Annotated in this window: 50 protein-coding genes (1 of these 50 running past the window's edge); 20 read left to right on the forward strand and 30 right to left on the reverse strand. The window is 37.5% G+C overall.

What is annotated here, in order from left to right; translation table 11 throughout:
- Positions 1-220: 220 nt before the first annotated feature.
- The gene (gene rpsT / locus Q0039_RS07270) at positions 221-472 is read left to right on the forward strand and encodes a 30S ribosomal protein S20 (RefSeq protein ID WP_297511187.1); all 252 of its coding nucleotides are present in this window, start codon (positions 221-223) and stop codon (positions 470-472) included.
- Positions 473-527: 55 nt separating this feature from the next.
- On the opposite strand, the gene Q0039_RS07275 is transcribed toward rpsT, so the two are convergent.
- Complete coding sequence (locus tag Q0039_RS07275) at positions 528-929, reverse strand: response regulator (RefSeq protein ID WP_297511189.1); 402 nt, start codon at positions 927-929, stop codon at positions 528-530.
- A gap of 4 nt (positions 930-933) precedes the next feature.
- On the reverse strand, positions 934-2,634 hold the full coding sequence (locus Q0039_RS07280) for a PAS domain-containing protein (RefSeq protein WP_297511191.1): 1,701 nt from the start codon (positions 2,632-2,634) through the stop codon (positions 934-936).
- A 138-nt stretch (positions 2,635-2,772) separates the two neighbouring features.
- On the opposite strand from Q0039_RS07280, the gene typA reads away from it, so the two are divergent.
- A complete protein-coding gene (gene typA / locus Q0039_RS07285) occupies positions 2,773-4,578 on the forward strand; it encodes a translational GTPase TypA (RefSeq protein ID WP_297511193.1) in 1,806 nt (601 codons plus the stop codon).
- 55 nt (positions 4,579-4,633) lie between these two features.
- Here the strand turns inward: typA and Q0039_RS07290 are convergent, their stop codons facing one another.
- The 7 genes from Q0039_RS07290 to Q0039_RS07320 form a co-directional block, all read right to left on the reverse strand.
- Positions 4,634-9,739 (reverse strand): T9SS type B sorting domain-containing protein, encoded by a 5,106-nt coding sequence (locus Q0039_RS07290; RefSeq protein WP_297511195.1) that lies wholly within the window; start codon positions 9,737-9,739, stop codon positions 4,634-4,636.
- A gap of 77 nt (positions 9,740-9,816) precedes the next feature.
- Positions 9,817-10,656, reverse strand: a complete 840-nt coding sequence (locus tag Q0039_RS07295; RefSeq protein WP_297511197.1) for an ABC transporter permease subunit — start codon at positions 10,654-10,656, stop codon at positions 9,817-9,819.
- Positions 10,657-10,662: 6 nt separating this feature from the next.
- Positions 10,663-11,559 carry an ATP-binding cassette domain-containing protein gene (locus tag Q0039_RS07300; protein WP_297511199.1) on the reverse strand — a complete coding sequence of 299 codons (897 nt, stop codon included), beginning with the start codon at positions 11,557-11,559 and terminating at the stop codon, positions 10,663-10,665.
- Positions 11,560-11,843: 284 nt separating this feature from the next.
- Entirely contained in the window at positions 11,844-12,593 is a 750-nt protein-coding gene (gene tpiA, locus Q0039_RS07305; protein WP_297511201.1) for a triose-phosphate isomerase, read from the reverse strand.
- Positions 12,593-13,099 (reverse strand): TlpA disulfide reductase family protein, encoded by a 507-nt coding sequence (locus tag Q0039_RS07310; protein WP_297511203.1) that lies wholly within the window; start codon positions 13,097-13,099, stop codon positions 12,593-12,595. The genes tpiA and Q0039_RS07310 overlap by 1 nt, the downstream gene beginning before the upstream one ends.
- A gap of 1 nt (position 13,100) precedes the next feature.
- Positions 13,101-14,201 carry a MauE/DoxX family redox-associated membrane protein gene (locus Q0039_RS07315; RefSeq protein WP_297511205.1) on the reverse strand — a complete coding sequence of 367 codons (1,101 nt, stop codon included), beginning with the start codon at positions 14,199-14,201 and terminating at the stop codon, positions 13,101-13,103.
- Positions 14,202-14,258: 57 nt separating this feature from the next.
- Positions 14,259-14,801, reverse strand: coding sequence for a DUF1599 domain-containing protein (locus Q0039_RS07320; protein WP_297511207.1), 543 nt, complete (start codon positions 14,799-14,801; stop codon positions 14,259-14,261).
- Between the two features lie 105 nt (positions 14,802-14,906).
- Between Q0039_RS07320 and folP the strand changes: the two genes are divergently transcribed.
- Positions 14,907-15,728, forward strand: coding sequence for a dihydropteroate synthase (gene folP, locus Q0039_RS07325; protein ID WP_297511209.1), 822 nt, complete (start codon positions 14,907-14,909; stop codon positions 15,726-15,728).
- Positions 15,729-15,919: 191 nt separating this feature from the next.
- On the opposite strand, the gene rlmH is transcribed toward folP, so the two are convergent.
- On the reverse strand, positions 15,920-16,393 hold the full coding sequence (rlmH, locus tag Q0039_RS07330) for a 23S rRNA (pseudouridine(1915)-N(3))-methyltransferase RlmH (protein WP_297511211.1): 474 nt from the start codon (positions 16,391-16,393) through the stop codon (positions 15,920-15,922).
- A gap of 99 nt (positions 16,394-16,492) precedes the next feature.
- On the opposite strand from rlmH, the gene Q0039_RS07335 reads away from it, so the two are divergent.
- Together Q0039_RS07335 and Q0039_RS07340 are read left to right on the forward strand one after the other, a co-directional pair.
- Positions 16,493-17,515, forward strand: a complete 1,023-nt coding sequence (locus Q0039_RS07335) for a quinone-dependent dihydroorotate dehydrogenase (RefSeq protein WP_297511213.1) — start codon at positions 16,493-16,495, stop codon at positions 17,513-17,515.
- A gap of 42 nt (positions 17,516-17,557) precedes the next feature.
- On the forward strand, positions 17,558-18,421 hold the full coding sequence (locus tag Q0039_RS07340; RefSeq protein WP_297511215.1) for a hydroxymethylglutaryl-CoA lyase: 864 nt from the start codon (positions 17,558-17,560) through the stop codon (positions 18,419-18,421).
- 46 nt (positions 18,422-18,467) lie between these two features.
- Here Q0039_RS07340 and Q0039_RS07345 read toward each other — a convergent pair whose 3' ends face one another.
- On the reverse strand, positions 18,468-18,737 hold the full coding sequence (locus Q0039_RS07345; protein WP_297511217.1) for a four helix bundle protein: 270 nt from the start codon (positions 18,735-18,737) through the stop codon (positions 18,468-18,470).
- Between the two features lie 80 nt (positions 18,738-18,817).
- On the opposite strand from Q0039_RS07345, the gene guaB reads away from it, so the two are divergent.
- The gene (gene guaB / locus Q0039_RS07350) at positions 18,818-20,290 is read left to right on the forward strand and encodes an IMP dehydrogenase (protein WP_297511219.1); all 1,473 of its coding nucleotides are present in this window, start codon (positions 18,818-18,820) and stop codon (positions 20,288-20,290) included.
- Positions 20,291-20,512: 222 nt separating this feature from the next.
- On the opposite strand, the gene purB is transcribed toward guaB, so the two are convergent.
- Both purB and Q0039_RS07360 read right to left on the reverse strand, forming a co-directional pair.
- Positions 20,513-21,856 (reverse strand): adenylosuccinate lyase, encoded by a 1,344-nt coding sequence (gene purB, locus Q0039_RS07355; protein ID WP_297511221.1) that lies wholly within the window; start codon positions 21,854-21,856, stop codon positions 20,513-20,515.
- A gap of 52 nt (positions 21,857-21,908) precedes the next feature.
- The gene (locus Q0039_RS07360) at positions 21,909-22,601 is read right to left on the reverse strand and encodes an NAD-dependent deacylase (protein WP_297511223.1); all 693 of its coding nucleotides are present in this window, start codon (positions 22,599-22,601) and stop codon (positions 21,909-21,911) included.
- Positions 22,602-22,893: 292 nt separating this feature from the next.
- Here Q0039_RS07360 and Q0039_RS07365 point away from each other — a divergent pair, with 292 nt between their 5' ends.
- Positions 22,894-23,556 carry an RNA methyltransferase gene (locus tag Q0039_RS07365; RefSeq protein ID WP_297511225.1) on the forward strand — a complete coding sequence of 221 codons (663 nt, stop codon included), beginning with the start codon at positions 22,894-22,896 and terminating at the stop codon, positions 23,554-23,556.
- A gap of 81 nt (positions 23,557-23,637) precedes the next feature.
- Here Q0039_RS07365 and Q0039_RS07370 read toward each other — a convergent pair whose 3' ends face one another.
- The 3 genes from Q0039_RS07370 to Q0039_RS07380 form a co-directional block, all read right to left on the reverse strand.
- Entirely contained in the window at positions 23,638-24,405 is a 768-nt protein-coding gene (locus Q0039_RS07370) for a carboxypeptidase-like regulatory domain-containing protein (RefSeq protein ID WP_297511227.1), read from the reverse strand.
- Between the two features lie 245 nt (positions 24,406-24,650).
- The gene (locus Q0039_RS07375; RefSeq protein ID WP_297511229.1) at positions 24,651-26,519 is read right to left on the reverse strand and encodes a DEAD/DEAH box helicase; all 1,869 of its coding nucleotides are present in this window, start codon (positions 26,517-26,519) and stop codon (positions 24,651-24,653) included.
- Between the two features lie 209 nt (positions 26,520-26,728).
- Positions 26,729-27,304, reverse strand: coding sequence for a non-canonical purine NTP diphosphatase (locus tag Q0039_RS07380; protein ID WP_297511231.1), 576 nt, complete (start codon positions 27,302-27,304; stop codon positions 26,729-26,731).
- Between the two features lie 251 nt (positions 27,305-27,555).
- On the opposite strand from Q0039_RS07380, the gene Q0039_RS07385 reads away from it, so the two are divergent.
- Positions 27,556-28,815 (forward strand): aminotransferase class I/II-fold pyridoxal phosphate-dependent enzyme, encoded by a 1,260-nt coding sequence (locus Q0039_RS07385; RefSeq protein WP_297511233.1) that lies wholly within the window; start codon positions 27,556-27,558, stop codon positions 28,813-28,815.
- Positions 28,816-28,885: 70 nt separating this feature from the next.
- Here Q0039_RS07385 and Q0039_RS07390 read toward each other — a convergent pair whose 3' ends face one another.
- Together Q0039_RS07390 and Q0039_RS07395 are read right to left on the reverse strand one after the other, a co-directional pair.
- Positions 28,886-30,004 (reverse strand): GTP cyclohydrolase, encoded by a 1,119-nt coding sequence (locus Q0039_RS07390; RefSeq protein ID WP_297511234.1) that lies wholly within the window; start codon positions 30,002-30,004, stop codon positions 28,886-28,888.
- A gap of 3 nt (positions 30,005-30,007) precedes the next feature.
- Positions 30,008-30,991, reverse strand: a complete 984-nt coding sequence (locus Q0039_RS07395; protein WP_297511236.1) for a transporter — start codon at positions 30,989-30,991, stop codon at positions 30,008-30,010.
- Between the two features lie 112 nt (positions 30,992-31,103).
- Between Q0039_RS07395 and Q0039_RS07400 the strand changes: the two genes are divergently transcribed.
- The 4 genes from Q0039_RS07400 to Q0039_RS07415 are packed head-to-tail and all read left to right on the forward strand — an operon-like array spanning position 31,104 to position 36,587.
- Positions 31,104-31,349: a DUF4834 domain-containing protein gene (locus Q0039_RS07400; RefSeq protein WP_297511238.1), complete on the forward strand. Its 246-nt coding sequence runs from the start codon at positions 31,104-31,106 to the stop codon at positions 31,347-31,349.
- A 17-nt stretch (positions 31,350-31,366) separates the two neighbouring features.
- Positions 31,367-33,823: a YfhO family protein gene (locus Q0039_RS07405; RefSeq protein WP_297511240.1), complete on the forward strand. Its 2,457-nt coding sequence runs from the start codon at positions 31,367-31,369 to the stop codon at positions 33,821-33,823.
- Positions 33,820-35,118 carry a glycosyltransferase family 4 protein gene (locus tag Q0039_RS07410; protein WP_297511242.1) on the forward strand — a complete coding sequence of 433 codons (1,299 nt, stop codon included), beginning with the start codon at positions 33,820-33,822 and terminating at the stop codon, positions 35,116-35,118. Before Q0039_RS07405 ends, Q0039_RS07410 begins: the two co-directional genes overlap by 4 nt.
- Positions 35,118-36,587, forward strand: a complete 1,470-nt coding sequence (locus Q0039_RS07415; RefSeq protein WP_297511244.1) for a polysaccharide biosynthesis C-terminal domain-containing protein — start codon at positions 35,118-35,120, stop codon at positions 36,585-36,587. The genes Q0039_RS07410 and Q0039_RS07415 overlap by 1 nt, the downstream gene beginning before the upstream one ends.
- Before the next feature lie 58 nt (positions 36,588-36,645).
- On the opposite strand, the gene Q0039_RS07420 is transcribed toward Q0039_RS07415, so the two are convergent.
- Positions 36,646-37,278, reverse strand: coding sequence for a hypothetical protein (locus Q0039_RS07420; protein WP_297511246.1), 633 nt, complete (start codon positions 37,276-37,278; stop codon positions 36,646-36,648).
- 240 nt (positions 37,279-37,518) lie between these two features.
- On the opposite strand from Q0039_RS07420, the gene Q0039_RS07425 reads away from it, so the two are divergent.
- Complete coding sequence (locus tag Q0039_RS07425; RefSeq protein WP_297511248.1) at positions 37,519-38,703, forward strand: M28 family peptidase; 1,185 nt, start codon at positions 37,519-37,521, stop codon at positions 38,701-38,703.
- Positions 38,704-38,724: 21 nt separating this feature from the next.
- On the opposite strand, the gene uvrA is transcribed toward Q0039_RS07425, so the two are convergent.
- Positions 38,725-41,514, reverse strand: coding sequence for an excinuclease ABC subunit UvrA (gene uvrA, locus Q0039_RS07430; protein ID WP_297511250.1), 2,790 nt, complete (start codon positions 41,512-41,514; stop codon positions 38,725-38,727).
- Positions 41,515-41,776: 262 nt separating this feature from the next.
- Between uvrA and Q0039_RS07435 the strand changes: the two genes are divergently transcribed.
- Positions 41,777-42,361, forward strand: a complete 585-nt coding sequence (locus Q0039_RS07435; protein ID WP_297511252.1) for a sigma-70 family RNA polymerase sigma factor — start codon at positions 41,777-41,779, stop codon at positions 42,359-42,361.
- Between the two features lie 55 nt (positions 42,362-42,416).
- Positions 42,417-42,557 carry a hypothetical protein gene (locus tag Q0039_RS07440; protein ID WP_297511254.1) on the forward strand — a complete coding sequence of 47 codons (141 nt, stop codon included), beginning with the start codon at positions 42,417-42,419 and terminating at the stop codon, positions 42,555-42,557.
- Between the two features lie 22 nt (positions 42,558-42,579).
- Here the strand turns inward: Q0039_RS07440 and nth are convergent, their stop codons facing one another.
- Complete coding sequence (nth, locus tag Q0039_RS07445) at positions 42,580-43,236, reverse strand: endonuclease III (RefSeq protein WP_297511255.1); 657 nt, start codon at positions 43,234-43,236, stop codon at positions 42,580-42,582.
- Between the two features lie 54 nt (positions 43,237-43,290).
- Here nth and bcp point away from each other — a divergent pair, with 54 nt between their 5' ends.
- Positions 43,291-43,743: a thioredoxin-dependent thiol peroxidase gene (bcp, locus tag Q0039_RS07450; protein ID WP_297511257.1), complete on the forward strand. Its 453-nt coding sequence runs from the start codon at positions 43,291-43,293 to the stop codon at positions 43,741-43,743.
- Between the two features lie 26 nt (positions 43,744-43,769).
- Here the strand turns inward: bcp and Q0039_RS07455 are convergent, their stop codons facing one another.
- Positions 43,770-45,239 carry a TonB-dependent receptor gene (locus Q0039_RS07455; protein ID WP_297511259.1) on the reverse strand — a complete coding sequence of 490 codons (1,470 nt, stop codon included), beginning with the start codon at positions 45,237-45,239 and terminating at the stop codon, positions 43,770-43,772.
- Between the two features lie 127 nt (positions 45,240-45,366).
- Between Q0039_RS07455 and Q0039_RS07460 the strand changes: the two genes are divergently transcribed.
- From Q0039_RS07460 to Q0039_RS07470, 3 genes are read left to right on the forward strand one after another with little or no spacing between them, the layout of a single operon-like run.
- On the forward strand, positions 45,367-46,131 hold the full coding sequence (locus Q0039_RS07460) for an MBL fold metallo-hydrolase (RefSeq protein WP_297511261.1): 765 nt from the start codon (positions 45,367-45,369) through the stop codon (positions 46,129-46,131).
- A 1-nt stretch (position 46,132) separates the two neighbouring features.
- Entirely contained in the window at positions 46,133-46,624 is a 492-nt protein-coding gene (locus Q0039_RS07465; RefSeq protein ID WP_297511263.1) for a hypothetical protein, read from the forward strand.
- 12 nt (positions 46,625-46,636) lie between these two features.
- Entirely contained in the window at positions 46,637-47,119 is a 483-nt protein-coding gene (locus Q0039_RS07470) for a hypothetical protein (RefSeq protein ID WP_297511265.1), read from the forward strand.
- On the opposite strand, the gene Q0039_RS07475 is transcribed toward Q0039_RS07470, so the two are convergent.
- The 8 genes from Q0039_RS07475 to Q0039_RS07510 form a co-directional block, all read right to left on the reverse strand.
- A complete protein-coding gene (locus Q0039_RS07475; RefSeq protein ID WP_297511267.1) occupies positions 47,116-47,766 on the reverse strand; it encodes an alpha/beta fold hydrolase in 651 nt (216 codons plus the stop codon). The genes Q0039_RS07470 and Q0039_RS07475 overlap by 4 nt on opposite strands.
- A gap of 32 nt (positions 47,767-47,798) precedes the next feature.
- Positions 47,799-50,288, reverse strand: coding sequence for a TonB-dependent receptor (locus Q0039_RS07480; RefSeq protein WP_297511268.1), 2,490 nt, complete (start codon positions 50,286-50,288; stop codon positions 47,799-47,801).
- The gene (locus Q0039_RS07485; protein WP_297511269.1) at positions 50,270-50,623 is read right to left on the reverse strand and encodes a hypothetical protein; all 354 of its coding nucleotides are present in this window, start codon (positions 50,621-50,623) and stop codon (positions 50,270-50,272) included. The genes Q0039_RS07480 and Q0039_RS07485 overlap by 19 nt, the downstream gene beginning before the upstream one ends.
- 4 nt (positions 50,624-50,627) lie before the next feature.
- A complete protein-coding gene (locus tag Q0039_RS07490) occupies positions 50,628-51,881 on the reverse strand; it encodes a dihydroorotase (protein WP_297511270.1) in 1,254 nt (417 codons plus the stop codon).
- A 14-nt stretch (positions 51,882-51,895) separates the two neighbouring features.
- On the reverse strand, positions 51,896-53,830 hold the full coding sequence (locus tag Q0039_RS07495; protein ID WP_297511271.1) for a VWA domain-containing protein: 1,935 nt from the start codon (positions 53,828-53,830) through the stop codon (positions 51,896-51,898).
- Between the two features lie 76 nt (positions 53,831-53,906).
- A complete protein-coding gene (locus tag Q0039_RS07500; RefSeq protein ID WP_297511273.1) occupies positions 53,907-55,253 on the reverse strand; it encodes a DEAD/DEAH box helicase in 1,347 nt (448 codons plus the stop codon).
- Between the two features lie 137 nt (positions 55,254-55,390).
- Positions 55,391-56,449 (reverse strand): nucleoid-associated protein, encoded by a 1,059-nt coding sequence (locus Q0039_RS07505; protein ID WP_297511275.1) that lies wholly within the window; start codon positions 56,447-56,449, stop codon positions 55,391-55,393.
- 76 nt (positions 56,450-56,525) lie between these two features.
- The gene (locus Q0039_RS07510; protein ID WP_297511276.1) at positions 56,526-57,065 is read right to left on the reverse strand and encodes a hypothetical protein; all 540 of its coding nucleotides are present in this window, start codon (positions 57,063-57,065) and stop codon (positions 56,526-56,528) included.
- 156 nt (positions 57,066-57,221) lie between these two features.
- On the opposite strand from Q0039_RS07510, the gene yaaA reads away from it, so the two are divergent.
- Positions 57,222-57,671 carry the 5' portion of a peroxide stress protein YaaA gene (gene yaaA / locus Q0039_RS07515; protein ID WP_297511277.1) on the forward strand. 312 nt of this gene lie beyond the right edge of the window, so the window shows 450 of its 762 coding nt (coding positions 1-450); it begins with the start codon at positions 57,222-57,224; the stop codon falls past the right edge of the window.

Consider the following 57,671-nt stretch of genomic DNA (forward strand, 5'->3'; position numbering starts at 1 on the left):
CGTCTATCGGTTAGGACTCAAGATTTTCATTCTTGCAAGAGGGGTTCGATTCCCCTACGGGCTACAAATTAGTTGTAAATAAGTTTTATAAAATACGTATTTAGTGTCTCAAATATTTATTTTATTAGTTAAAACCAAAGTGATTAAATTTTAATTGTGGGAGGTTTTTCTTTTTTAACTAATAGTTTATAATAATTATTACAATTAAATTTAAAAGAAAATGGCAAATCACAAGTCAGCTTTAAAAAGAATTAGAAGTAACGAGAAAAAAAGAGTGCTTAACCGTTACCAGCACAAAACTACGCGTAACGCGATCAAGGCATTGCGTATGTCAACTGTTAAGGCAGATGCTGCAGCTAAATTGGCAAGTGTAATCGCGATGATTGATAAGTTAGCAAAGAAAAATATCATTCATGATAACAAAGCTTCTAACTTGAAATCAAAATTAACTAAACACGTGAATAAATTATAATACGCTGTTTTGTAACAAAAACATAGCCTCGAAATTATCGAGGCTTTTTTTATGTTCATTTTAATCCTTCCAAAAGTTCGCGGCTAATTGGTTTCGATAGAAAATCTAAAACCATTGGGTATGACTTCGACTTTTCAATATCTTTTGGATCAATGGTAGAAGAAAGTACAATAACTTTTAAATCAGGAAAATATTCGCCGTATTTATTTTCCATAATTTCATCTAAAAACTCCCAGCCCCCCATAATTGGCATATTTAAATCGAGAAAAATAAATTCGGGAAGAATGAAATTTTGATCATTATCTAGCGCTACTTTACAATTGGATAGATAGTTTAAAGCGTCTTCACCGTTTTGAACGCTATCAATAATTTCCGAAAATTCAATCTTTTGGAGCACCTTTTTACTTAGCATTAAGGTTATCGGATCATCATCTACGCAAAGTATTTTTTTATACATACAATTATTCGTTTTTAAAGGTAATTGTAAAAGTTGTTCCTATTCCCACTTCACTATCGACAGTTATCGTTCCTCCCATAGATTCTACTTGTGATTTCACCAAATATAAGCCCAAACCTTTACTGTCGGGATTGTCATGAAAACGTTGGTACAAACCAAAGATTTTATCTTTATGACGTTTTAAATCAATTCCTAAACCATTATCTTTAAAGTATAAATAGATAGTATTGCCTTTGTTTTTTGCAGTAAAGCTTATGTTTAATTGGCGTGATGGTTCATGATAACGTAATGCGTTGGTTGTCAAATTTAACAAAATACTTTCAAAATACGATTTGTTTACTTGTAATGTTGGTACTTTGTCAATATCCAATTTGATAATGGGGTTCAAATTATTGATTAAAAATCCTAGTTGGTTGAATACGTTTTCAAAGACCTCACGAACCACAATCGGTTCACGCTCAATTGAGGGCTTGTCTTTAATAATAATTACATTTACTAGATCATTAATGGTCTCGTTTAATTGCTGTGTTGATCGTTCAAATCCGTTGATGATTTCTTTTAGTTCTTCATCTTTAATTTCGATATCTTCGAGTAATGCGAGCAGCCCACGTAAATTAGATAGGGGTGCTCTAAGGTTGTGCGAAGTAATATAAGAGAACTGTTTTAAATCAGCGTTATTAAGTGTTAGTTCTTTTATTAATTGTTCCCGTTCTTTTTCTTTTCCTTTTTCTTCGGTAATATCTCTTTGAATAGAAATCCAATGCGTATTTTGGTTGTCTTTGTTGGTTATCGGGATAAACGTTAAATTAACCCAATATTCTTCATTATTTTTACGCTTATTTAAGGTTTCCATTTTAAATGCTTCTTTTTTCTTTAAAGCATCTGAAATCAATTTGATATCGCGTTTACTTTTCAAACGGTTGATGAGAATATTAGCTGGTTTACCAATAACTTCTTCTTGAGAATATCCCGTCATGGTTTCAAAAGCCGGATTAACATAGACAATCCGATCTTCAGGGTAATCGGCATTAGCCAATTCAGCAATGATTACGGTTTCTCTATTTTGGGTGATTACTGTTCCTAAAAGTTGTAGCCGTTGTTCTTCCGTTTTTGACTTGGTTACATCTTGCACAGCGCCAATCATTCGAATTACATTATCCTTTTCATCTTTTACCAGAAAACCCCGGTCAAAAACAAAACGGTAGGTGCCATCAGCTGCCATAAAGCGATATTCATCTTGCCATTTTTCTGACTTTTGCGCGATGTAAGAATATAATTTTACAGACATTTTCAAACTGTCTTCCGGATGAATTTTGTCAAACCACCACTGTAAATTATCACCCACCTCTTCTTTATTGTAACCAAAAACATCTTGTATCCCTTTGTTCCAAATGAAACTATTGGTCGTGATGTCCCAGTCCCAAATGGTATCGCTAGTTGCTTTGGATACAATTTCAAATCGTTCATTGGAAACTGCTAATTCTGAAAATTCGTCTTTAAATTGAGCGATATAACTTTCCGATTGGTTAATTTTTTCTGCAACAAAATAGGTGATTAGGCCCGCAATAAAAATGCCAAATAGAAGACAAATAGTCAGCTGTGTTTTGAAAGTGTTGAATGTTGTAACTACGATAATACCCCCAAAAACAAGGGATAATACAATAAGAAAAAAAGGAATCAGATTTTTGTAGTTCACATTTTTCATTACTTCAAAAATAACAAAAAAAATACAATACGGTGGGTTTGCGACCAATTTAATCCGAATTAGTTCCAAGTAAAAGTATGGATACTGTGGTTTTTTTTCGAAAAATAAAACATACCTTTGCACCTTCAAAAAATTTACATGGAATCGATTAGAAATATTGCAATTATCGCCCACGTTGACCACGGTAAAACCACCTTAGTCGACAAAATTATGTACCACTGCCAATTGTTTCGTGAAAACGAAAACACCGGTGATTTAATTTTAGATAACAATGACTTGGAGCGTGAACGTGGAATTACCATTACCTCCAAAAATGTCTCGGTTGTTTACAAAGGAACCAAAATCAATATTATTGATACACCTGGGCACGCCGATTTTGGTGGTGAAGTAGAACGGGTATTAAACATGGCAGACGGGGTTTGTTTGTTGGTTGATGCTTTTGAAGGTCCAATGCCACAAACGCGTTTTGTTTTGCAAAAAGCAATCGATTTAGGATTAAAGCCATGTGTGGTAATTAATAAAGTCGATAAAGAAAATTGTACTCCAGAGGAAGTTCATGAAAAAGTTTTTGATTTAATGTTTGAATTGGGTGCCGAGGAGTGGCAGTTGGATTTCCCAACCGTTTACGGATCGGCAAAAAATAATTGGATGTCTGAAGATTGGAAAAACATAACAACTTCTATCGAACCCTTGTTGGATATGGTGGTTAACAATGTACCAGCGCCAAAAGTGTCTGAAGGTACTCCCCAAATGTTAGTTACCTCGTTAGATTTTTCTTCGTTTACGGGTCGTATTGCAATAGGTCGTTTGGAACGTGGAGTTTTGCGTGAAAACATGCCTGTTTCTTTGGTTAAAAGAGACGGTTCTATTCTAAAATCAAAGATTAAAGAACTACATACATTTGAAGGATTAGGGCGTAAAAAAGTGTCTGAAGTACAGGCAGGTGATATTTGTGCTTTGGTCGGTATTGAAGGATTTGAAATTGGTGATACAATTGCCGATTTTGAGCAACCTGAAGCATTGAAAAGTATCGCTATTGATGAGCCTACAATGAGTATGCTTTTTACAATAAACGATTCGCCATTTTTTGGGAAAGAGGGAAAATTTGTTACCTCACGACACATCAAAGATCGTTTAACAAAGGAATTAGAAAAGAACTTAGCTTTACGTGTGAATGAAACCGATGCAGCCGATAAATTTATGGTATACGGTCGTGGCGTTTTACACTTGTCGGTTTTAATTGAAACCATGCGTCGTGAGGGCTATGAATTGCAAATTGGTCAACCGCAAGTAATTATTAAAGAAATCGACGGTCAAAAGTGTGAACCAATCGAGGAATTAACCATTGATTTACCCGAAAATGTATCCGGAAAAGCAGTTGAATTTGTGACTGTTCGCAAAGGTGAAATGTTGAGTATGGAACCACGAGGAGAGCGGATGATAATTAAGTTCAACATTCCATCGCGGGGTATTATTGGCTTGCGTAATCAATTGCTAACAGCTACTGCGGGTGAGGCGATTATGGCCCACCGATTTATTGGTTACGAACCCCTGAAAGGTGAAATCTCCGGTCGTATTAACGGTTCATTGATTTCTATGGAAAACGGAAAAGCAATTCCGTATTCAATTAACAAATTACAAGACCGCGGTAAGTTTTTTGTTGACCCAAATGAAGACATTTATGAAGGTCAAGTGGTTGGTGAAAATTCTCGTGCTGATGATTTAGTGATTAATATTACAAAAACCAAACAGTTGACCAACTTCCGTTCGGCTGGAGCCGATGATAAAACGCGAATTGTACCAGCGATTAAATTTACATTGGAAGAAGCATTAGAATACATCCAAAAGGATGAATATGTGGAGGTAACCCCTAAATCAATTCGTTTACGTAAGATTTTGTTAAATGAAAACGACCGAAAACGATTTAAAAATTCAATGGCTTAATTGCTGAATTTGAAATATAAAAAAACCATCAGTTCTCGCTGATGGTTTTTTCTTTTTAACGTTTTAAACTAAAATGCCCTTTGGCAATTCTACCATCATCGATTTTAATAGAATACCAATAGTCATCGGCAAGTGCTTGTTGACCATTATATGTTCCATCCCAACCTTCGCCAAGAGGTGAAATTTGTTTGATAAGCTTTCCAAAGCGGTCAAAGATCAAAATTTCGGTATTTGCATGAAAATCAGCGCGCACTCCTTTAATATTCCACGTGTCATTAAATCCATCGCTATTGGGGGTAAAAAAGGTAGGAATTCCTAATACCGATACGGTATATTCTGCAATGCCACATCCGTTCAAATCTTTTACATATACGGTGTGAATGCCCATAGGTACCCCCGTAAACAGGTTCGAACTTTGATACGGACCATAGGGATAATCAAGACTGTATACATAATCGCCATTTCCAGTTACATTGACTGTTAGTGTATTGATGTCGCTTAAATCGACAACTGTTACCGAATCGATCGTAGCAATTACGGAAGTGTTTACATTTATTACTCGGGTTACACTACAGCCCTGAGCATTGGATACCACTACACTGTAATCGCCTTCTTGATTTACGGTAAGTGTATATTGATTGGCTCCGGGGACTGCAATTCCGTCAAGAAACCACTGATATGTATACGTTGTGATTAAATTGGGTTGGGTTACACCCGCATTAAGTGTAACAGTAAAATTGGACAAATTGGTACAAACCAAGGTGTCATCCCAGCCCTGCACATTGGTGTTGACATAAGGAAGAGGATGCACTACAAATGTTAGAATAGCGGTTACCGGACAGCTAGTATTTATTGGGTTGGTAACCGTTACGATAACATCCTGCGTTCCCGTGGTAAAAGGATTGGGGAGGTTGTTATTGTATACTGTACCGTTTGCCAATGTGTAGCTAATTTGCATTCCGGTTTGTCCTTGAAGTATGGTGTTTGTTATGGATGTGGTATCAAAATCATACAAGCCATTTTGCTGTATCGGGTCAGTTTCATCATCACAAACTTGAAGTGTACTAGCATTAATAGGGAAAATTTCTGGTAGGTCGTCAACAATAAAAGTTATTGTTCCTTGGCGAAAACAGGGTCCATCAACCGCTAATGTATTGTTGTTTTCGAGACGCACTGTAATTGTTTCGGTCCCATTTACCGTAAAGTTTGCCGGAAAAGGGGAAGGTATCGAAACTCCCGAGCTTGTAGTATAAGTAATGTTTACATTGGTTTGTCCTTGGAGTAAAGAATTTTGTAAGGTAGCGGTATTGAATGTGTAACTTCCGTCTTGATCATCATCGCAATGGCGAATTGTGTTGTTACTGCCAACGGTATGAAGGGTTGGTAAGGGTTGAACATTTAAAGTAATATAAGGTCCAAGTCCAAAACACGCATTATCAACGGTGCTGTCTACCCGTACCCAAATCACTTGTGTGTTGGGATACCCTAGGTTTACATAATTTGATGGGTTGGTAATCGCTAAAGAATTACCGTTTACATCAGTTTCTGCCAACGCATCGGTTTCATTTTTATAATAAGAAATGGTATATGTCGCTGTTGTTGGAAGTAAGGCTTGAATTTGTGAAGTGACCGAACTAAAATCAAAAGTAGCAATTCCGTCATTATCGGTATTTTGCGAATTTACATAGTAATCACATTGGGTAAATGTCCACTGGGTACCTGCAGGTATTTGTGTAGCCGATACAATTAAATTCAAGCGCGCAATCCGAAAACATTGATTGGCATTTTCTACGCGCACCCAAATCGAAGTATTTGATGTAGTATATGCGTTTGGATTTGCAATTTGTAACGTAAGGTCATTGGTTTGGGCACCGATTTGTGACGTGAAATAAGTAAAGGTTTCAAAAGCAGCATTTGCCGAAATCAGATCGTTTTTTTGCGTTAAGTTAAAACTAGAAATACCATCCGTGTCATCGTCACACTGAACCATTATTAGCGGCGTAGTGACAACAGGCAATGCATAAGTAGTCAATGTGGCAGGTGCTGAATTTAATCCGCAAGTGTTGCCATTTCGATTTAAAACTACACGGTATAAATACCCAATCATGCCAGGGGTGACGTTGCTTACAGTCAAAGTTGCTGTTGTAGTACCATTGTATACTGCCGTATTCGTAAGTGTGTTCCAGGTTAACCCATTGTCCGTTGAAAGTTGCCATTGAAAGCCATTTATTGGAACTCCAGGGACAACGGTAAATACGGCATTTTGTAACTCACAAACGGTAACATCTTGCGGTTGGGTTGTGATACTAATGGGGGCAGCAATACTATAATTGACATTAGGTGTGGTGTATCCTCCGGCCCCTGTAACGCTACCATTCGCTGCAATTGTCGTGGTTCCCGCGCCAATAAAGCCATTAGAATCGGCATCAGTAAATCCGGCCTCAATAACATCAAAACAACTATCGCCGTCTGCATCAAGAGCCACATAGTTGAAAATTCCATTAGCGTCAGTATCGACTAAACTATACGTTAAAATTCCGTTATCGGTGCTTGTTTCTAAACCGTTATGCAATCCATTAGTTCCTACTACAGCGGCATCAATGATTCCGTTTTGATTGGTGTCGGCAGCACCACTTCCCGATTCTACTAAATCAAAAATTCCATCATTATCAGCATCCAAATCTAAATAATTGGCAATTCCATCGCCATCAAAATCATTTGGTATATAGTTTATTCCAAAAATATCATCTAATCCGTCATTGTTGGTGTCTGTTCCCGATAATGCCACATAATTGGGTCCTTGCGATTCTACCAAATCTATAATCCCATCATTATCTGAGTCAATATCTAAAGCATCGGCTATACCATCATTATCTGAATCTTTCGGAACACAAACCGCATAAAAACGAAATGTGGCTCTATTCCCAGCATCATCTACTAAATTTTTATGTTGAATAGTAATTGCTGTAGTCAAATAGGATTGAAAGGAAAAAGTGCCTGTGCCTAAAGCTAATGGGATAGCGCTGTTTAAACGAAAACGAATTTCAAAAGAAGAAAATCGAGTAACCCCACTTTCATAAAATCCGTCATAATTGGTGTCGATTAACAATTGATCGTTTGGATTCTCAACAGTTATAGTTTGATTTATCGGACAACGAATACTAAACTCTCCTTTGTCATTCATTAAATCGGTCGGGTTGCCTGCTGCGGCATATTCCATACCTAATGAAATGGGTTGAGCAAAAGTGAGTTGGTAATTAACCCAATTGGTCTTACCCGCAGGAACATCTGTTACAAACGTTCCGTTGGCAGAAGTTGTAAGCGGATTGGTACTGGCCGTAGTGGAAGTGGTCATTGAACCCACAAACGTATTTGTGTAGTTCCCAACATTCACAGACCCTGAAATCGGATTGGATAAATTAAGATACTGACTGCCGTATGATTCCGTGCAATTGGCAATACCGTCATTGTCCATATCCAAATCACTATTGTCGGGTACATAATCATTATCCAAATCGGATGGACAAGTACTTACCGGAAATTCATCCGAAAACAAATCAATGCCACAACTGGATAAACCGGCTTTCACTTTATAATATCCGGGTTGGGTAGGGGTGTAACTATTACTTAGGGCTCCAGGAATTGGAACATTGTTCAAAAACCATTGGTAGGTGTCAAATCCACTTTGGGCATTGACATTCAACTGAACATTGGGAATACAATTGGTTAAATTGACATTGACTTCTTGAAAAACAACTTCAGGTTTGAAAACAAATCCCGAATAATAGCCTCCAAAAGTAGCCGCTCCGTCACTTCCATAGGCCGCCAAATATAATTCTGATGTAGAATATACCGAAACATTTCCGATTAGGCCGCTAATTATATAACATTCATAATTTGGATTTCCAATTACGGCGGTGGGACCGCTTACACCAAATTGGGCCGCTAGTCCAGCTAAGGTATAGGGTGTGCCGTTAATAATAAAATTAAGCGTTGATCCTGTTTTTGTAGTGATCGTAGCACGTCCATTAAAACTTCGGTTCCCAATTCGCTCGATATACGGGATGTTATCCAACGATTTTGGGGTTTGGCAACTTAAAGGGGGAACAAAGAATAATTCCTGATTCGCTTGGTTGTTCATAGAATTATCACCTACCGATTGATAAGCGAATATATTTTTATCCGAGCGAACGTATAAATTTCCATTTGCATTATAATCAGCGCCTGTAAGCGAAATGTATTGTCCGGCATTTATCGTATAATCGGGAACTGTATTGCCGTTTAGAAACAGTTGGGTGTTGTTTTCATGGGCAATTAAAAGGACGCGTTCTACATTGTTCATCCCCGTACTTTTGATAAAAATATATTCAGTACCGGTACGTTCAACCGATACAATTTGATCAAAACCGGTATCGATATTGCTCATTTCGCCATTGGTTCCCCCAATCGAACCACAATTGACAGCTATAGGTTTATCCGACGATACCAATGCTCCAATTAATGCGTCACGATTAGCGTTTAGCGGACCTTGAACCGCGATGATAAAGGTTTCACCACTGTTTAACAATACAGGAGGTGGGGTATTACCGACGGTTGGATTATTTACCAATTCGGCCCCAGTTTTAATATCACTAAAAGATACTGTTGTATTGTTTTCTGTTGCCATAATAGCAATAAAGGTGTAATGACGCGGTGAATACGCATTAATGAGGGTATTGGTCATTCCGCCTATACGAAATTGTGTGCCTAACGCAGCCATTCCTTTAGAAACCACACAACCTGCCTGATTGCCCGTTTGATCAATTATTCGCCCGGATACAGAAATTAAGTCTTCTGCCTCAATAATGTAACCAGCATTTTGAAGAATCACATTGGCATCCATTTGGTCAACGACAAACTGACTCGGGTTTCCACTTGAGGTTGTATCAAAAATATAAGGATTATCGCGGGAAACGGTACCTATCACATTGGTACTTCCCAATTGCTTTATAGTAAATTGAACCGGTGTAATACTTGGCGTAGAGATATACAAGTACTTTTCATTAATCGGCATGTCCTGCGAACTGGACAAAGGTGGTAAATAATGGGTCTTACTGAATTGAGCCAAGCTAAGCACTGGCATTACGAAAAATAGCAGTAAGGAGGTAATTGTATTTTTCATTTGTCAAAAATAGGAATTACACATCGTTTAGAGGATGTGAATTTTACTATTTTTAGACTATTTTAACAATCGTTGGTTTAAAGGTCGCGCTTGCGAATTATAGCATACGATCCCCAAACAAATAGGGCAGACCAGCAAAGCACAGTAAATACCATGCTATAATCCACACTGTAAATCTTAGGTTCGATTACACCAACCTGATTTCCAATAGATTGTATTAAGTCGAGTCGGGTAAAAGGTTCAATAATTAAATTCGACATCGACTCCAAAGGTAAGTATTTGAAAAAATAGTTGTAGGTTCCTTCAAAATCATTAAAAATAAACTTCCCACTTATACCATACCCAATTTTTTCAATCAAGTACCAAACAAACAAGAAGCCCACCGCAAAAGCCGATCGTTTGATCAATACTCCCAAAAACAAACAGAAACTGAAAAATCCAACCAATTTTACAAATAAAGCCAGCAAATAATCCATTTGTGAAAAAATAATTCCTGCCTCATCATAGGTCGAATACAAGAGTCCGAGGATTAAGGAAATCATAAAAATGAAAACCGTAGATACCAATGCAAATACGAGTACAGTTAAGAATTTCGAAAGCACAAATTCTTGCTTACTCATTCCGTCAATTAAATTTTGTTTTAATGTGCCATAGGAGTATTCATTGGCCATCATTGATACAATCACTAAGGCTAAAAAGATTTTGGGAAGCGCCCCAATAAAACTGTTCAAATGCCAAATATAAGGGAAGTTAAAAATGCCTTGTTGCGACGCATCAAAATGAAACGGACCAAAATCAAACTCAATTGAGGCGATTAACGCAATTAAGCTCAAAACAATGAAATAGGTTAAGGTTAAAACACGACTCGCGCGATTCATCCATATTTTTTGTAATTCTATAGCTAATAATCGTTTCATGCCTTCTTAATTCGATGTGGTGATTTTTAAAAATTCTTGTTCCAGGCTGGATTTACATTCGCTTAAATGGTTCAAATAAATGAAACGTTCTGCTAAATAACGGTTTAAAGCTGCGGCATCGATTGGTGCATTACTTTGAATATGCAAACGTCCGTTTTCTTCGTGGATTGAATGAATTTCTGGATAGCTAGTCAATTCAAGTTGTAGTGCTTTTAAATCGGATGCACCCAACTCCCAATACGTTGTTTTTTGTGCCATTCCTGCTACAGTACCCGAATACAACATTTTTCCATATTGCAACACCAAAACATGGGAGCATACTTTCTCCACTTCGTCCAGCAAATGTGACGCTAATAAAATGGTAGTTCCCTGTGCTGCAATGAATTTGATAATATCACGAATTTGGTGAATTCCTTGTGGATCTAAACCATTCGTGGGTTCGTCCAAAATTAATATTTCAGGATCATTCAATAGCGCCGATGCAATAGCTAAACGTTGTTTCATTCCCAATGAATAGGTGCGAAATTTATGGTCTTTTCGATCCAATAGTCCAACCAACTCCAGTTTTTCTTGCACTTTTTGATAGCCAATGCCTTTAATTTTACAAACCAATTCTAGGTTTTGTTGGGCCGTCATGTAGGGGTAAAAATTGGGTCTTTCAATAATAGCGCCTACTTTTTTTAAGGCTTCATGTGTAGGTAAATTACCACCAAACCAACTGTAGGTGCCGGAAGTGCGGTTTACAACATTAAGTACAATCCCCAAAGTAGTTGATTTACCAGAACCATTAGGACCCAAAATGCCGTATACATTACCTTTTTGGATTTCCAGCGATAAATTGTTTACGGCATGCACACGTCCGTAACGTTTGTGTAAATTGTGAATGGTTAAGATGGTTTCCACGCTATAGTGTTTTTAATTATAGACGAACGAAAGTGCGCTTTGTTACGTTAGTAAATTTATTTTTTGGGCACTCCCCCGAAAAACAATTGATTTTCTAAGTTTGTTTCAGGTCGGGGACCCGGCTTTCAGCCGTCGCTGCCCTCATACTACCGCATCGGGCGAGCTCCACAAGGCCTCAATCCGTAGTGCAAAAAAAACTCCCGGTACAACATCGGGAGTTTTTTTCTCAAATGCTTAGAAGTCCAGCATCGTAGCAGCTTCATATCTTTTTGGGGGTTAAGGGACTAAATCGCAGATGCAATCGCTACAAAATCAGCGACTTTCAAAGCAGCTCCACCAATTAACCCTCCATCGACATCGGGTTTTGAAAAGATTTCTTTGGCATTTTCTGGTTTTACACTACCACCATATACAATAGAAACTTCATCGGCAATTTTTGGATAGCGCGTACGAATTGTATTGCGGATAAAGGCATGCATTTCTTGTGCTTGTTCCGGACTAGCCGTTTCACCCGTTCCTATAGCCCACACCGGTTCATAGGCCAACACGATTTGCTCCCAGTCTTTATCGGTAATTTGAAACAATCCCTCGCGTAATTGGTTTTCAACCACATTAAAATGCTGTCCATTTTGTCGGTCTTTTAATTCTTCACCAAAACAGAAAATAACCCGCATCTCATGTTTTAAAGCCGTATCCACTTTATTTGCCAAAGCGGCATCGGTTTCGTTGAAATAGGCTCTTCGCTCCGAATGACCTAATATAACCGTCGATACTCCAATACTTTTTAACATAGCTGCCGAAATCTCACCGGTGTAAGCACCGCTTTCCGCTTGGTGCATATTTTGTGCGGCTACTGTAATCGGAGTAAATTCGACATGATCCGCTGCCGAAGCTAAATTTACAAAAGTGGGGGCTACTATGATTTCGGCATTCAAATCATCGGGAAGTTGATCGATCAATTCATTTAAAAAATCTTCCGTTTCTTCGGCATTTTTATGCATTTTCCAGTTGCCTGCAACAATTTTATGTCTCATTATTTTAAAGAATTTAAAGTAGCCTGTATTTTTTCAAAGTCGGTTTCAATCGCACGATAAATGCTAATTTTTCCCGCTTTGTCAATAATCATGTAACGGGGTATCCAGTCCAAATCGATTGATTTTCCAAAATTTCCTTTCATTCCTCTCTCATCATTAATCCAATAGTGCTCCCCACTTAATTCGTGTTTTTCAATACCAGATTTCCATTTGTCAAATGCCTTGTCCAAAGAAATAAATACATAAGACACCTCTGGATTTGCTGCTTGCATCGCTTTTACTTTAGGCATCGCTTTTACACAATCACTACACCAAGAAGCCCAAAATTCAATAACAGTAACTTTTCCCTTTTGGTTTTTTAAAACCTCAGAAAATTTCATTTCTTTTCCGTTCAAGTCGGTTACTTTTTCATTCAAACTCGCATTTGTAAATTCGGTAGGCACTTCACCTTGTGCACAAGAAAATAAGGAACAACAAATGAACGAAAGTGCAATTATTTTTTTCATATTACTTCAAATTAGGCGTTGTTTTTTTTAGTTCTTCAAAACTCTTTTTTAATACCGATTTCAATTCGGCGGGATTGAATTTTTCGTTGTTTATTCCCCACCAATACTTGATTTCGTTTCCATTCCAATAGTATTTAACACCGGGTGTGTCTTTTCCTTTTCCAAGGGTATTCCAAAACGGAATAATTTCAATAATTTGATAGGGATAGGTTGCCCCCGTTTCTTTAAAAAATGCTGGAATCAAGTCGGCTTCTTCATTCATGAAAATAATCGATAAGGGCGGCATTGTTGGATTGGCTTTGCGCATTGCTGTAAGTTCTTTGGCCGCATCACGACAGTGATCACAACCGGGAACAAAGTAGCATAATATCTTTTTACCGGTGTCAATGGTTGGGAATAAATTGGCATACCCTGAAATCGCTTTTTTGGGTTCTTTGGGTACATCTACTACTTTGGGTGCAACTACCGTGTCTACTTTAGTTTTGGCAACGGGAGCCGCAATTGAGTCGGGAGTATCGATAGCTACTGCAGTGGTGTCTTGAGGCATTGGTTTGGGCTGACTAACCGTAAATTCTGCTGCCGGCGGTTGAATAGGTGCCAACATGAAAACAACTAAAATAGAAGCAAATAAAACCGTTGTAAGTACCCAGAAATTCGGGGCGTCTGAACCTTTAAGGAGTAATTTTTGTAAGTAGACCAAAAGTCCAACCGCAATCACATTTTTAATAATGGCCTCTACGGGAGTCATTGGTATTAATTCCCCAAAACAACCACAATTCCCGCTGTTACCACTTACAAAAGTTTCATAGCTTAAATGTCCAATAAATACAACCAAAAGTGCAATAGTGGCTGGAATAATAAAACGTTTCAGCCAATGGTTTTGCAGCAATAAAAGTCCTAAGGCCATTTCAATCCCGATTAAGGTTCGGGAGAAGAAAGCAGCAACTTCCGGAGAAAATCCCATGGGATATAATTGCTTCACTTCAAATGTCGAAATCGCAAAATAGGGTGAAGGGTATAATTTGGCAATAGCCGAAATAATAAATAAAAAGGAAACAAGGATTCGAAGTCCCCAGGCAATGGTTGATTTATTTTTTTTCATGCGTTGCATTTTTTTACAAAGATAACAACCCTATAATGGCTTGCTGTTAACGATTTGTTATTGGCCAAATCCCATCAAAATTAAGGCAAATACCGAATAATTAATCATATCTTGGTAATTCGCATCAATTCCTTCCGAAACCAAGGTTTTTCCTTTGTTGTCCTCGATTTGTTTCACGCGCAATAATTTCTGCAAAATCAAATCGGTCAAACTACTCACGCGCATTTCCCTCCAGGCTTCCCCATAATCATGGTTTTTGGCTTCCATCAAGGCTTTAGTGACGGCTACTTTATCATCGTATAGTTTTGAAGCAGCTGGGGTATCCAGGTCGGGCTGTTCTGCCACACCCATTTCCAATTGAATTAAGGCCATGATGCAATAGTTGATAATTCCGATGAATTCGCCCGTTTCGTCTTCGTCTACTTTTCGTATTTCGTTTTCTTGAAGGCTTCGAATACGTTGCGCTTTAATAAAGATTTGATCGGTAAGGGATGGTAATCGTAAAATTCGCCATGCACTTCCATAATCGGTCATTTTTTTAACAAATAAATCCCGGCAAATATGGATCACCTTATCGTATTCTTGAACAGTATTTCGCATTAAATTGTATCTTTGTTTGAAATTTTTTCAAATGTAACGAATTCGGTTAAAACATCCCAAGTGAAACGATGTTTTTCCCTGAAAACGTTTTCTGAATTCCCTCGTATGACTATCCAATGCCGTGGCCAATTGATTGATCTCTCTACCCCAAAAATCATGGGGATTGTGAACCTTACACCCGATTCATTTTATGATGGTGGGCGATTGCAAAATCAAAGTGAAGTACTCGAACAAGTAGCAAAAATGCTGCATGAGGGCGCCACATTTATCGATGTAGGAGGATATTCAAGTCGCCCCAATGCAACACCCGTTTCTGAAGCCGAAGAATGCCATAGGGTTGTTCCAGTTGTCGAATTATTAGTCAAAAATTTTCCAGAGATTCTCATTTCTGTTGATACGTTTCGAAGTGCTGTAGCCGAAGCTGCCGTTCAAGCTGGAGCTTGTATGATTAACGATATTTCAGCCGGACGCTTGGATGATCAAATGATGCATACTGTAGCGCGTTTACAAGTGCCCTACATTATGATGCACATGCGCGGAACCCCGCAAACGATGACCCAATTAACCGATTACCAAGATATTGTAAAAGAAATGCAGTTTTATTTTTCAGAACGTATTGCTGCTGCGCGTACCTTGGGTATCAATGACGTAATTATCGATCCCGGTTTTGGATTTGCGAAAACCATCGAACAGAACTATGCGATACTCCAAAAATTGGAATTATTTTCCTATCAAAAAGTTCCCTTATTGGTGGGTGTTTCCCGAAAATCAATGATTTACAAAGTTCTTGATTCTTCACCTCAAGAGGCACTCAACGGGACAACTGTACTCCATACCATTGCTGTACAAAAAGGTGCAAAAATCCTCCGCGTGCACGATGTCAAAGCCGCTCATGAATGTGTTCAACTGCTTCAACATCTTGCTTAATACATTTTTTAAGTAAACATATTATTTTATCTCGTTGATTCCACAAAACAATTTGTTGCTCAAAGTCAATATTGCTGTTGAGAAATACCTTAAAATATCTTTTAACTCGTTATTTTTTGAGCTGAGTGGTCAAAATACTTAGAATGATAGATATAGAACGTTTACAATCACATTTTGATTACAAAAAAGTATTACTGATGGTGATACGGTTCACCCTTCAAAATCGTGAATCCCCGATACAATTGTTCGATAAAAAATAACCGCACCATTTGATGCGAGAAGGTCATTGCCGATAACGATAGCTTGCCTTGTGCTTTTTGATAGACCGTTTCGCTAAACCCATAAGGTCCGCCAATTACAAAGACCAACGTTTTGAGTCCGGCATTCATCTTTTTTTGAAGAAATTCAGAAAATTCAACACTACTATACGATTTGCCCTTTTCGTCTAAAAGAACTAATGCGTCGTTTTGACCAACTTTTGATAGAATTAATTCGCCTTCTTTTTCTTTTTGTTGCGATTCCGAAAAGTTTTTAGCGTTTTTAATATCTGGCAAAATCTCCAACTCAAATTTGATATAAAACGAGAGCCGCTTTTGATAATCGTCTATCAATTGCTGCAATTGTTTGTTGTCTGTTTTACCTACGGCCAAAAGTTTAATGTGCATTCGTACCCTTTTTTTACCCCACAAAAATAGGGAAATTTCTCCCGTACCGCTTAAAAGTTCAAATCGAATTGTATCTTTGCACTTCACAACTACACGACTATGTACCGCATTCTTATTCGTCCGATTCTGTTTCGTTTCGACCCGGAAAAAATCCATTATTTTACCTTTTCATTCATCAATATCCTCGCTAAAATCCCAGGATTTTCATGGCTCTGTCGTTCTCTTTATGAGGTAAATGATTCGCGTCTTGAGCGCGAAGTGTTTGGTTTGAAATTTAAAAATCCGGTTGGACTTGCCGCAGGATTTGATAAAGATGCCAAGTTGTTTAATGAGCTTTCCGACTTTGGATTTGGTTTTATCGAAATAGGGACACTCACACCGGTAGGACAGGAAGGCAACCCCAAAAAACGCTTGTTCCGTCTTCGCGAAGATGAAGCGATTATCAACCGTATGGGATTTAATAATGGCGGGGTGCAAGAAGCGGTCGAACGATTGAAGAAAAATAAAGGCGTACTTATCGGAGGCAATATTGGTAAAAATAAAGTAACACCCAATGAGGAAGCGGTTACGGATTATAAAATCTGTTTTGAGGCGCTATTTCCCTATGTAGATTATTTTGTTGTAAATGTGAGTTCGCCCAACACGCCCAATCTACGTGAACTTCAAGACAAGGAACCGTTGACTGAACTACTCACTACGTTACAAACCGAAAATCTAAATCGTCCGTTACCCAAGCCAATTCTCTTAAAAATTGCTCCCGATTTGACCGATGAACAGTTACTGGATATCATCGATATTGTGCAAAATACAAGTATAGCCGGAGTCATTGCAACCAATACCACACTTTCACGTGAAGGTTTGCATTCACCGAATAAATCGGAAATAGGCGGTTTATCTGGCAAACCCTTAACCCACCGATCCACCGAAGTGATTCGTTTTTTACATGAAAAAAGCAAGGGTTCGTTTCCGATTATTGGTGTTGGAGGAATCCATACTGCCCAAGATGCTTTGGATAAACTGGATGCCGGAGCGAGTTTGATACAATTGTACACCGGTTTTATTTACGAAGGCCCACAATTGGTTAAGGACATCAACCAAAAATTGCTTAAGCGAATGGGTTAAATTCCCTTGCGAAATCGTTTTCTTTAGTATATTTGGATCCTGATGGAACATGTAAAAATTATTGAATGTCCCCGCGATGCGATGCAAGGCATCAAAACGTTTATTCCAACGGAAGTAAAGGTCAATTATCTACAGGCGTTACTCCGAGTTGGTTTTGATACATTGGATTTTGGTAGTTTTGTTTCACCCAAAGCCATTCCACAAATGCAGGATACCGCTGCGGTCTTAGCTCAACTGGATTTGAGTCAGACCCGTAGTAAACTCTTAGCTATTATCGCCAATACACAAGGTGCGATGCTTGCATCGGCTCATAAAGAAATTCAGTATCTCGGTTTTCCATTTTCTATATCCGAAAACTTTCAAATGCGAAATACCCATAAAACCATTGCCGAGAGTTTAGTGACCTTGCAGGAGATTTTGGATATTGCGCAGGGCGCTAATAAAGAAGTTGTAGCCTATTTATCTATGGGCTTCGGGAATCCTTATGGCGATCCATGGAATGTAGAGATTGTAGGTGAGTGGACGGAACGATTAGCCCAAATGGGTGTGACTATTTTGTCCTTATCGGATACGATTGGGAGTTCGACCCCCGAAGTCATCGAGTATTTGTTTGGAAATCTTATTCCAAAATACCCCAACGTAGAATTTGGAGCCCACTTGCATACAACACCCGATAAGTGGTTTGAAAAAGTAGATGCAGCTTATCGCGCGGGTTGTCGTCGTTTTGATGGTGCTATTCAAGGATTTGGCGGTTGCCCTATGGCCAAAGATGATTTGACAGGAAATATGCCAACTGAAAAAATGCTATCGTATTTTACTAATGTTAAGGCCGATACTGCATTGAGTCCGATGAGTTTTGAAAGTGCTTACAATGTAGCTTTGCGCGTTTTTGCGGAGTTTCATTAATTTTAGTTTTCAGTCTTCAGTCTCAGATTTCAGAATTTCAAATTTATTAAATTGATTTACTTCCAAACTTTTCAGGATGATGTATCATGAATTGGATTAATTTACCAATTTCTATTGTTTCATTTTTAAAAATTAAATATTCATTTTCAGCGATGAATTCACATTCGAAAGCAAAGCTAATCCAAACAAAGGTTTCTGAATTTTCGGCATCACAATCCGTTAATTTACTGATAAAATGAAGTGGATACTTTCGCTTTCGATAAGCTTCTGCAAGATTTGCACAAGCACTTCTTGTCATCTGCGACTGCGACTGCAAACTATTTCATAAAATCACTTTTTCCTCGAATAAAAGCCCTATATTTGCATGCAATTTAACTACTACAACTAAATTGCAGTATGAAGGCACACAACTCTAAAATCGTTGGTGAAGGATTAACCTACGACGACGTTTTACTTATCCCTGGATACTCAGAAATTCTCCCACGTGAGGTTAGTATTCAATCCAAATTCACTCGTAACATTACTTTAAACGTACCTATTGTTTCTGCAGCGATGGACACTGTTACCGAAAGTGCTATGGCGATTGCGATGGCACAAGAGGGAGGTATCGGTGTTTTGCATAAAAACATGACCATTGAGCAGCAAGCGGCTAAAGTTCGAAAAGTAAAACGAGCCGAAAGTGGAATGATTATCGATCCGGTGACTTTACCCTTGAATGCTACTGTTGGGGATGCAAAAATGGCCATGAAAGAATTTGGGATCGGAGGAATTCCTGTTGTAGATGAAAATGGAATACTGAAAGGTATTGTGACTAATCGTGATTTACGATTTGAAAAGGTAAACAGCCGTTCTATTTTAGAGGTAATGACTTCCGAAAATTTGGTAACTGCAGCACAAGGAACAACCCTGATCGAAGCCGAGAGTATTTTGCAAGAAAATAAAATTGAAAAACTTCCAGTTGTTGATGCGAGTAACAAGTTGATTGGCTTAATCACTTTTCGCGATATTACAAAACTCATTCAAAAACCTATCGCTAACAAAGACGCTTTGGGTCGTTTACGTGTTGCTGCAGCCATCGGAGTAACCGGTGATGCAATAGAGCGCGCTACGGCCTTGGTCAATGCTGGGGTGGATGCTATTGTTATTGATACCGCACACGGCCATTCGCGTGGCGTGATTTCGGTTTTGCAAGAAGTAAAAGCAAAATTTCCAAAATTAGATGTCGTAGTCGGGAACATTGCCACTCCTGAAGCCGCTTTATTCTTGGTAGAACATGGTGCAGATGCGGTAAAAGTAGGAATTGGACCCGGTTCGATTTGTACAACACGGGTAGTAGCGGGTGTTGGATTTCCTCAGTTTTCTGCCGTATTGGAAGTGGCTGCGGCTTTGCGTGGCACCGGTGTTCCGGTAATTGCCGATGGAGGTGTGCGCTACACAGGTGATATCCCCAAAGCTATCGCTGCAGGTGCCGATTGCGTCATGTTAGGTTCCTTACTCGCGGGTACAAAAGAGTCACCCGGTGAAACCATCATTTTCGAAGGACGTAAGTTTAAATCGTATCGCGGTATGGGCTCTGTTGAAGCCATGCAAGAAGGTTCGAAAGACCGTTATTTCCAAGATGTTGAAGACGATGTAAAAAAATTAGTACCCGAAGGTATCGTGGGTCGCGTACCCTACAAAGGTGAGCTGAACGAAAGTATGCAGCAATTTATTGGTGGCCTTAGAGCAGGTATGGGGTACTGTGGCGCCAAAGATGTTCCAACGCTTCAAGAAACGGGACGCTTTGTACGGATCACTGCAAGTGGAATAGGTGAGAGTCACCCACATAATGTAACCATTACAAAAGAAGCTCCTAATTATTCGAGGTAAATAGAGGATAGAATATAGAGGATAGAGAATGGAGGATAGAGAATAGAGAATTCAAAATATAATTAAACCGTGAGTGAAGACTTGCGGTTTTTTGCTTTTTAGATATAAAGGTGACACTATATGCGGGAAGGACTCATTATAAATTTAAGATTTTGAGCGCAAGGAATTACTTCCTTTGCCAATTAATGGTTCAGTTCTCTCGTTTATCATTTAAGACATCATTCAAACACCCAAATAATTGTGGGGTGTTATAGCCATCAACTCTTTTTTTACAGCCTCACTTACGTCTAGTGTTTGAATAAAAGCATGGATCGATTCTTGATTGATGACACTATTAGTTCGGGTTAGGTCTTTCAAGGCTTCATACGGATTCGGGTACCCTTCCCGACGCAAGATGGTTTGGATCGCTTCAGCTACTACCGCCCAGTTGTTGTTTAAATCTTCAGTTAATTTAGCTTCATTCAATAACAATTTATTTAAACCTTTTAAAGTGGATTCAAAGGCAATAACCGTATGCCCGATTGGCACGCCTATATTGCGCAAAACCGTACTGTCGGTCAAATCGCGTTGTAATCGAGAAATAGGGAGTTTGGCAGCTAAATATTCAAAAAGCGCATTAGCAATACCTAAGTTACCTTCTGAGTTTTCAAAGTCAATTGGGTTTACTTTATGGGGCATGGCCGATGAACCGATTTCACCTGCTTTGATTTTTTGTTTGAAATAATCCATTGCTACATAAGACCAAATATCCCGATCTAAGTCAATTAGAATCGTATTAATTCGCTTTAAAGCATCAAAAAATGCGGCGAAGTGATCGTAATGTTCAATTTGTGTCGTAGGAAAAGAATGGTGTAATCCCAAAATATCTTCTACAAAGTTGGAACCAAATTTTTTCCAATCAATGTTCGGATAAGCCACATGGTGGGCATTGTAATTACCAGTCGCACCCCCAAATTTTGCAGCGAAAGGAACATTAAACAACAACCGCATTTGTTCTTCCAACCGTTCTACATACACTAAAATTTCTTTGCCTAAACGGGTTGGTGAAGCGGGTTGGCCATGGGTTCGAGCCAACATCGGGATATCGTGCCATTCCATAGCTAATTGCTTTAACTTCGCAATTAGCGCAATAAGAGCGGGCACATATACTTTTTCAAAAGCATGTTTGGTCGATAAAGGAATTGCAGTATTGTTAATGTCTTGAGAAGTAAGTCCGAAATGAATAAACTCCTTAAATGCCTCTAAACCAAGTTGATCAAATTGATGTTTGATAAAATATTCTACCGCCTTTACATCATGATTGGTCGTTTTCTCAGTTTCCTTAATCCATAAAGCATCTTCAGTAGTAAAGTTCTCATAGATACCCCGCAGAATAGGAAAAACCGTTGGCTTGACATCGTTTAATTGTGGAATTCCTGCTTCACATAATGCAATGAAGTATTCGATTTCAACTAATACGCGGTATTTGATTAATGCTTCTTCCGAAAAATAAGCAGCAAGCGGTTGGGTAACTTTACGGTAACGTCCGTCGATGGGCGAAATTGCGTTCAGTGCGGTAAGTGACATAGGTAGTGTTGTTAAGGCACAAAATTACGGATTTGTAATTGGAATCACCAAGCTAACCCAACACTTTTTTTAACTTTTCCCAAAGTAGGGGTACCCCAATCGAAGCCGGTTCGGGAATTATTTCGAGTGGATTATTTAGGTCAAATAAAACAGCGGGTTTTGGGTCAATATAAAATAATGGTACGTTTGGACGCGCATAGTGTATGAGACCGGCTGCGGGATACACTTGCATTGACGTTCCAATAATTACAACTGCATCCGCTTTTTGAACCCATTCAACGGCTAGTTCCAATGCGGGTACTTCTTCTCCAAACCAGACAATATGCGGGCGCAGTTGATTTCCATCGGGATCATAATCGCCTATTTGCAGGTCGCCTGGCCATTCTACAATATAATTTGGGTCTTTTATAGAACGCACCTTTAAGAGCTCACCATGCAGATGCAACACATTCGAACTCCCAGCAGCTTCATGTAAATTGTCTACATTTTGGGTAACGATATGAATATTAAAATCCTTTTCCATCTGGGCTAAAGTGGTGTGTCCTACGTTTGACTTTACGGTATGCAATTGCCGTCTACGTTGGTTATAAAATTCCAAAACTAAATCAGGATTCCGCCGAAAGCCTTCGGGCGTAGCTACTTGCATCACATCGTGCCCTTCCCATAATCCATTAGCATCCCGAAAGGTGGAAATACCACTTTCAGCAGAGATACCGGCACCCGTAAGTATGACAAGCGACTTCATTGACTATTTTAAATTTTGAATTCTAAATTTTAAATGATGGTGAAAATACGAAAAAAGAAGAAAGAATAAAGAAGAAAGAATAAAGAAGAAAGAATAAAGAAGAAAGAAGAAAGAAGAAAGAAGAAAGAAGAAAGAAGAAAGAAGAAAGAAGAAAGAAGAAAGACCAACTAGTAACTAGTTACTAATCACTAATCACTAATTACTAATTACTAATTACTAGTCACAAATCACTAATTTCTAACCACTAACCACCAAAACGATAAAATTGTACTTTTGCAAAAAAAAAATAAGAATGGTAGATTTGGAGTTGTTTGCCTATTTGGAGGGATTTTTAACAGATGAACGGAAAGAGAAATTCAAGAAAATTTTGGCATTGCGTACCCATCATATTACCATTGCCATGGAAGATGTATACCAATTGCACAATACGAGTGCGGTAATGCGTAGTTGTGAGGTGTTTGGGGTGCAAGGCTTACATGTTATCGAACAAAAGTTTGGGAAACGTATTGATCGTGAAATTGCTATGGGTGCACAGAAATGGGTCGATGTACACCGCTACAATTCTATTCCAAACTGTATGGAAACACTTCGCAATCAAGGGTATCAAATTATTGCAACCACGCCCCATAACGATTCGTGTTTTTTGCATGAGTTTGATATCTCAAAACGTTCCGCTATTTTTTTTGGTACCGAAAAAGAAGGGCTTTCTCCCGAAATAATGGAGCAAGCCGATGGGTTTTTAAAGATTCCGATGGTTGGGTTTACAGAGAGTTTGAATATTTCGGTGTCGGCCGCCATTGTCATACAGGATTTGACCACACGCTTACGTCAATCGGTTCTCAACTGGCACTTAACAGAAAAAGAAATTTTGGAATACCGTTTTCAATGGACTAAAAATTCGATTAAAGATGTCGATCGAATTATGGAACGCTTTTATCAAGACCGCTTGTTGTAAGTACACTATTAATGTACAAACAAGCTAATCTCAACGGTAGAGTTCGATTGAAGATTTGTTTTGAACAAACTTGGTTTTTAGTTATTTTGCTTTTGCAAGCACCTTGTATTGTTCGTAACACTGACTAATCGCTTCCATAATCTGTAGGTCATTGGCCGTTTCAATAAAAGCTTCTGAGTAGCTGCAACGACTTAAAATTTCGGCAATATCTTTTTTGTCAACGCCTAATAAAATGGCAATCGTCTCCCGATCGTATTTGGTTTCTAAAAGATTTTTTACCGTATCATCTTTTTTCATTTCCCGAAGTTTACGGAGTTCTTTAGGCTTTTTGCCGAAGAAATTATGAAGCATGTCTGCGGGGTTAAATACCGAACTCACAACGCGTGTAAAGGCATTGGGAGAGGATTCACCGGCTTCATAGGCTTGGGGTAAACCCGAAATACTGTAGCGGTAATTTTCTTTAAATGGAATCAGTTTTGTGTCGACTTCTAAATAGCCCGTTAATTTGTATTTGCGAATAACGACTTCTTCCAATGCAATGGCTTTTTCAGTGAGCTCAAGCCTTGCCGTACCCGACTTTACCCAGTCGTTGGTTACCCGAACACGTAACGATTGAAATCCGATCATGGTAATATGTAAGGTGTCGTTAACTGCGGCATTTATTTCAAATTCACCGCGCGTATTGGTTTGTGTGCCTTTAACACGGTTGATGTTAATGATATTTACATTAGGCACCGGAAGGGCATTGGTGCTATTGAAAATGGTTCCTTTTACTTTCACATCACTAGGGGCCTGTGCGTTTAACGAACAACCCAAAATGAGGCATACGATACGTAACCAATAGTTCATAGCTTAATTTTCTGATGTTAAAAATAACAATTTTAAAAATAACACCCCTGCTACTATATAAAGATTATAAGAAAATTAACAACAGAAGATTTTGGTTAGTCTACGTTTGATAGGATAAATAATGTATTGCATCAGGAAAATTAAATCTTAATAGATAATATTCAATTGCAAATAAGGCTTTAGAGTAAATATTGAAATAAACGGTATTTTGATTCAATAAAAAAGCCCTCATTTGAGGGCTTATGTTAACTTTTTCTACGACGCTTTGCCGCTTCAAAGGCTTTGTTTGCGGGATTACGGTCACTGCGACCCTCCGAGCGTCGACCTTCCGAGCGTCGGCCTTCGGGACGGCTGTCCGTTCTTCGGTCATTTCGCCCTTCAAAACGATTTTCGCTCCGGTCACTGCGGCGTTCGCTTCTCCGTTCCGTATGATCATTAAAGCGATCACGACGTTCGCGTTTTCCACCAAAATCACTGCGTCCACCTCCGCCTCCGCGGCGATTTCCACCGTCGTTTTTAGAAATTTCTACATTTATTTTTCGGCCCTCTAATTGGAAATTGGCAAAAATATCCATAACCTTTTCCGCATGTTCGCCATCAGTATTAAAGAATGAAAATCCTTCTTTAACATCGACTTTAAATACATCGTCACGACCCAATTCAAGTGCTTCGCGCAAGAAATCTTTCAACTTCATCCAATCAAAATCATCGCGTGATCCGATATTAATAAAATACCGAACAGCGTCACCCGCTTTAATTGCTCCACTAGAACTACGTTCGTTATTGCTTCGTTCACCCGAAAGGTCTTTTTTCTTTTTATAATAATTCAAGAAACGATTAAATTCTACCGAAACCATTTTGCGAATTAGATCTTCTTTGCTCAACCCTTCAAACACTTGGTTGATTGCCGGTAAATAGTTGTCGATTTCGTGATCAATTTCGGTATCATTTATTTTATTGGCTAAGTGCAATAATTGAATTTCACAAATTTCCATCCCACCTGGAATTGTTTTTTCTTCAAACTTTTGTTTGATGATTTTTTCAATGCTATGGATTTTACGGATTTCAGATTTGGTAATAATGACAATAGAAGTTCCTAATTTTCCAGCACGACCGGTTCGTCCCGATCGGTGATTATAGGTTTCAATTTCATCGGGTAATTGATAATTGATTACGTGCGTGACGTTGTCTACATCAATTCCACGTGCGGCAACATCGGTTGCAACCAACATTTGAATTTGACGACCACGGAACGACTTCATTACGGCATCCCGTTGCGCTTGTGAAAGATCGCCGTGCAAAGCTGCAGCATTGTAGCCATCTTCAATTAATTTTTCAGCAACCGCTTGTGTATCACGTTTGGTGCGACAGAAAATTACTGAAAAAATATCCGGGTTAGCATCGGCCAATCGTTTAAGTGCTTCATAACGATCACGAGCATTAACTACATAAAATTCGTGCGATACAGTAGCTGTTCCAGCATTTTTTGCTCCAACCGTAATTTCTTCAGGATCAAACATGAATTTTTTCGCTATACGGGCCACTTCGGCAGGCATAGTAGCAGAAAATAACCAAGTTGACTTATCATCGGGAGTATCGGAAAGAATGGAGCAAATATCATCATAAAAACCCATGTTCAACATTTCATCCGCTTCATCCAAAATACAGTAGGCGATGTTTTTAATATTTACAAAGCCACGGTTAATCATATCTTGCATACGCCCTGGAGTCGCAACAATAATCTGCGCACCGCGTTTTACCTCACGGGCTTGTTCAGTTATGCTCGCTCCACCATATACAGCAACTACATTGAGTCCTTTGATATATTTGGAATATTGCTTTAATTCGTTAGTGATTTGCAAACAAAGTTCGCGGGTTGGGGACAAAATCAATGCCTGCGTAGTGCGGTCATCAACATCTATTTTTTGTATTAACGGAAAACCAAAAGCTGCAGTTTTTCCGGTTCCGGTTTGGGCCAAAGCCACAAGGTCAGTCTCCTGTTCCAAAAGCACAGGAATCGCTTTTTCTTGAATCTCTGATGGAGTTTCAAATCCCATATCGCCAATTGCTTGTAAAAGCGAGGCGTTAAGGCCTAATTGTTCAAATTTATTCATTAGATCGTATTAATTCGGGTGCAAAGGTAGGCTTAATAATTGGATATAGCTAATTATTAAGTGATTAGTGCATGGGGTTTACAGTCTATTTCGCTTGATAATCAGAAAATTAAACAAATGTTAAATATGATAATGGTAGGGATTTCTGATTTAAATTACAGACTTAGGTAAAGGAAAGTAGATTGTTTACTAGAGTCGCAGTGTTTTTCTTATTTAACTAATAAAAATGCAATTAGTAATTGTACTGCTTTTCCACGGTGACTAAGAGCTGCTTTTGAAGCTGCATCCATTTCAGCAAAAGTTAAATTTTGCCCATTGGGAACAAAAATAGGGTCATATCCAAAGCCATGTGCTCCTCTTTTTTCGCGTAGTATTTCTCCACTTGCAATTCCTGTAAACTGATGGGATTCGCCCTTTAAATTTAACGCGATAACGGTTTTAAATTGTGCTTTACGTGTAGTTTTTTCTTCTAATTCATATAAAAGTTTGTCCATGTTGTCATCCGCATTCTTTTGATCACCAGCATAACGAGCAGAATAAACTCCCGGCGCACCGTTTAATGCTTCAACTTCTAAACCCGTATCATCAGCAAAACAAGGTAATCCGTAATGATGCGTTATGTAATCGGCTTTCATTTGGGCATTTCCCTCTATTGTATCGGCGGTTTCTGGGAGGTCGATTGTGCAACCAATATCTTGAAGTCCTACTAATTCGATAGATTGCGGGATCATTGCACGTATTTCAGCGATTTTATGTAGGTTGTTGGAAGCAAAAACGATTTTCATATGTATTTTTTTGCAAATCTAAGTAATCGCTTTGAATCTATTGGATTTGGGTTTTAAATCTACAGAGAATAGGCCTGAACGTGTCTTTTTCATAATAAAATTCAAACATTTTATTAAAAGGATGCTCGATTGTTTTACTCCTTTGTTTATCGTTAAAAAGTGCCGCTTTTGTTGTTAATATAATCGTTAAATAACATTAGGATAACAAGCACCTAATCGTTACTTTTGTCCCTTTAAAATGCGTTTTTGTCATGGTAAAAGATCTATTTGAAAGAATACAACAAAACAAAGGTCCGCTAGGGCGATGGGCTTCTCAAGCTGAAGGCTACTATGTGTTTCCAAAATTAGAAGGTGAGTTGGGTCCCCGTATGCGATTTCAAGGTAAAGAAATTTTGAATTGGAGCATCAATGATTACTTGGGATTGGCCAATCATCCAGAAATTCGAAAAGTTGATGCAGAAGCCGCACAAAGTTATGGAGCTGCTTATCCAATGGGAGCTCGAATGATGAGTGGGCATACGACTTTACACGAGCAATTGCAAAATGAATTGGCTGCATTTGTTCAAAAAGAAGCTGCTTATTTATTAAACTTTGGTTACCAAGGTATGGTGTCAATTATTGATGCCTTAGTGACTAAAAATGATGTAATTGTTTATGATGTGGATTCCCATGGATGTATCATTGATGGTGTTCGTTTGCACATGGGTAAACGGTTTACGTATAAGCATAACGATGTAGAAAGTTTAGAGAAAAATTTGCAACGCGCAACCAAAATGGCAGAAGAAAATGGTGGAGGAATCTTAGTGATTACCGAAGGTGTTTTTGGAATGCGCGGTCAACAAGGCAAATTGAAAGAGATTGCGGCTTTGAAAGAAAAATATAAATTTCGTTTGTTAGTCGATGATGCACATGGTTTTGGTACTTTGGGTAAAACCGGAGCTGGTGCTGGAGAAGAGCAAGGTTGTCAAAGCAGTATAGATGTTTATTTTTCCACATTTGCTAAATCTATGGCAAGTATAGGAGCTTTTGTAGCTGCCGATCAAGATGTAATTGACTATTTGAAATACAATTTACGTTCGCAAATGTTTGCTAAATCGTTACCAATGATTATGACCGTTGGAGCTTTAAAGCGTTTGCAAATGTTACGCACAATGCCTGAATTAAAAGAGCAGTTGTGGGATAATGTCAATTATTTGCAAAACGGACTTACTTCGCGTGGATTTAATATTGGTGATACCAATACTTGTGTTACACCAGTTTATCTTGAAGGTTCGATTCCAGAGGCCATGGTTATGGTAAATGATTTGCGCGAAAACTACAATATCTTCTTATCGATTGTAGTATATCCGGTTATTCCAAAAGGTATCATCTTATTGCGAATGATTCCAACAGCTTCTCATACCAAAAACGATATTGATGAAACGTTGGCTGCTTTTGAAGCGATACGTGAAAAATTAGAAAATGGAACCTATAAAACTATTGCTGAAGCAACAACTGTTGATGTTTCCTAATTGTTTTCATATCAATAATAATTCAAAAATCCACCTATTAGGTGGATTTTTTGTTTAGTATATCTATCGATTACAATGATTTTCGATAAGTTCTTCTTCGGCGAAATACTTCGGGTCTGAAGTTTTTCCAGATGTTTTGAATGGCCATGTTTTCTTCCAACTCAGGTGTGCGGATACAACTTTGTACGCCGTGCTTCGAAAACGACTTGTGAAACTCTTCAAAAACAATTGCTGTAACTCCTTTATTCTGTTGGTCGGGATCAATTCCAATTAAATAAAATAAAACTTCATTATGGCGTTTTTTTGCTTTTAAAAAGTGTAAAAAACCGAAAGGAAATAACTTCCCTTTTGCTTTTTGTAAGGCTTCCGAAAAACTAGGCATGACAATTCCAAAACAAACCATTTTACCATTTTTATCAAATATAAATTTGACATATTCAGGTTTGACTAATCCGATGTATTTTTCCTTAATAAAACTTTTTTGGACTTCATTTATAGCTACAAAAGAGGCTAACCGCGCATAACTTTTGTTAAAGAGATCAAACATTTCATCAATGTAAGGTAGAATAGCATCGGTTGTCGTAAAGTTTTTACAATAAAATCCGTATCGTTCTTTGATGTAGGTTGCTGCACGCGCGTAGGGTGCTATGTCAATATTGGAAAAACTAAATACACTTTCGAGGTATTCTTTTTCTTTACGATACCCCAATTGCTCCAAATGCTCTTTATAATAGGGATAATTGTACCATGTAATCATCGACGCAATTCGGTCAAATCCTTCTGTAACAACGCCAACTTTATCAAGATTAGAAAAGCCCATCGGACCCTCAACGTGATCCATAGTGTTTAATCGGCCGAGTTCGTATACCTTTTCCAACAGCGCTTCAGTAACCGCTATGTCATCAACAACATCCCACCATCCAAACCGAACTTTGCGTTTCCCTTGATTATTCACTTCTTCCCAGTTGATGATCGCTGCAATACGGCCTACAATTTCCCCTTCTTTTTGGGCTAAATAATAATAAGCTTCTGCATTGGCAAAAACGGGGTTTTTTGAACGGTCAAACGTGTCCAGTTCATCTTGAATTAAAGGGGGGACCCAATACGGGTTGTTTTTGTAAAGTTCAAACGGAAACTTTACAAATGCATTCATTAATTGTGGTGTATTGGCTTCTAATAGCGTGATCATAATTTAAGGATTAGCCGGGGGGACATCGTCCAAGCGTTTTTTTACAGAAGTTTTTTCTTTTTTATTGCCAAAATTATTTTTGCCCTTTTTTTTCTTTTTCTTTTCTTTTTTGGGAGCCCGAATCATATAATCTTCATAGTTCGTATCTGTGCGCCAAGAAACTCCTAAGCCAGCATAGGTGATTGCTGGAGTGTTTTTCATGTTCTGACTTACAAAAGCGTCTACTTGAAAGCTTGATCCCCATAAATAGGCAACCCCTCCAGTCATAAAAGTATCCCGGTAGTAGCCTCCGCTCAGCACTTTTCCTTCTATAAATCCAGACCAACGGTTAAATCCTTTGGTAATTGTTCCAATAAATCCAATAGTTTGATTGTTTGAACCAATTTTATCTATAAATACGTTGGTTACAATTGCCCAAGCACCTGTAAATGTATTTTGTGTAGCAAGCATTACTTTTGGACTTATCGTGCCTAAACGTTCTCCATTGTACATAAACGGATTATTTCCTAAACGAATATTGGTCCCTGCATAAATTGAAAGTGCCGGAATCATCATGTGCCAATTGAATTTATGATTGGCTTTCCAGCTGTAATAATTGGGTTTGGTTTCAAAGTTTTTGAAGGGGTCATAAATGAGGTATTTCGCTCCTAGTAGCATTCTACGAAAACCCTCACGGTGATAATTTTCAGCTTTAGAAAAATAACTGTCGTTTTGGTAACTCAACTCTAAAATTCCCTCAAATTGCTCTTTCCAAATTCCATAACGGGTAGTGAGATTGATACCATACCCCTCCGTATTGTATTTGTTCTTATCATATTTTTCTGAAACATAGTTGAAACCAGACTCAAATTGCAATACATTCAGACCAACTGCATAGGCATTCATCGATTCGCCGGGGCGGTTAGTATTGATTTCATCGGTATATTGAGCCAATGAAGAAGGGGAGTACAACGTCAAAACAGAAATCAAAAACAAAGTAAACTTCATAAGTCTAAGGTTCGCGGTTAGGTAATCCAAAAGTACACTTTTTATTATTTATTTATGATCTTTCCTTGCAAAGGAATTGGGGTTTTTAGTATTTTTGACAAAATTCAACCCAATGCAAGAAGCTAATTTTGCTAGTTTATTACGAACGCTGTTATATATTCTTATTTTTTATTACATTTTCAAATTTATAGCCCGTTTGCTATTGCCAATATTGGCCAAAAAAGTAGTTGAAAAAGCAAATCAACAAATGGAAGAAAAGTTTCGCCAACACCAACAGCAGCAGCAATCTCCTCAACAAAAACCCGAAAAGAAAAAAGAGATTGTGGGCGACTATATCGATTTTGAAGAAGTAGACTGAACTACAATCCCTTTCTTATGAACCCAAAAATGCAAGAAATACTTAAAAAAATATATCCCCATGCACTCGTTGTTTTGGGTTTTGTAATCATAGCCTTGTTTTATTTTTACCCGGTTTTACAAGGTAAAAAAATCTTCCAAAGTGATATTGTTCAGTATACAGGTATGGCCAAAGAGCAAAAGGATTTTCGGGCTACTGCAAATGCCGAACCTTATTGGACTAACAGTGCTTTTGGAGGGATGCCTACCTATCAATTGGGCGCACAATATCCAAACGATTTTATAGGTGAATTGGATTCTATGTTGCGTTTTCTTCCACGACCAGCGGATTATTTATTTTTATATTTTCTTGGTTTTTATGTTTTGCTTTTGGTTGTAAAAGCAGACCCACTTAAAGCGTTTTTTGGGGCATTAGCTTTCGGATTTTCAACCTATTTAATTGTAATTCTCGGAGTAGGTCATAATGCCAAAGCCCATGCTATTGCTTATATGCCGTTGGTTGTTGCTGGGGTTATTATGGTATTTCAACGGCAGTACATTTTTGGGGGAATCCTCACCATGTTTGCTGTTGCGCTAGAAATTAATGCCAATCACTTCCAAATGACGTACTATTTGCTCATCGTTTTAATTGGATTGGGTATTTACTATGGTATAAAAATGGTTAAAGAACAGGCGCATTCGGAATGGGTTAAAATTGCGAGCACTTTTATCTTGGCAGTTGTATTGGCTCTAGGGGCTAATGCCACGTCATTACTTGCCACACAAGAGTATGCTGCTTTTAGTACCCGTGGTAAAAGTACCTTAAAATTAGACCCCTTGGGGAAACCCAAAACCGCTACAACAACACTCGATCGCAGTTACATTACCGAATATAGTTATGGAATCGCCGAAAGTTTTAACCTGATTGCTCCGCGCTTATTTGGTGGCGGAAACGATGAGAAATTAAGTGATGATTCCAGTGTCTATAATTTTATGTTGAATTATGGTGCAAATCCAACCGAAGCACGTCAATTTACGGATGGGATGGCGCGCACCTATTGGGGAGATCAACCCATAGTAGCGGCCCCTGCCTATATTGGAGCTATTGTTTTCTTTTTATTCGTTTTGGCATTATACCATGATAAACGCCAACTTAAATGGGTGTTTTTGGGAGGAGCATTTGTTTCATTGCTGTTGTCCTGGGGTAAAAATTGTAGCGTTGTTACCGACTTTTTTATTGATTATGTGCCACTATATGATAAATTTCGTGCCGTTTCTTCAATACAGGTAATACTTGAATTGTGTGTTCCGGTTTTGGCAGTTATGGGCTTACATTCTTTTATGACTACCAATCAAGATAAACGTTGGGATAGTTTAAAGAAAACTGGAATGACCTGTTTGGTTTTGATAGGCTTACTTTTTTTAATGCAGAGTCAATTCGACTTCACGGGTCCGATGGATAGTGAAATACTTCGCAGTTTAAATCAATTTCAAGATAAACAGTTTGGGCTTGGTTTTATTGAAGCTTTGCAAAAAGATCGTATGACAATGTATGCGGCTGACTTACTTCGATCGACAATTTTTATGGCCGTTGCTTTTGTGGTTTTATGGCGTTATTCTAAAGATAAATTGGCAGTCGATACAGTTGTAATTGGAGTTGGATTATTAATGGTTGTCGACTTGTTTTGGGTAGATAAAAAATATGTAAATAGCGACGATTTTGTTTCGGCGCATCAAGTAGAGCAACCTTTTGAAATTACTCCTGTGGATGAGCAGATTCTTCAAGACTCAACCTATTACCGGGTTTTGGAGGTGGAAGGAAATATGAATAGTGCCCGAGCTTCTTTTTTCCATAAATCTATTGGTGGTTATTCTGCTGTAAAACCAAGGGCTATCCAAGAATTATTCGATTATCAAATTGCCAAAAATAACAGTGAAGTAATTGATATGTTGAATGTTAAATACATTATTCAAGTCGATGAAAAAGGCGAGCAATTCCCAACTGTTAATAAAAATGCAAATGGAAATGCTTGGTTTGTTTCAAAACTGATTGGAGTTGAAAACGATGATGCAGTAATGAAATCACTAGATAAATTATCAACTAAGGAGGCAGCAGTTTACAATAAAGCCGATTTTAAAGTAGCCCAAAGTGCATTTGTAAAAGACAGTACGGCAACTATACAATTGCTTTCGTATCAACCGAATCATTTAAAATACGCGTCCAACAACCAAAATAAAGGATTTGCTGTATTTTCTGAAATGTATTACAAAAACGGTTGGAATGCCTATATAGATGGAAAATTAACCGACTATATGAAGGTAGATTTTGCATTACGCGGAATGAATATCCCGGCAGGAAAACATCAAATCGAGTTTAAGTTTGAGCCCGAGGTAGTTAAAACCGGAAGTAGATTAAGTATGGTAAGTTTTTTACTTATGCTTGTTGTAACCGTTGTTGGAATTAATTATTCACGAAAAAAGTTGGTCAACCAATGAAACCCACCAACAAAGTACTAATTATCACGTATTACTGGCCTCCCGCCGGTGGACCTGGAGTGCAGCGTTGGTTAAAATTTGTGAAATATTTGCCCGATTTTGGCATTCAACCTATCGTTTATCTACCCGAAAATCCAACGTATCCAATTGTTGATGAAAAGTTGGTTTCCGATGTTTCTCCAGCTACGATTATTTTGAAAAAGAAAATTTGGGAGCCGTATTGGTTTGCTGGTTTTTTTTCAAAAAAAGCTACCCAAAAAATTAGTTCAGGTATTATTCCTTCTGTAAAAAAGCAAACCGTATTGCAGCGGTTTTTATTATGGGTGAGGGGTAATATATTTATTCCAGATGCTCGTTTTTTATGGGTTAATCCATCGGTTGCATTTTTAAAAAAATATATAGTTGAAAATCAAATTGAAACGATTATCACTACAGGTCCACCGCATAGTTTGCATTTAATTGGTTTGCATTTACAGCAACAAATAAAGGTGAAATGGATTGCCGATTTTCGGGATCCTTGGACAACAATAGGCTATCACAAAGCCTTGAAATTGTCGTCGTATGCTGAAAGAAAGCATCAACAACTTGAAAAACAAGTGTTGAATAGTGCCGACTTGATTTTGGTAACGAGTCCGACAACCAAAGCGGAGTTCCATGCCCTTACCTCGTCCAACCGTCCGATTACAGTAATAACCAATGGATATGACCATGAAGCGATTCCGCCTCAAACGTTAGACGACAAGTTTAGTTTAGCGCATATAGGGTCATTTTTATCCGATAGAAATCCAATCATTCTTTGGGAGTCGTTGCAAGAATTGGTTCTGGAATATCCCGAATTTGCGGCAAATTTCCAACTTAAATTAATTGGCAAAACGAGTGAAGAAGTGCTGCAGAGTATTACGCAACACGAATTAGCCCAGTATGTTGTTAATTTGGGTTATGTATCTCATGAAGAAGCATTAGCGCAACAACGAAAGACACAAGTATTGGTTTTAATTGAAATCGATTCACCCGACACCCGCAGTATTATTCCTGGTAAATTGTTTGAATATATGGTTTCGGGCCGACCAATTTTGGCAATGGGTCCACAGGGTTCTGATTTTGCTTCAATAATACAATCGACAAACACGGGAGTGTTTTTTAATTACCAAGAAAAAACAGCTTTAAAAGCCAAAATTTTAAACTGGTTTCATGATTATCAATCCGGTCAATTGAAAACCAATCCCGTTGGGTTGGAACAGTATTCTCGGAAATATTTAACCCAACAATTGGCGCACGAAATCACACAACTCTAATGGGTATTGTACAAACACAATCGATTCGCAACACACTCATCACTTTTTTCGGTTTTGGAATTGGTGCGGTCAATGCATTATTTTTTTACACCTCTTTTTTAGAAAAAGAATATTATGGTATTGTGAGTACGGTATTGTCGGGTGCCAATATTTTAATGCCGATCATGGCTTTTGGGGTTCAAAATACAATAATCCGCTTCTTTGCCCAATACGAAACTGAGGAAAAAAAAGATCAGTTTTTATCTTTTATTGTTTTGATGCCTTTGGTTCTGATAATTCCGATGGGGATTGTATTCTATGTTTATTATGATGCTATTGCGGGTATTTGGCTAGAAGAAAATCCATCTTTAGCACCTTTCTTTTGGTTAATTCCGGTAGTTGGACTGTTAATGGCGTATTTTGAAGTGTTTTACGCTTGGGTGAAAGTTCATATGCAATCGGTAATTGGTAATTTAATTAGTGAAGTTTTGGTTCGATCACTCGTAATGGTACTGTTACTTATGGTGCATTTTGATCAACTAACCAAGTCCGAATTTGTATACTGCGTAGTAGGTGCTTATCTACTGCAAACGCTGGGGATGTTTCTTTATGCTATGAAAATTAGACGACCCAAATTTCAACTTGTTATTCCAGAAAATATACGCGAAGTGGTTTACTATTCTACGTTTATTATTGTTTCGGGAGGTGTTGCTGTTATGTTAGTTGATTTTGATAAAGTGTTAATTCCAAAGTATAAAGCAATTGAAGCCAATGCCGTATATTCTGTGGCGATTTTTTTTGCTACTGTGATTGCGGTGCCCTATCGAGCGATGACTCAAATTGTCGCGCCCATTACAGCAAAATTGATGATTGAACAAAAATGGGACGAACTTAATGATCTTTATAAAAAGACTTCAATCAATCTGCAAGTAAGTGGTGGTTTTATACTGTTGTTAATTTTTGTAAATATTAATCAAATGTATGTTATCGTACCCGATGATTATTCGGCAGGTTTGTGGGTGGTGTTTATGATTGGATTTTCAAAATATTACGATGTAGTATTGGGTAATAATAATTCGATTATTGTCAATACCCATTATTACCGAACAGTATTACTATTTGGAGTAGGAACGGTGCTATTGATGATAGTATTAAATGCAGTGTTTATTCCACGTTATGGAATTAATGGGTCGGCTTTTGCAACACTTTTGACCATTATGATTTACAATACCATCAAATTTTTATTTGTGATTAAAAAGCTAAAGTTATTTCCCTTTACCTCCAAAACGATTACTTCATTCGGAATTGTTTGTCTTGGGTTTTTGGTATTTTATTTTTGGGATTTTCCATTTCATCCAATACTCAATATTACACTAAAATCGGTATTAGTGACACTGTTTTATGTAGCGTTGCATTATAAAATGAATATTTCAGCTGAGGTGAATCAAGTAATTCAAAATGTTGCTGCTAAATGTTCACTGCGTCTCTAAAATTAGAAAACCCCGACAGATCATACTATCAGGGCTTTCAAACTAACTAACCAACCAATTATTTAACGCTATTTATATTTTGGTTAACTACTTCCGTTGCGTTTTTTCTATCGGTACGGTAGTAGTAATTATTGTAATCAAATCCATAAGAATTACCACAGGGGTATCCTGCATTATGGGTGTAAGGGTTTCCTAAGTTGCTGTAGGTAAACCCCGTATGTTTTACACTTCCAACATAATCAACAATTTCGCCTAAGTGATTGTAAACTAGATGTAATCCTCCAATTTGAACTAAAGCAAATCGATTATACCGCATAAATACACTTCCAATTCGGCTTACACGATTACGACCGTCGTAATTGATAAATGTATTTCCTATCCGACGTACACGTCCGAAATAATCAAATTCAATCAAAACCCCATAATTTAAAGGACTGCTACTACGCGCTGTTTCTTTTGTGTTTGCTCTTCGGAAATAATAACTTCCATCATTAGCATCGGGACGGGTATTAAAATCAAAATCACCATTAGGGAAAACGAAAAAAGCAACACCGCGTTCGGTAAACGTAATGGGTTCATTTTGATTAAAATGATACCAATCAATTGACATATTTGTGTTAGAATTAAATGGGGTTGCATTTGCAGTGCCAAATAGTAAAACTAAACTTGTGAAAAGGGTAATTGTTTTCATAATTCAAAAATTTAATCGGTTATGCTTACTCTTACGATTTTCAGCTTCTTCGATCAGGTGTTTCTGATGCAAAGCATATTCCAATTGGTGTGCCAAATCAGCATAATTAATTGTCAATGATTTGTTAATGAATTTTAACTTGTTGATATAGTGTCTTTTCAGTTTAAAAAAGATAGTATTTACATTTCTTTTTTTTAATTATATTTGAAACCAATTTCTATTAAATTCGATTTTACATTAATGAAAAAACACCTACTACTTTTCATGTTACTTTTAGTTGCACCTTTTGCCTCAAAGGCGCAAACTTTTGTACAAGCGTATGCCGATATAGTCAATCAATGTTCCCAAAATAACATTACTTCGAGTTTGACCCAATTTGAAGCCTTAGGGGTAAAACGAAGAGGAACAGCAGCATTGCAAAACACCTTAGATTGGTTGAAAAACAAGTATTTAAGCTATGGTTACACCGCCAATCAACTTCAAGAATTTTCGTATACGTACTCGGGTTCTTCAGCGGTTTGTAAAAATTTGGTCGTGACCAAAATCGGAACAACATATCCCAATACGTTTCTGATTATTTGTGGTCATTATGATTCAATTGTGGGAACAGGCACTAATGATAATGGGAGTGGAGTGGCTGCAATATTAGAAGTAGCCCGACTTTTGAGAAATGTTCCAACCGAATATTCCATAAAATTTATCAATTTTTCTGGAGAAGAAGATGGGCTTCGTGGGAGTCAAAATTATGTTTCAACTGTCGTCAATGGAACAACACCAAAAATGAATATTCGTTTGGTATTTAATTTGGATGAAATAGGGGGTGTTGCGGGTTTAATTAATGATACAATTACTTGTGAACGCGATACTTCTACCCCAACAAGTAACAATGCAGCGTCCAATGCGTTTACTAATCAATTAATTACATGCACAGAATTGTATTCGCCTTTAAACACATTTTTATCGTATGCCTATGCTTCTGATTATATGTCGTTTCAAGCCAATAACGAAGTAATTACCGGTTTTTTTGAAACCAACGAGACAACACATAGACATACGGCTACTGATTTTTTAGTCAATATGGACCCCGTTTATAATTTTAATGTTGCCAAAGCGGCTACAGGTGCTGCGTTACATTTTGCAGTAGCAAGTACTTCCCCGCTTAATACGGTTGAGCAAAACGATAATTTGGTGACTATCTTTCCTAATCCCGCGACCGATGAATTATATTTAAATTTAGGTACTTTACCACAATCAAATTACACGTTTTCTTTATTGGATATCAACGGGAAAACGGTATTCACTCAATTCGTTGAAAATGCACCATTGGTAAAAGGATTTTCAGTGGGACATTTACAACGAGGCATGTATCTCGGTATTGTAGAATCGGAAGGAAAACGAATTACAAAGAAAATTGTTCTGGAATAATCCAGTTCTGAATTTTATCGATTATAATTTGGCTTTCAAATAATATCCTGTTAGGGAGTCGGGGTTTTTCGCAACTTCTTCAGGAGTTCCTTCGGCTAGTAATTGTCCTCCATTTTCCCCGCCTTCGGGTCCTAAATCGATTATCCAATCGGCACATTTGATTAAATCTAAATTGTGTTCGATAACAAGAATCGAATGTCCTTTTTCTAGTAGTGCATCAAAAGAGGCCAAAAGTTTTTTAATATCGTGAAAATGTAAACCCGTTGTGGGTTCGTCAAAAACAAACAATGCCTTTTCTTTTGAGGAGCCCTTTACCAAAAAAGAGGCTAATTTAATACGTTGAGCTTCACCTCCTGATAGTGTAGATGACGATTGACCCAATTGCACATACCCTAATCCAACATCTTGTAACGGTTGCAGTTTTTGCGTAATTTTTATTTGGTTGTGTTCTTTAAAAAATACAATTGCATCATCAATAGTCATTTTTAAAATAGCATCGATGTTTTTGCCGTTGAAATTCACCTCTAATATTTCTTTCTTGAAACGTTTACCGCCACATGTTTCGCAGGGTAATTCTACATCGGCCATAAAAACCATTTCCACATGTATTGTTCCATCACCTTTACACGTTTCACATCGACCGCCATCTACATTGAATGAAAAATGTTTGGGTTGATACCCCCGTATTTTCGATAGTTTTTCTTTTGCAAACAAATCCCGAATATCATCATAGGCTTTAATATACGTAACAGGATTTGAACGTGAACTTCTCCCGATCGGGTTTTGATCTACATATTCAATATGATGGATTCGGTGGTAATGCCCTTGTAACTCAGAAAACTGTCCCGCTTTCTCTCCAATGCCCTCTAATTTCTTTTGTAATGCTGGAAATAGAATTTTCTTTACTAGGGTACTTTTGCCACTTCCCGAGACTCCGGTAATTACTGTCAGGCACTCCAAAGGAAAACGGACATCTAGATTTTGAAGGTTGTTTTCGCGTGCACCCAAAATAGAAATATAAGCATTCCAATTCCGCCGTTTTTTGGGTACTTCTATTTGGAGTGAACGATTTAAGTACTGGGCAGTTAGGGAATTGTTTTTTAGGATTTCTTCAAAGGTTCCTTGTGCTACCAATTGTCCGCCGTGACTGCCTGCTTCTGGGCCGATATCAATAATCATATCCGCTTGCCGCATGATATCTTCATCATGTTCAACCACAATGACGGTATTTCCTAAGTCCCGGAGATTTTTAAGCACATCAATTAATAGTTCGGTATCTTTTGGATGTAATCCAATACTTGGTTCGTCTAAAATGTACATAGACCCCACCAAACTGCTGCCCAACGAAGTGGCTAAATTGATGCGTTGTGATTCGCCTCCCGAAAGCGAAGCGGAGTTACGGTTAAGCGTTAGATAGTCCAATCCAACATTTCTCAAAAAATGTAATCGATTTTTGATTTCGATTAATAAACGTTTTGCAACAGCAAAATCATGGTCTGAAAGGTTTAATTCGTCAAAAAAAGGCACCAATTTTCGTATAGGAAGGTCGACCAATTCAGCGATGGTTTTTCCGCCCACTTGAACATAATTGGCTTCCAAACGTAGCCGTTTACCTTTGCATTCAGGACATTTTGTTTTACCCCGATAACGGGATAAAAGTACCCGGTTTTGAATTTTATAATTTTTCTCTTCCAATTCGCGAAAAAAAGCATTGAGTCCAACAAAATAGGAATTACCCTTCCATAGCAATTCCTTCTGTGTTGCTGAAAGTTGGAAAAAAGGTTTATGAATTGGAAAATCAAATTTATATGCCGCGTTTACTAGCTGATCACGGTACCAGCTCATGCTTTCGCCCCGCCAAGGATAAATTGCATTTTCAAAAACAGACAATGCCGTATTAGGTATTACTAAATCTTCATCAATACCAATTACATTTCCATATCCTTCGCATTTAGCACAAGCGCCGTAGGGGTTGTTGAAACTAAACAAATGGATGTTAGGTTCCAAAAACGACATTCCGTCTTTTTCAAAATTGGAACTAAATTCTTTCCGTTCCGAAGTTTGCAATTCTTGAAGATAACAAATGCCTTTACCTTCAAAAAAAGCAGTTTGTACAGCATCGGCAAGTCGGTTATAAAATTCTTCTTCTTTTTTAACTACGATTCGGTCAATGATTAGAAACAGATCATTAGGTGTTAATGCGTGTGACTCTATTTCATCTAAACGAACAGTTTCATTATTAACGAGAATACGTGAAAAACCTTGTTGCAAAAGCACTTTGAGTTTGTCTTCTAAAAGTCGCCCTTCTTCAAGGTGTATTGGCGCCAATAATAACCACTTGGATTCTAAAGTTGTCAATTTGATAAAGTCGATCACATCGGATACTCGGTCTTTTCTTACTTCTTCTCCAGAAATTGGAGAAATAGTTTTACCGATACGCGCAAACAAAAGTTTGAGGTAATCATATATTTCGGTCGATGTTCCAACTGTAGAACGGGCATTGGTTGTATTTACCTTTTGTTCGATAGCAATAGCGGGAGCAATTCCCTTGATGTATTCTACTTTGGGTTTGTCTAAACGTCCTAAAAATTGCCGCGCATAAGCCGATAAACTTTCAACATAGCGTCGCTGTCCTTCTGCATACAAAGTGTCAAAGGCAAGAGAAGATTTTCCAGAGCCCGATAAACCTGTAATTACAACCAATTGATTTCGAGGTATGGCAACATCAATGTTTTTTAAATTGTGAATACCTGCACCTTTAATTAGGATGTTTTTTTTGGGTTCGAGCGTTGCAATATCGTTGGAAAGCATAGCAAAATTATAAGTTACAAATATAGAGAATTACGATCGATTTTCTTTGAGAACTTAAGGCTTTGAATTGAAGCTATTAAAGTCATTTAATAGCGTTTTCACAGTTAAATGTTAAAATTTTTAATACTATTTGGTTTTTATTAGTAAATTTTTATATATTTACAATATAAAATTATTCACACAAACCCATTTGGCCTATTGATAAAAATTACTTTTTAGAAAAAATTTTAGATTGTTAAACCCAAAACTAAAAGGTAATTTTATGGCTACTAATCACACTCCCGACGCTTTATTGGTAAAAAAGTACATTGCTGGCGATGAAAACGCTTTGGCGGTATTAATTCACAGACATCAGTCAAAAATTTATGGGTTTATTTACTCTAAATTGTCCGATCGCGATGTAGCTGATGATGTTTTTCAAGACACATTTATTAAAGTCATCAAGACTTTAAAATCCAACTCCTACAATGAAGAAGGTAAGTTTCTGCCGTGGGTGATGCGAATTGCACATAATTTGATTATTGATCATTTTCGTAAAAATAAAAAAATGCCGATGTTACGTGAAACTGAGGAGTTTTCAATTTTTTCCATTCTAAAAGATGATGATAAAAATGCTGAAAATCAAATGATTAATGAAGTGATTGAAAACGATTTACGACGCATCATTGAGGAGTTGCCTGCCGATCAAAAAGAAGTATTATTGATGCGAATTTATCAGGATTTGAGTTTTAACGAAATTGCTGAGATCACGGGTGTAAGTATTAATACGGCGCTAGGGCGTATGCGGTATGCACTTATGAATTTGCGAAAAGTTATTGACAAGAATAAAATTATTTTGACCAACTAACAATAAATGCATGCAACTTTCGTTATTGTAGTGAATAACATTTAAATTGCATGCTATGGCAAAACTTTACGCTACCACAACTCATGTTCAAAAAATGATTCCTAAAAAAGAAACCGTTCAATTTTTACTCCATTATTCCAAAGCTTTAAAGGTGGTAAAAAAAGGTTCTTTTCAGTTTGAATTCATCTCTAATTAAATTTCAATCCCGATAAGGTGCATTATCGGGATTTTTTTTGCGCTTCTTTGATTACATTTTTCCTACCTATCGTCTGGGTGATACTATCGCTTTCTATCTTCCATCCACGTGCAGGCGAATATTCTCTTCCGTACCAAATGATTTGTAAGTGTAAGTCGTTCCATAATTCTTTTGGGAAAATAGCTTTGGCATCTTTTTCAGTTTGAACTACATTTTTTCCACTGGATAAACCCCAGCGGTACATTAAACGATGAATATGGGTATCTACAGGAAATGCTGGAACACCAAAAGCCTGACTCATTACAACGCTCGCTGTTTTATGTCCAACCCCCGGTAATGCTTCCAATGCTTCAAAGCTTTGAGGAACTTCCCCTTGGTATTTTTCAATTAAGATTTGCGACAAACCATGAATGGCTTTCGATTTCATTGGGGAAAGTCCGCAAGGTTTGATTATTTCACGAATTGTTTCTATGCTTAACTTCACCATATCAAATGGATTATCGGCTTTTGAAAAAAGATGCGGTGTAGTTAAATTTACCCGTACATCAGTACATTGCGCAGACAATAAAACCGCAATTAAAAGGGTATACGGATCTTTGTGGTCAAGTGGAATTGGAATACTCGGATAAAGTCTATTTAACGTATTTATAACAAACGTTGCACGTTCTTTCTTTGTCATTTTTGTATTTTTAATATGCGAATTTAATAGAATCCCTAACAAATAAAAAATACGATGACAACATTACAAAAAGGAGATCAAGCGCCCAACTTTTCCGCAAAAGATCAAGACGGAAATGTACACACTATTGCTGATTATAAGGGTAAGAAATTAGTAGTATTCTTTTATCCAAAGGCAAATACACCAGGATGTACTGCTGAAGCATGTGATTTACGAGATAACTACGCACGTTTTGAAGCGCAAAATTATGCATTGCTCGGAGTTAGTGCAGATTCTGCAAAAGCACAATCTAGTTTTAAAAACAAATTTGATTTTCCATTTCCGCTGTTAGCCGACGAAGACAAAACTGTAATTCAAGCATTTGGAGTATGGGGTCCTAAGAAATTTATGGGTAAAGAATACGATGGAATCCATCGTACGACCTTTGTTATCAATGAAGATGGAATTATAGATCAAGTGATAACCGATGTCAAAACAAAAGCGCACGCCGCTCAAATTCTTAAATAAAAAATCCCCGAAAGGGGATTTTAAGTTTAATTTTCGTTTACTTCCAGAATTTTATTTGGATTGTAACCAAACAAATGGTGTTGTTTTATAAGTTCTGGAATGCCATCAGGTAACATGGCTTCCCATCCGGGAGTATTGTTCATAATCATTTTCAAAACTTCTCGCGAGAAAATTTTCAAATTAGCCCGATCAAAGTCTGTTACATCCACCACTTTACCATTGTAAGCAAAAAACTTATACAACTCTTTCATTCGAGGGTGTACTTTTAAGTTTTGTGAAGTGATTATCTCACCATCTATTTCCATGGGATATAGGTATACTTTTAAATCGCGGTAGAATAATTTACCAAATGCTTCCAAAATTCCTCCACTTAAATGGCGGTAGTATTTTTCGTCAAAAATATCGATCAAATTATTTACTCCCATAGCCAATCCCATTCGGGCTTTCGTATAATTGGAGAAATATTCTACTACCCGGTAATATTCTTGAAAATTAGAAATCATTACGGTTTGTCCTAACGAACATAAAAGTTCAGCACGATCCATAAAATCACGTTCGTCTATTTCTCCTTCCGAACGCAAATTGGACAACGTAATTTCAAAAACAACAAATGTATTTTCCTTATCTACTTTGTTTTCTTTGGAGAAAATTTCCAATGATTTCTTGTACATGTCCATATTTACGCGAGTCACTGGACGGAAACTCCCTCGAATAGCCAATATGTTTTTCTTGTATAAAACAGCGGCTGGTAAGATGTTTTTTCCTTCTGGACTAAACATTACTGCATCGGTCATGCCGTTTCGAACCAATTGTAAACTCATCAATCGGTTGTCAACATTAGCAAAACGTGGACCAGAAAAATTAATGGTATCAATTTCTAATTGATCTTTATCCAAATGATCGTATAGGTAACGCAATAATTTCTTGGGGTCGTTGTATTTATAAAAAGCGCCATAGATTAAGTTTACCCCAAGAATACCTAAAGTTTCCTGTTGTAAACGGGCATCATTTTCTTTAAAACGAATGTGAAGTATGATCTCGTTATACTCTTCATCGGGCTCTACTTGGTATTTAATGCCAATCCACCCGTGACCTTTAAACTGTTTGGCAAAATCAATCGTAGCTACGGTATTTGCGTAACTAAAGAACATTTTATCCGGGTGTTTATCCCGTTTTAGACGTTCTTCAATTAAGCGTACTTCATGATTTAGCATTTTTTTTAACCGACTTTCAGTAACGTAGCGACCATCATCTTCATTGCCGTAAATAGCGTCACTAAAGTCCTTGTCATAGGCCGACATTGCTTTTGCTATAGTTCCCGATGAACCGCCTGCTCGGAAAAAATGACGTACGGTTTCTTGTCCAGCCCCAATTTCAGCAAAAGTGCCGTAAATATTTTCGTTGAGGTTAATACGTAACGCTTTGTCTTTGGTCGTAGGTATTTGTTCAATAACACGATCCCCTTTTAACTTGATGTTTAATTCTTTGTTAGCCATAATATTTTAATGCTACGCAAAGTTAATAAAACGATTGCGGTAATTAATGCGAATATATCCTAATTTTGTAGAAAAATTAACGCTTCTGAACCCTTTGGGTTTTTGAAAAGTAGTAATTCCAATTTTGATGAAAGTTTATTTTTTAGGAACTGGAACTTCTCAAGGTATACCGGTCATAGGCAGTAATCACCCGGTTTGTTTGAGTAGCGATTCTCGTGACAAAAGATTGCGCGTTTCGGTGTGGATTTATGATGATTCGCATTCGGTTGTTGTTGATTGTGGTCCCGACTTTCGGCAGCAAATGTTGCAATCGGGCTGCAGTCGTATCGATGCGTTACTTTTTACCCACGAGCACGCCGATCATACGGCAGGCTTGGATGATATTCGCCCTTTTAATTTTCAATCGGGTTCCTTACCCGTATATGCGGAACAACGGGTTATTGCTAATTTGCAAAAGCGCTTTGACTATATTTTTGAAACAGAAAATCGCTATCCGGGTGCCCCTGCGGTTTCCATTAATGAAATTCAGGCAAACCATTCTTTTACTGCGGGTGCATGGGAGGTACAACCTATTCGGGTATACCATGGAAGTTTACCCGTTTTGGGTTTTCGAATAGGGGATTTTGCCTATTTGACCGATGTAAAATCGATTGAGTCGTCAGAGCTTGATAAATTAAAAGGACTAAAGGTGTTGGTGGTGAATGCTTTACGCGAAGAACCGCATGCAACACATTTCAATTTGCAGGAAGCATTAGATTTTGTAACTTTGATTCAACCGCAAAAAACCTATTTAACGCATATTAGTCACCATATGGGTTTTCATGCGGAACGCGAGAAACAATTGCCTGAAAATGTTTTTTTGGCCTATGATAACTTAGAAATTACTCTTTAATATGGCACGTCAACTTTATTTGTATTTATTAATCATTTCGATTTTATTGGGTTCTTTTACCTTTGTCTATTACAGTAATCAATTGAAATTTGAAAAAGAATCAAAGACAGCTTCCTTAAAAATGAAGTCGGATAGCATTGCAGTACTATCAAGTCAGCTCGATGAATCGAATTCATTTTCGTTATTAAAAAATGAATATGCACAAAACTATTTTGTAAATTTTGAAGTAAAGCAATTGGAGGCATCGATTCGTGAACAATTATTAGCGTTTAATGATGATCCAAAAGGTAATAGCTATACAGGGCAAGAGCAATTGGGGGAACAAAAGTTCATAATCAATAAAATGAAAGTTCTAAATCACCGTTGGATTATTGCCAATTACAGTGATGGAACCTATTGGGGCGAAGCACTTATTAAATATTTTGTCGATGAAAAAGGAAAAGCCTCTTTTCAAATGATGGATACGTTTATTTATCCCAAAGAAGAATATTAAAATACAATTCCTATGAAAAACATCCTATATGCCGTATTTGCTGCTGTACTCGTTGTATATTGTAAGCCTAATTCCGATAGCTCAGCTATGGACACTAAAAAAGCAGTAAAAGATTCCACAATTGTTGGAGCCGATCAGGATGAACATGGTTGTTTGGCTTCGGCAGGATTTACTTGGTCGAAAATGTATAAAGACTGTGTACGTATGTTTACAGGCTTACAATTGAATCCCGTAGACCAACCCCAAAGTGATGATGAAACCTTGTGTGCTTATGTTTTATTTAGTGAGGATAAAAATAGAGCAGAGGTTTTTATTCCCAATTCTGAATCAATAATTTTAACCCGAAACGCAGAGGGACAACCTTGGATTTTTAAAGATTATCAATTGGTTCCTTGGAAAGGTTATGTATTGAAAAAAGGAGAACTTAACTTGTATTCAGGTGATGGGGAGGTAGGTAATAAGTTCTCAGGAAGCTCCGATTCTGAAGCAGATTAAGCTAACTTCGTTTTTTCTAACCAATTTTTAAAGTCAAAAAAGTTTTGAGGGGCAACTCCATGTCCAACAGGATATTCTTTGTATTCGATTTGCACACCTAGTTCCTTTAAAATAGGTGCTGCTTTTCGTGCCCACTCAACAGGAACAACTTGATCTGCCGAACCGTGTGATGCGAAAATTTGCAACTCATTTAACGGGTTTTGTTCAAACTCATCTATGGCAATTTCTGGATTAAAATACCCACTCATCGCTACCACGCGTTGCACTTTTTCGGGATACGATACTGCAATAGCATAGCTTAAAATACAACCTTGGCTAAATCCGATAAGCGTGACTTGTTTAGGATCGATGGGATATGATTTTATAATTTCATCAATAAATTCAGCCAATAAATCTCTCGATTGACGGGCTTGATTTAGGTCGGAAAATCTTTTTTCATCGGCATCAAAATTGATCGCATACCAAGCATAACTTCCAGTCATCAAACTATAGGGAGCACGAACAGAAATGATGTAGTAGTCCTTTGGTAATTCATCTGCAAAAGAAAATAAATCCTCTTCGTTGCTGCCATAACCATGAAGTAAAAGCAAAACGGGGTTGTATGTTTTTTTATCATAGGGTTCTCGAATCAGGTAGTGCAATTGCATCGGCTTATTTTTTTGTCAAAGATAATTGAATTTTAACCTCCGATTCGATTTTTCTCTTCTTCAACACCGGTAGTGCGACTTTGTACTTTCTTTACTTGATCATTACCAAAATTGTAGGTCAAATTAAAGCGTACTTGCCTACTATCACTACCACCACGACCGTTGATAATCACATTGGCAAACTCAGTACGTCCGGTCCATGGCGATGTGAAAAAAATATCCGAAACGGCGAGGCGTAGGGTTAATTTATCCTTCAATAATTTTTTTTGTAGAGCCATATCAAGTGATCCTAAACTCTCCGTTCGGTAGGTGCCGCCCCAAACGGATGGGGAGTTAAACCAGCCGGAAACTTCCAAATTAAATCCTTTTGGTAATTTAATATTATTTTGACCAAAGATATTTAAGGTTTCCTGTGTAATTCCTATAAATGAAGGGTCGGTTGGGATGTATTTGCTGCGGAAAGCATTCACGCTTACATAAACATTCCACCAATCGTTTACTTTAAACGGTAAGGATATCGCTAAATTTAAGGTTTCTTGATTGGCTACATTTTTTGTGGTCATCCGACTTTTATTTTGACCCACAGCTTCTGTTACTTGTGCAAAGAAGTCGGTAACATAGCTATAACTTAACGCGGTATTTAATTTGTATTGATAGGTATGAGAAAATTTTAAATTGTGTACATATTGCGGTTGTAAAAACGGATTCCCTTTACTTACCGATAATTCATCAATTTGGTATTCAAATGGATTCAAGGCATTGTAACTCGGGCGCTCAATACGACGGCTGTAGGTAATCGCCCATGAATTTTTTTCATTTTGAGTAAAAGTTATTCCACCACTTGGAAAAAAATCAGTGTAATGCCGTTTCACTCGGGTGTCATTATTTTGTTGACTACTTATTAAATTTCCGTCAGAATTGGTGTTTTCTAGACGTAATCCGATTTGAAAATTAAATTTTTTAATCATTCGGTTGTAATTCACATACAATGCATTTATATTTTCGTTGTACTTGAATCGATTACTGAGTGTACTATTGTATATGGGTTGTCCAGCTAAATAATTATAAACATCAAAGGTGTTTTCGGTTTCAACCAAAGACGACTTAAATCCGGTGCCCAATTTTCCTTTCCATAACCGTTGTTCATAATCCGATTTTAAAGAACCGATAATAATAGTAACTGGAGTATATTGGCTGTTAGTGATCGAACTTAATACAAGGGTCTCTGTGGGGTTATAATAAGCGTTGGGTAAAAACGTATTGCGATCTGAATTAAATTTTCCAAAGTCCAAATCGGTAGTTAAGGAAACACCAGTAGTATCTTGAAAACGATAGTTAAAGTTGGAATAAAGGTTATAGGTTTTGTTGTGTGCCTTATTCTGTGCAATCAAAATACTATCAATACTATTAGAGATTGCTTGACGAATTGGCGTTCGGGAGCGCCCATCGCCATACGCATTATTGAAATTGCCTGTAAAAACCAATCCAAACGTATTGCGTCTATTTTTAGTAAAATCCAATCCGATTTTTACGTTGTTTGCATTGGAAGTGTAATCCGTTTTAGTATCGGAATTGAAAACTTTCCCATTTTGTTGCCGCTCAAATTCCATAAAATTGTAGCTTTTCCCAAAACGATTACTGTAGTTAATGTAGCTATTTAACTTTTTACTGCGGTTATTTAAACTTAATGAATTAACAGTAGTCCCATAACGGCCATAATTATATCCAGCAGCTGCACTTCCATTAGTTCCATAATTTTTGTTGCGTTTTAACTTGATATTCACAATTCCAGCATTACCTGCGGCATCAAATTTTGAGGATGGTTGGGTGATAATTTCAATAGACTCAATATCGGAAGATTGTATTGTTTTAAGATAATTTGTCAAATCAGATCCGCTCAAAAACGATTGCTTACCATCGATGTAAAATAAAACGCCGCTTTTTCCCTCTACAATAACAGTATCATTGTTGTCAATCACAACCCCAGGTGCCTTACGCAACAATTCAAATCCCGTATTTCCGGTAGCGTTTATCGTATTTTCTACATTAAAAACGGTTTTGTCGGCTAAAACTTGAACCAAAGGTTTTTCTTTTTTAACGACCACCTCGTTTAATTGAACTGCACTTTCAGTGAGTACTATTGCTCCCAAATTTACAGGGGTATCGACTATTGTAATATTGGGCAGTAATTTATCTTCAAACCCTACCATGGTGATTTTTAAAGAATAGGTTCCCGAATATAAACGGTTAATCGAAAATTTGCCCTCTGAATCTGTGAGTAAAGCTTTGACCAATGTGTTTTTGTCGTTAAACAAGGCAATTGATGCTGATTGAAGGGGTGCTTTTGCAGTTCGAACTTCTCCGGTCAGGATGCCGTTTTGTGAAAAAGTAGAAAAAGAGAATCCTAAAAAGCAGAATAGAAAAATTCGAAAAAATTGGAATGGATTTTGGGTCAAATACATTGAAGAATAATTTCGTAATAAGTATACAAAATCCAATTCTGTTACAATTTTTTTAACCATTTTTGAAAAAAAGTACCCAATAAAGGAATGGGTCGATACTGTCCCATTACGGCGGTAAACATACCATAGAAATTTAATAGGGTAATAAAAATCCAAAAGGGCGCTGCTACATTTAAAGCCAGCTCAGGATTGACGTCAGCACGATTAAAATAACTACTCATCGTTAATCCCAATAGTAAAAAAGTCAAGGTCAATCCCAAACCCTGTCGAATATGAAAAGACGCAAACTGATTTTTCTTATCCGCGTTTATCGACAATGCAATAAGCGGCCCTAAAATCAAAATATAACTTAAAATGGCCAACGACTTGCCTTCTTTGATTGTTTTTTCATCCATGATATTAGGCTTTGAAATAGGAATTGTTATGGTATATACCCAAAACTTTCCCTTTTAATTTTTGTCCTAAAAATGCTGCATTTTTTGATTTTGAACGAATATGGTGTTGGTCAAAAGTCCATTCTTCCTCAGGAGAAAAAGCGGTCAAATTAGCGTGTTCACCTACTTCAATTGTTGCGTTGGTTTGTCCAAAAAGCGTGCGTCCAGCCGTTAATTTTTCAATAATACATTCCAATGGCAACACGGTCATCAAAGCGCCAAATGCCGATTCTAATCCAAGGGTTCCGTTTTGTGCTAAATCAAATTCCAATTTTTTATGTTCGATATCAACCGGATGGTGGTCGCTTGTAATACAATCAATAGTATGGTCTAAAACGCCCGCAATTAAAGCAAGACGATCGGTTTCAGCGCGTAGGGGCGGACTTACTTTTAGGTTGCTATCAAAGTTTTCTAGCAGCGAATCATTGAGTACCAGATGGTGTGCCGCAACACTACATGTAACCTGTAATCCTTTGGCTTTAGCTTCTCGAATTAGTGCTACGGATTGTGCCGTTGAAATCGTTGGGATATGCAAACGACCATTGGTATAGGCTAGTAAAAATAAGTTGCGCGCTACAATAAGTTCTTCTGCCAAGTTGGGAATCCCTTTTAATCCTAATCGTGTAGAAGATACTCCCTCGTTTACCACACCATTTCCTTTGATGGAATCATCTTGACAAAATGCCATGACAATTCCATTAAAATCGCATGCGTATTGCAGTGCTATCTTCATTAAATTGGGATTGCTCATGTTTTTTTTATAATCCCCAAAAGCAATTGCTCCAGCTGTATGCATTTCATACAATTCGGCTAAGGCCTTGCCTTCACTTCCTATGGTTAACGCACCAATTGGATGAACTGATGTGGGTAAACCCATCGCTTTTTGTCGAATCAATTGGATAACTGCTTGATTATCGGCAACAGGATAGGTGTGGGGTTGGACCATAACTTCGGTAAAACCACTAGCTGCAGCAGTTCGTAAACCATTGGCAATCGTTTCTGCCTCTTCATATCCAGGTTCGCACAAAACTACCGATGTGTCCCACCACCCGGGTGAAAGATGAAGGTCATTGTATTCAATACATTGGGCGTGTTCTGGAATGGGAAGATTTGCACCTATTGCTGTAATAATGCCGTCTTTTAAAAGTACATCGACAACTTGCCCGTGGTGGCTGCCTTTCGGATCGATGATTTTTGCAGATTTAAAAATTGTTGTCATAGTTGTGTTGGTTGTTATTTTACCCATTTTTGAATTGCTACTTCAAGCAGTATAAATAGTAAGGAAGCGATTAAAAACCATTTCCAAATCGGGGTGTCGTTGCGATCGGCTTGCAAAGTATCAAATAAACGGTCGGCAGAGTCAATTTCTTTATGCTCATTTACAAAATCTGCAACGCGGTTATTTAAGTTACTTTCTGTTCGGGCATAATTAAAACTCAAATTTTCCATAAATTGTCCTTTGCGATCAATTTGAAAATTACCCGCTGTATTCGGATGATCATTAAAAGTCAATTTTACTTTTTGATTCATAATTTGTTGAACGGGAATAAAGGATTCCTTTCCATTAGTAACCGAAACGATTTCATCTTTGCCCAACATACTGTTGGTGATAAAGGGTTTGTTATCCCCAATGATTAAGGCATTGATTCCTGTTTTTTGAGCACTTAAAGCCATGGTGTAAAAGGTAGGAACAATGAGGTAAGGCGAATTACAGAAGTTACTATTATCGCTATTAATTGGCGCTGCAAAAAAATAAATTTGGGCAATACCATTAGTGGTTGCGCTCAAAAATGAACGCTGGTCGTTGTATTCCAAAACAGAAGGAAGTGCCGATTGAATTGTATAACTTCCTTTGGTTTTTGGGTATTGGAAATTATTCGTTTCTTTTTCGAATACTGTTCGATACAAGGGATGCTTAAAGTTAATTTTTGAAATTAATTGTTCTTCCATTTTCCAATTTCCATACGAATAATCACCACCTAATGCTTTAGTTAATGCATTCAATGCTGTTCGATTCGAATTTGCTCCAGGAATTAAAACTACATTTCCGCCCTTGGCTACAAATGCTTTTAATGTAGTTTGTAGTGCCGACGGTATATCTTGAAGTTCATTTACAATTATTGCATCCTGTTTTTCAATTGCATTATAATCTAAATTGCGGAGTTCATAATGGGAGTAATTGAATTCTTCTGGGGTGTATATTTTTTTCAAAAAGGCAGATGCACTACTTGGACCAATTGAAATGACATTATTTTTTTGCGGTTGTGACAGACTAAAGTAATAGGTGTTGTCATATTCCAATGCATTGTCGTTTAATGTAACGTACCCATGAAAATCTTCTTTTGGCAAATTAAATTTTAATTGTTGTTTGGGTTGTTTAAAATTGACTAATGTTTTTGCAACTAATTTACCTTTGTTATAAATCGCCAACGGGATATCTTTAAAATCGTTACCATAAGCGGTAACAGCAACTCCAATTTCATAAAACTGATCTAAGGTTTGATGCATATATACGCTATCAATGGCAACATTATTTGTTTTTTCCGCTTCGGGAATAATAAAATATAGATTTTCGTTGGGTTGTGGTTCTCCAAAAGCATTGGCACCAAGTCCTACACCATCGGAAATGACCACAATATCTTTTTTAAACGCAGTTGGGTGCGCTTTGATTTTTGCCAGTACTCGTTCAGGTTGAAAAGGAGTGGCACTATACGATAAGTTTTGTAATTCTTTTTGTACTGATTTTATATCGGTATTCCAAAAGTTATCCGTACAAGTGATTAAAGAAAAATTTGAGTTTTCTGGGGCATTTTCCAATAAATCTTGTACAGCCCGTTTGAGCAATTCTCCTTTTTTACCTTTCGCTTGCATAGAAAACGAATTGTCTAAAACAATATATAATTCGTTGGTAGCATTTTTATGATCTTTAGCTTCAAAGTAAGGCTGGGTAAATGCCAAAATCAAAAAGGCCAATAAAAGCAATCGGGTAAATAATAGAAGGTATTTTTTTAACTTCGAACTTTTGCGAGTTTGGACGACCAATTCACTCAAAAATCGAACATTAGTGAAGTATTCGGTTTTAAAGCGACGCAATTGAAATAAATGCACCAAAATCGGTAGCAGCAACAGGAATAAAAAGTAGAGAACTTCCGGATGTTTGAAATGCATTTCAGTGACGTTAGTTTGTGCTTCAAAAATAATAAATTTAACCTATTTTCGAAGGGTTTTATCGTCAGAATTTGACTTACTCCCGTTTGCGTTTCTCGTTCCGTTTTCGTTCGACTGCGCGATTGCGAGGAGCTGATTTTCTTGGAGTTCGCTTCCCAGGGCCACCCAAATTCACTTTTTTGTTTTTATCTTTTTTCTCTTGAAAGGCAGTCCCACCTATAAGTTTTGGACGTTTCAATAGAAATTTTACTTTCTTTTTGTCTTTTTCAAATTCCAATAATCGATTGACAACTTCAACTGTTTCGGGAAAGGATAGCATTTGAATTTCTTGCTCCATAAGCATTTCTGCTTCAAGCTGAATTTCTTCTTCGCTAGGGCTAATAAAACTAAGGGCAACACCCGTTTTGTCTGCGCGTCCTGTTCGTCCAATGCGGTGAATGTATTGCTCGGGTATCGCAGTAAATTCAAAGTTGATGACATGCGTAATGTCGGAAATATCCAAACCTCGAGCCATCACATCGGTCGTGATAATTCCGCGCAGCCCTCCCTCTTGAAAAGAGGCCATAGTATTCAAACGATAGTTTTGGGATTTATTGGAGTGAATTACTCCAAATTGCTCAGGAAAATCCGATTCTATAGCGGTAGCGATTAAATCGACTGTTTTTTTATTATTGGCAAATACCAATACCCGTTTCATGGTAGTGTCTTCGTGAAGCAAATGCTTCAATACGTTTATTTTAGTAAGAAAGTTGGGGACTAAATAAGCGAATTGTTTAATTTTTTCTAATGGTGTCCCCGAAGGCGCTAAACTTACTTCTTCTGGAAAGTCAAAATATTCGTCAAGCATTTCGTCAACTTCATCGGTCATCGTTGCTGAGAAAAGGATGTTTTGACGCTTAGTGCGCAACATACTTAAGATTGCGGTTACTTGTGTTCGGAAACCCAAGTTTAAAATCTCGTCAAACTCGTCGATAATTAATTTTTGAAGCGTATCAAAACGAATTACACTATCTAAGGCCAAGTCCATTATTCGGCCGGGAGTACCTACGAGAATGTCAACGCCTTCATAAATCTTTTTTTTCTGCGTATTTATATTTACTCCTCCATACACCCCGAGCGTTCGCACTGACATGTATTGGGTAAGTTGTGAAACCACATCGGCAATCTGAACCACTAGCTCACGCGTAGGGGCTAAAATGATTACCCGTGGCGTTTCTGAATCCATAAATTTCCATTGCTTTAAGACGGGTAATAAATAGGCAAGTGTTTTTCCTGTTCCGGTTTGAGCAATTCCCATAACGTCACGACCCGAAAGAATTACCGAATATGCGCGTTGCTGAATAGGGGTAGGTTGCGTAAGGCCCATGTCATCCAACGCTTTTTGTAATGATTTTGGAAATTGAAACGATTCGAATGTGGTCATGAACTAGGATTTGATGCAAAGGTATTAAAAAAGTGTTGGGTTGTCTTTAAAACAATCCAATACGAAATCAAGTAAGGGTAAAATTGTAGCGGTATTCCATTGGTGCGCTCGAACTGAAATACCTCAATAGCACTTTTTTAGTGCTTCTGTTCTTTATTAAAATAGACCAAGTAATAATACATTTGGCGCTCTTCATCCCAACCTTTTTCGACAAATTTTTCAGCACTATCGGGATTAACAAAGTCCAACTTGATTTGAATATTGGTATCCAAATTAATCACATTTTTAATTGTACGACGTGCATCCGAAACGGCAGCATTAGCAATAGGGAAGGAGGTCACATCTTCAATACTGTATTTTTCACCTCGATCGGCTTTATAGCTTTTGAACTCTGGAATCAAGTCTGGGTTGTCGATCACTTCGTTTAAAAACTTGGATTCTTCAAAGGTGTCGTTCTTTGCAAAATGGTTAACCGCTCGGTTCATAAACAATACTTCTTCTTTTTTGTCTTCTGCGGGAAATACCACTTCTTTGGCAAACTCTTGACAAAACTTCAAATACTTTTTGGTCATAAAGTTCTCGTCTTGGAATGCATCTACCGACAAGAATTGCTCCAACCAGTAACGGGCATCATAACGATTACTATCGACAGTCAAAATTTTGTAACCTTCTTCTTTTTTATAATTGAAAATCAAACAACCTTTATCCAACTTGTTTAAATTGATTCCTTCTTGTAAAATCATTTCTAAATTGGATCCACGTTCTTCAAATTGTAAAAAGTCATTTTTCAGCTCACTTTTAAACACACCCAATGCATCTACTGTTTGATTGTCGATCGCAATATTGGTTAAATAGGCAACAAATACTTCCCCGTTTTTGATGTGTGGATGATTGGATTGTTCAAACAAGTGGTGGGTGATTTTCTTAGAAACTTCATGAACACTACTTGGATTTGTAAATACTTCCGAAGCTAAGTTGAACATTTCATTGTATTCCAAGTCGACATCATGTGCAAATTGGAAGTAATTTTCTTCTTTTTCTCGAAACGGACGAAAAAAATACTCTTTAATCAAAGGTACAATTTCATCGGTTAAACTATACGAAGACTCCGATAAGAACAGATTTTCGTTACGACTTTTGTTTCCGACTCTATGTATAGATAGGGAATCAATATGGGTGTTGAATAAATTTAGCATTGGAAATTGTTTTTAATGGTAGATAGAAGTTTGAATTAATTGTGATTTAGCAACTTAGAATTTTCAAATTGACACATTAGTTCCAATTCTCTTCAAATCCATAATCTTCAAAATGATCGTCTTCGCCAAATTGGTCTAAGTCATCTTCGTCCAAATCATCTTCAAACTCATTGTAGGATTCATAATCACCTTCGGCTTCAAACTGTTTTTCAATGGCTTCAGCGGGCATTTCACCATGAGCGAAAAGTAAATCGGGGTATGTGGCACCCGAAACGGGTTCTTCAATTGCTGCTAGTTCAACCAAAAACGTCCACATATTAATAAAATCGTAAACATAAATAATTTTGGTTTGCTCTTGGTGGAGGATTTCGTGCAAACGGTAATCGGCCATAGTGCGCGATTCTCCGGGACTATCCCCGGTATCAAACATTGGAATTTCATCTTCTTGATTCCATGTGTCATCACAGGTGTAGAAAGAGGCAACTTCCATTCCGTCAAAGCCAAAAGCATTAACCAAAGCATTGTGTAAATCTTCTAATGTATCGTTATCATCGATTGCAATATCTCTGAAAATATCTTCTTCAGCGTCGAGTATGGCTCTGAATTTATAAATCATAACGTAGGTGTTTTTTGAGTTTTCAAAGATAAATTTTTATTTTAGAATCTGCCTCCCGAAAATTTTAAATGTTGATAAGATTTTTATCCTTCAGCCCTTCAGAATTTTGTTCAAACGAGGGAAACTAACTATTTTTATACCTTAAAATTGCACCCTATGAAAATCGTGATTTCACCAGCCAAATCATTAAATTTTGAACGTTTAGTTCCTACAACTCAATACACCGAATTTGCTTTTGCGAACAAGGCAGAAGCTATCGATCGCGTTTTAAAAAAGAAAAAACCAAAAGATTTAATTGAATTAATGGCTATTTCAGAAAAGTTGGCCGAACTCAATTGGCAACGCAATCAGGAGCGGGAAGTGACTGCAATTACCTCTGAAAATGGGCGTCAAGCGGTTTTTGCATTTGATGGGGAAGTTTATCTTGGGTTGGATGCGTATACTTTATCAGCAACTCAATTGGCTAAAGCGCAAGATTCGCTTCGAATCCTTTCCGGTTTGTATGGTTTGATAAAACCCTTAGATTTAATTCAGCCCTATCGTTTGGAGATGGGAACGGCGATGCCTGTCGGTGCATCAAAAAACTTATATGCATTTTGGAAAGAT

The sequence above is a fragment of the Flavobacterium sp. genome (genome assembly GCF_027484945.1).
Lineage (GTDB): Bacteria > Bacteroidota > Bacteroidia > Flavobacteriales > Flavobacteriaceae > Flavobacterium.

Excerpts from the sequence above, each read along its gene's own strand:
- Q0039_RS07400 (WP_297511238.1), top strand. The coding sequence starts at position 31,104 with ATGCAAGAAGCTAATTTTGCTAGTTTATTACGAACGCTGTTATATATT.
- Q0039_RS07440 (WP_297511254.1), top strand. The coding sequence starts at position 42,417 with ATGGCAAAACTTTACGCTACCACAACTCATGTTCAAAAAATGATTCCT.
- uvrA (WP_297511250.1), bottom strand. The coding sequence starts at position 41,514 with ATGCTTTCCAACGATATTGCAACGCTCGAACCCAAAAAAAACATCCTA.
- Q0039_RS07315 (WP_297511205.1), bottom strand. The coding sequence starts at position 14,201 with ATGAAAAAAAATAAATCAACCATTGCCTGGGGACTTCGAATCCTTGTT.
- tpiA (WP_297511201.1), bottom strand. The coding sequence starts at position 12,593 with ATGAGACATAAAATTGTTGCAGGCAACTGGAAAATGCATAAAAATGCC.
- Q0039_RS07490 (WP_297511270.1), bottom strand. The coding sequence starts at position 51,881 with ATGACAACAATTTTTAAATCTGCAAAAATCATCGATCCGAAAGGCAGC.
- Q0039_RS07295 (WP_297511197.1), bottom strand. The coding sequence starts at position 10,656 with ATGAAACGATTATTAGCTATAGAATTACAAAAAATATGGATGAATCGC.
- Q0039_RS07475 (WP_297511267.1), bottom strand. The coding sequence starts at position 47,766 with ATGCAATTGCACTACCTGATTCGAGAACCCTATGATAAAAAAACATAC.
- purB (WP_297511221.1), bottom strand. The coding sequence starts at position 21,856 with ATGTCACTTACCGCACTGAACGCAATTTCGCCCATCGACGGACGTTAC.
- Q0039_RS07455 (WP_297511259.1), bottom strand. The coding sequence starts at position 45,239 with ATGGCTAACAAAGAATTAAACATCAAGTTAAAAGGGGATCGTGTTATT.
- Q0039_RS07310 (WP_297511203.1), bottom strand. The coding sequence starts at position 13,099 with ATGAAAAAAATAATTGCACTTTCGTTCATTTGTTGTTCCTTATTTTCT.
- Q0039_RS07485 (WP_297511269.1), bottom strand. The coding sequence starts at position 50,623 with ATGGATGAAAAAACAATCAAAGAAGGCAAGTCGTTGGCCATTTTAAGT.
- Q0039_RS07340 (WP_297511215.1), top strand. The coding sequence starts at position 17,558 with ATGGAACATGTAAAAATTATTGAATGTCCCCGCGATGCGATGCAAGGC.
- Q0039_RS07275 (WP_297511189.1), bottom strand. The coding sequence starts at position 929 with ATGTATAAAAAAATACTTTGCGTAGATGATGATCCGATAACCTTAATG.
- Q0039_RS07390 (WP_297511234.1), bottom strand. The coding sequence starts at position 30,004 with ATGATCACGCTATTAGAAGCCAATACACCACAATTAATGAATGCATTT.
- typA (WP_297511193.1), top strand. The coding sequence starts at position 2,773 with ATGGAATCGATTAGAAATATTGCAATTATCGCCCACGTTGACCACGGT.
- Q0039_RS07370 (WP_297511227.1), bottom strand. The coding sequence starts at position 24,405 with ATGAACTATTGGTTACGTATCGTATGCCTCATTTTGGGTTGTTCGTTA.
- rpsT (WP_297511187.1), top strand. The coding sequence starts at position 221 with ATGGCAAATCACAAGTCAGCTTTAAAAAGAATTAGAAGTAACGAGAAA.
- folP (WP_297511209.1), top strand. The coding sequence starts at position 14,907 with ATGACTATCCAATGCCGTGGCCAATTGATTGATCTCTCTACCCCAAAA.
- Q0039_RS07505 (WP_297511275.1), bottom strand. The coding sequence starts at position 56,449 with ATGCTAAATTTATTCAACACCCATATTGATTCCCTATCTATACATAGA.
- Q0039_RS07435 (WP_297511252.1), top strand. The coding sequence starts at position 41,777 with ATGGCTACTAATCACACTCCCGACGCTTTATTGGTAAAAAAGTACATT.
- Q0039_RS07395 (WP_297511236.1), bottom strand. The coding sequence starts at position 30,991 with ATGAAGTTTACTTTGTTTTTGATTTCTGTTTTGACGTTGTACTCCCCT.
- Q0039_RS07405 (WP_297511240.1), top strand. The coding sequence starts at position 31,367 with ATGAACCCAAAAATGCAAGAAATACTTAAAAAAATATATCCCCATGCA.
- Q0039_RS07335 (WP_297511213.1), top strand. The coding sequence starts at position 16,493 with ATGTACCGCATTCTTATTCGTCCGATTCTGTTTCGTTTCGACCCGGAA.
- Q0039_RS07385 (WP_297511233.1), top strand. The coding sequence starts at position 27,556 with ATGGTAAAAGATCTATTTGAAAGAATACAACAAAACAAAGGTCCGCTA.
- Q0039_RS07290 (WP_297511195.1), bottom strand. The coding sequence starts at position 9,739 with ATGAAAAATACAATTACCTCCTTACTGCTATTTTTCGTAATGCCAGTG.
- Q0039_RS07380 (WP_297511231.1), bottom strand. The coding sequence starts at position 27,304 with ATGAAAATCGTTTTTGCTTCCAACAACCTACATAAAATCGCTGAAATA.
- Q0039_RS07425 (WP_297511248.1), top strand. The coding sequence starts at position 37,519 with ATGAAAAAACACCTACTACTTTTCATGTTACTTTTAGTTGCACCTTTT.
- guaB (WP_297511219.1), top strand. The coding sequence starts at position 18,818 with ATGAAGGCACACAACTCTAAAATCGTTGGTGAAGGATTAACCTACGAC.
- nth (WP_297511255.1), bottom strand. The coding sequence starts at position 43,236 with ATGACAAAGAAAGAACGTGCAACGTTTGTTATAAATACGTTAAATAGA.
- Q0039_RS07365 (WP_297511225.1), top strand. The coding sequence starts at position 22,894 with ATGGTAGATTTGGAGTTGTTTGCCTATTTGGAGGGATTTTTAACAGAT.
- Q0039_RS07495 (WP_297511271.1), bottom strand. The coding sequence starts at position 53,830 with ATGCATTTCAAACATCCGGAAGTTCTCTACTTTTTATTCCTGTTGCTG.
- Q0039_RS07410 (WP_297511242.1), top strand. The coding sequence starts at position 33,820 with ATGAAACCCACCAACAAAGTACTAATTATCACGTATTACTGGCCTCCC.
- Q0039_RS07470 (WP_297511265.1), top strand. The coding sequence starts at position 46,637 with ATGAAAAACATCCTATATGCCGTATTTGCTGCTGTACTCGTTGTATAT.
- Q0039_RS07375 (WP_297511229.1), bottom strand. The coding sequence starts at position 26,519 with ATGAATAAATTTGAACAATTAGGCCTTAACGCCTCGCTTTTACAAGCA.
- Q0039_RS07360 (WP_297511223.1), bottom strand. The coding sequence starts at position 22,601 with ATGAAGTCGCTTGTCATACTTACGGGTGCCGGTATCTCTGCTGAAAGT.
- Q0039_RS07415 (WP_297511244.1), top strand. The coding sequence starts at position 35,118 with ATGGGTATTGTACAAACACAATCGATTCGCAACACACTCATCACTTTT.
- Q0039_RS07280 (WP_297511191.1), bottom strand. The coding sequence starts at position 2,634 with ATGAAAAATGTGAACTACAAAAATCTGATTCCTTTTTTTCTTATTGTA.
- Q0039_RS07465 (WP_297511263.1), top strand. The coding sequence starts at position 46,133 with ATGGCACGTCAACTTTATTTGTATTTATTAATCATTTCGATTTTATTG.
- Q0039_RS07460 (WP_297511261.1), top strand. The coding sequence starts at position 45,367 with ATGAAAGTTTATTTTTTAGGAACTGGAACTTCTCAAGGTATACCGGTC.
- Q0039_RS07480 (WP_297511268.1), bottom strand. The coding sequence starts at position 50,288 with ATGGTTAAAAAAATTGTAACAGAATTGGATTTTGTATACTTATTACGA.
- rlmH (WP_297511211.1), bottom strand. The coding sequence starts at position 16,393 with ATGCACATTAAACTTTTGGCCGTAGGTAAAACAGACAACAAACAATTG.
- Q0039_RS07420 (WP_297511246.1), bottom strand. The coding sequence starts at position 37,278 with ATGAAAACAATTACCCTTTTCACAAGTTTAGTTTTACTATTTGGCACT.
- bcp (WP_297511257.1), top strand. The coding sequence starts at position 43,291 with ATGACAACATTACAAAAAGGAGATCAAGCGCCCAACTTTTCCGCAAAA.
- Q0039_RS07320 (WP_297511207.1), bottom strand. The coding sequence starts at position 14,801 with ATGCGAAATACTGTTCAAGAATACGATAAGGTGATCCATATTTGCCGG.
- Q0039_RS07510 (WP_297511276.1), bottom strand. The coding sequence starts at position 57,065 with ATGATTTATAAATTCAGAGCCATACTCGACGCTGAAGAAGATATTTTC.
- Q0039_RS07500 (WP_297511273.1), bottom strand. The coding sequence starts at position 55,253 with ATGACCACATTCGAATCGTTTCAATTTCCAAAATCATTACAAAAAGCG.